This is a genomic window from Kribbella turkmenica (genome assembly GCF_004348725.1).
GTDB lineage: Bacteria > Actinomycetota > Actinomycetes > Propionibacteriales > Kribbellaceae > Kribbella > Kribbella turkmenica.
Genome location: NZ_SMKR01000012.1, coordinates 1 through 55,073 on the forward strand (window position 1 = coordinate 1; position 55,073 = coordinate 55,073).

Genomic DNA, 55,073 nt, shown 5'->3' on the forward strand with positions numbered 1-55,073 from the left:
CGCTCTGGTCGGCGATCCCGCACTACATCGCCGGCAGCCCGTGCCCGAAGGCGTCCCTCGCGCTGCTGAGCAAGATCGAGGCCCTGCTGGACCTCCAGATCCCCGAAGGCGAGCTGCCCGAGCTCGCCCGGGCCTGGCAGCGCGGCGCCGACGAGCTCAGTGAGGAGGACCCGGAGGTGGCGGAGTACGTGCACTCCCTGGAGGAGCAGCGTGACACCGCGGACCTGCCCGAGGCCTCCGGCGACGCGATCGCGGCCGAGTTCGAGCGCTACCTGAAGCGCCGGAACAAGAACCACCCGGACTGACCGCCGCCCGATCACTCTACTGTGGCGTAACGTCACCGATCGTCCTATTCTCGACCGGACGACGACGGCCGCTCGCGGCCGGGTGAGGCCACGGGGAGCGGATGCGCAGGTCGCGATGGGACGAGCGGGGTGGCGGCTCGGTCGGGGCGCTGGCCGTGCTCGTCGTGCTCGGCGCCGTCGCGGTGGTGGGTGTGCTCGGCAACCGGGACGACCTGCCTGCGGTCGACCTGACCACGCTGGTGAGTTCGTCGACGCACGCGACCATCCCCGACGCACCGCTCGACCCGCAGCCGTACGCCGGCACCGGCGGCGTGGTCGTCCACCCGCGGACCGAGACCGCCGTCTACACCGCGCCGGACGCGGACGCGTTCGCCAAGGTCGCGCCGACCCAGTTCGGTCCGACCTGGCTGCCCGTGGTCGAACAGACCGACGGCTGGGTCCGAGTCCTGCTGCCGTCCAAACCGAACCGCTCGACCGGGTGGCTGCCGGACGAAGACCTCGACCGGGCCACCTCGCCGTACCTGATCCGCGTGCACACCGGCTCGCGGACCCTCGAGCTGTTCCGTCAGGGCCGCCGCCTCGGCGTCTGGAAGGCGGGCGTGGGGGCGCGGAAGACGCCGACACCACCCGGCCGCACCTTCCTGCTCGGCTCGATCGTCGACGACCGGCGATCCGCCTCGCCCGTCGTCCTGCCGCTCGGCGCCCACAGCCCGACCCTGGACACCTTCGGCGGTGGCCCCGGCACGGTCGCGATCCACGGCTGGCCGAGCCCCGACGTGTTCGGCGCGGCCATCAGCGCCGGCTGCGTCCGCGTGCCGAAGAAGGCCCTCACCGAACTCCAGAAGGTTCCCCTCGGAACCCTCGTCCTGATCGACGGCAAGTAAACGGAGAAGAGATGCGACGACACCTCGTGCCGACCGCGCTGACTCTCACCGCGGTGACCGGTGTGGTGGCGTTCAGCCTGGTCGCCAGTTCACCGGTCGGCAACGCGACTGTCCGGCCGTCGTCGGCGTACGCCGTCAGCGCGGACGGCCAGGTGCCGATCGAGAAGACGCCGTACGCCGAATCGCTCGACGGCAAGCGGCGTAGTTCGTCGGCGCTCGAACTGCCGGACAACCCGCTGCTGTCGGTCCGGGCCGGGACCGTGTCGGCCGGGAACGACGCGGCGTCGGTGGAGCTGTTCGACGTGACCGTCGGCCCGGACGTCCTCAGCCGGGTCGAGGTCCCGCCGGAGCTGAAGCAGACCTGCGCCAGCCTGCCGGCGACCGGCGCCGACGACCTGCCGATTCCCGATCTCCCGCTCCCCGACCTCGGCCTGCCGCTGCCGGCCCCGAGCACGGCCGATCTGCCGGTCAAGAACCTGCCGGAGCTGTGCAACCTGCTGCTCACGCCGCCGAGCTCGCTGCTCGGGATCGATGCCGTCAACGTCTGGTGCACCGGTGACGACGGCGGCGTCGACATCGGCTCGCTCACGGTGCTCGGGCAGAAGGTCGCCGTACCGGCCACCGAGGAGTCCGTGACGATCCCGGCCGCCCCGCTGGCCACGATCACCGTCAACGAACGGACCCAGCGGCCGGACGGCTCGTTCACGATCACCGGGCTGACGATCAACCTGGGCGACGGCGCTGAGGTGATCCGGCTCGCGTCGGCGACCTGCGCGCCACCGGCCGGCAAGCCGAAGCCGGCGCCGACCCCGCAGCCGACCCCGCAGCCGACGCTGCCGGCGCCGCTCGACCAGCCGCCGGTCGCGCCGATCCCGACGCCGGTCGAGACCCACCACCCGGTGACCGGCTGAGCACTAGAGCTCGCGGGCAGCCGCCGAGATCACGTCGTCCAGGACCGCGCGGGAGTTCGTCAGGTCGGCGATCATCCGGTCGATCCGATCGCGCTCGGCGGTCAGCTCGGTCACCAGCTCGGGGGTCGCGCGTTCGTTCGGGCCGCCGTCGGGGTCGCGCATGCACGGGAGCAGCTCGGCGATCTTCTTGCTGTGCAGGCCGGCGGCGTACAACTCCTGGATCAGGATGACCCGGTCGACGGCGCGCTCGGCGTAGTCGCGCTGGCCGCCGGGGGTCCGCTCCGACGCCAGCAGGCCGTGCTGCTCGTAGTACCGCAGCGACCGTTCGCTCACCCCGGTCCGCCGGGCCAGCTCGCCGATCCGCATCGATCCTCCACCGGGACTTGAACCTGACACTGATGTCAGATTTTACCGTGCCGGTATGACGCTCTTCGACTACAGCCCGATCACCGAACGCCCGCCGCTGACCTGGCCCGACGGCAAGCGGGTCGCCTTCTACGTCGGCCTCAACATCGAGCACTTCCTGCCCGACCTGCCGTCCACCAGCATCTGGCCGCTCGAACTGAAGCCCGACCCGCTGAACCACGGCTGGCGCGACTACGGCGCGCGGGTCGGCATCTGGCGGACCATGGACGTCCTCGACCGCCACGGCGTCCGGGCGAGCGTGCTGCTGAACTCGATGGCGGCCGAGCACAACCCGCAGATCATCACGGCCGGCGTGGACCGCGGCTGGGCCTGGCTGGCCCACGGCAGGACCAACTCCTCGCTGCACACCGGCCTCGCGCCGGACGAGGAACGCCGAGTCCTCATTGACATCGTCGACACGATCGAATCCGCCACCGGCAGCCGGCCGAAGGGCTGGATGGGCCCGGGGTTGACCGAGACCCACAACACTCCGGAACTGCTGGCCGAGCTCGGGCTGAGCTACGTGCTGGACTGGACCAACGACGATCAGCCCTACCGGCTCAACGTGCCGGGCATGCTCAGCGTCCCGTACACGGTCGAACTGAACGACCTGATCATCTTCCAGCGCGGCATCACCGGCCCCGAGTTCGTCCAGATGATCAAGGACCAGTACGCCGTTCTCAGCGCCGAGTCGGAGCACGGCGGCCGGGTGATGCCGTTGGCTCTGCACCCGTTCGTGATCGGGCAGGCGTTCCGGACGAAGTACCTGGACGAGGCACTGGCGTTCCTGGCGTCACAGCCCGACGTCTGGCTGACCACGAGCGACGAGATCGCCGCCCATTACACCGCCAGCTTGACCCCGAGCAGCGCGTCAACGGCCTGAACGACCAGCGCCGGCGCCTCGGTGTCGTCGCCGTTCGTCTCGGCCCAGGTGTCGATCGCGGACAGCGCCGCCACCGTGTCGAGGTCGTTCGCGAGCGCGGCACGGACGGCGTCGACCGCGGCCGCACCGTCCGGTCCCGAGCCGCGGGTCACTGCGCCACGCCAGACGTCCAGCCGCTCCTGGGCGTCCAGCAGCTCGGTCGACGTCCAGAACCAGTCCGTGCGGTAGTGGTGCGCGAGGAGCGCCAGCCGGATCGCCATCGGGTCGGATCCGGCCAGGCGCTCCTTCGACACCAGCACCAGGTTGCCCTTGGACTTCGACATCTTCTCGCCGTCCAGGCCGACCATCGCCTGGTGTACGTAGGCCCGGGCGAACGGGTACTCCCCGGTCGCCACCTGCGCGCCGCTGGCGGACATCTCGTGGTGCGGGAAGATCAGGTCCGACCCGCCGCCCTGGACGTCGAATGTCATCCCGAGGTGTTTCAGCGCGATCGCCGAGCACTCCACGTGCCAGCCCGGCCGGCCGCGGCCGACGGACGAGTCCCAGGCGGGTTCGCCCGGTCGCTCGTGCCGCCACAGCAGGCTGTCCAACGGGTCCCGCTTGCCCTCGCGGTCCGGGTCGCCGCCGCGCTCGGCGAACAGCTCGCGCATGGTCTCCCGGTCGTACCCGGACACGCCGCCGAAGGCCGGATCTGCTTTCACCGCGAAGTACAGGTCGCCGTCGACGGAGTAGACCGCGCCCGCCCGCTGCAGGTCCTCGACCGCGCCGGCGACCAGGTCGATCGACTCGACCACGCCGACGTAGCTCTGCGGCGGGATCACCCGGAGCGCGGTCATGTCGTCGCGGAACAGCTGGATCTCCTGCTCGGCCAAGTCCGTCCACTCCACCCCGGTCGCGGCCGCCCGCTCGAGCAGCGGATCGTCGACGTCGGTGATGTTCTGCGTGTACTGCACCTCGTACCCGGCGTCACGCCAGACCCGGTTGATCAGGTCGAACGTCACGTACGTGGCCGCGTGCCCCATGTGGGTGGCGTCATACGGCGTGATCCCGCACACGTACATCCGCGCCGCCCCGCCCTCGGCCGGCGGCACCTCGACCGGCCCTCCGGAGGCGGTGTCGTAGAGGCGCAGCCGCCGGGCCCGACCCGGCACGACCGGGATGTCTGGTTTCGTCCACGCCTGCATGCTCAGGAGCTTATTTGACGTCCTCCCGGGCATGAACGACGGGGATTCCTTCCGTGCCGTCACCCGGCACTCCGGCGGGTTCCTGCTTCGCCGACGACTGCCGGACTCGCGTCCGGTCCTACACCGTCTCCACAGGCAGTCGCGGCCTGCCCGGCCGCCAGGATATTGCGGGCCGCGTTCTCATCGCGGTCGTGCACAGTTCCGCAATCGCACCGCCATCGGCGATGCCGGGTGACTTCTTGCTGCCCAGCGCCCCAGACCGAGCACAGCCGGGTGCTTGGATGCAGGGGGCGCCCGCCGCCGGCTGGACGCTGGCCGACCTGCTCACCGAACCCGGCGCGCGCGACCGTAGCCACGATCGCCCGCCGGGTCGGGTAAGCCGACGCCTTCAGCTTCAGCACGTACCTGAACGGTCAGAAAGCCGGCCAGGGAACGGCCGGCCAGTCGTCGCTCGGGTAGGGGTGCACACCGGTCTTCAGCAGCATCGCGCACCGCTCCCGGGTCGCGGTCAGCTCGACCGCGGTGATGAGCTCGCACAGCTGCTGCCCGAGGCCGCCGGCGAGCTGGTCGGCCAGTGCGCGGACGTCGTCCAGCATGTCGGCCGGGATCGGCTCACCGGCCCAGCCCCACAGCACGGTCCGCAGCTTGTCGTCGGCGTTGAAGGTGACTCCGTGGTCGACGCCGAACACGCGCCCGTCCCCGGGGTTCAGCACATGGCCGCCCTTGCGGTCGGCATTGTTGACCACGGCATCGAACACCGCCATCCGCCGCAGCGCCTGGTTGTCCGCGTGCACCAGCGTCACCGGGTTGTGCCGGCCGTCGAGCGCGTCGAGGACGCCGATCCAGCCGTCCGGCACCCGGCCCTGCGGGACGATGTCCACCAGCTCGGTCTCCTCCGGCCCGAGGTCGGCCTCCTCGATCCACAGCTGGACCATGCCCTCGCCGAGCGGACCGTCCCGCAACAGCGTCGGCGGCACCAGCGACCAGCCGAGCGCCTCCGAGACGACGTACGACGCGTACTCACGCTGGGCCAGCGTGCCGTCCGGGAAGTCCCACAGCGGCCGCTCCCCCTGGACCGGTTTGTAGACCACCGTCGCGGAGTCGTCGCCCCGGCTGACCGAGCCCTGGAACGTGCCGTTCGACGCCGCCACCAGCCGGCCGTGCAGGGACAGCTCCCCGTGGGCGAGCAGGTCCAGGTCGATCATTCCGGTAGGTGCCTGCGGTAACCGTTGGCGCGCGGGCAGATGTGGCCGTCCGGGTCGATCGGGCGCCCGCAGAACGGGCAGCTCGGCCGGCCGGACGCAACCAGGGCGACCGCCCGGCGGGCGAACGCGCGCGCCCGCTCCTCGCTGATCCGGACGATGAACACCTCGGCGTCCTCGGACTCCATCGCGGCCGTGACCGGGTCGGTCTCCTCCAGCTCGGCCTGCTCGCCGGTGACGACCGAGAACACCTCGATCACCACCCGCTCGGCATCCGCCTCCCAGGCCAGCGTCATCGTCCCGGCCCGGAACTCCTCCTCGATCGGCTGCTCCAGCGGATCGGTGTCGTCGACCCCGGCCGGGGCCACCGGATCGCGGTCGAAGCGCCGGGCGACCTCGTCCAGCATGACGTCCAGCCGCTCGGCGAGCGCCATCACCTGTTCCTTCTCACAGGCCACCGACGTCAGCCGGGTGCCGGCCCGCGCCTGCAGGAAGAACGTCCTCGCACCGGGTTCCCCGACGGTGCCGGCGACGAACCGGTCCGGGTCGTCGTAGGAATGCACAACTCGCGCCATGACTAGACCCTAGAACATGCCCGTCAGTCCGAGTGCCGCGCAGTAGGCGCGGGACTGACGGGCAGGTTCTTCGTCACCGTCCGCCGACCACCGCGTCCGAGGACTGCTTTCTGGTCCGCTTTCCGGTGGCCGGCTTCGGGACCAGACTGGCGAGCTCGCTGCCGGAGTCGTTCAGCCGGACCAGGAACGGGCGGGTCTTGGTGTAGGTGATGATCGTGGTCGACGCGGTGTCCACGACGATCCGCTGGAACGTGTCCAGGTGCTGCGCGAGGGCGTCCGCGACGATCGCCTTGATCACGTCCCCGTGCGACACCGCAACCCACAGCGCGTCGTCGCCGTGCGACTGCGCCAGCGCCGCGTCGTGCGCCCGTACGGCGTCCACCGCGCGCTGCTGCATCGCCCGCATCGACTCCCCGTTCGGGAACGTCACGGCCGACGGGTGCTGCTGCACGACCGACCACAGCGGGTCCTTCATCAGCGCCGTCAGCTTCTGCCCGGTCCAGTCGCCGTACCCACACTCGGTCAGTCGCCGATCCGTTGCCGGGCGCAACTCGGCATGAGGTCTCGCGATCGCCACTGCGGTCTGCTTGCACCGCTCCAGCGGCGAGGTGACGATCGCCGCCAGCGGCAGCTCGGCCAGCCGCTGCGCGACCGCCTCGGCCTGCTGCAGACCGGTCTCGTCCAGCTTCACCCCCGGCGTGCGGCCGGCCAGTGTGCCGGACGTGTTCGCGGCGCTGCGGCCGTGCCGGACCAGAATCACCGTGGGCATGGTCTGCACGTTATCCGGTCGAGGCAAGCCCTGCTGCCATCATGGGTGGCGTGATCGTGGACTGTGGCGTGTATGCCGAGGGTGAGCGGCAGGACCTGCCGAAGGATCCCGAGACTGTTGCCCAGGCCATCGACGACGACGGCGCGGCGTTCGGGTGGGTCGGGCTGCACGAGCCGTCGGACGCGGAGATGCGCCGGGTGCAGCGGCTGTTCGGCCTGCACGAGCTGGCCGTCGAGGACGCGCTCAAGGCCCACCAGCGTCCCAAGGTCGAGCGCTTCGGCGACGCGATCGTCGTCGTGCTCCGGACCCTGTGGTACGTCGACGAGGGCGACGCCGTGGAGACCGGCCAGGTCAGCGTCTTCGTCGGCCCGCGGTACGTCGTCACCGTCCGGCACGGCGAGGGCGGTGAGCTCGCGACCACCCGGCAGCAGCTGGAGGAACGGGCGTCGATGCTCGGCCACGGCCCGGCCGCCGTTCTCTGGGCGGTCTGCGACTCGGTCGTCGACGGGTACGAGGAGGTCGCCGACCAGGTCGAGGTCGACGTCGACGAGGTGGAGAGCTCGGTGTTCTCCCCCGAGCGCACCAGCGACGCCGAGCGGATCTACAAGCTCAAGCGCGAGGTGCTCGAGATGCGCCGCGCGATCCAGCCGCTGCGCGACCCGATCGAGCAGTTCGCCCACGGCGTACCCGGGATCAGCCCGAAGGCCGCGCCGTTCTTCCGCGACGTTGCCGACCACGTCAGCCGGGTCTCCGACCAGACCGAGGCGCTCGACACCCTGCTCAGCTCGGCCCTGGCCGCACATCTCGCCCGGGTCTCGGTCCAGCAGAACGACGACATGCGCCGGATCTCGGCATGGGTCGCGATCGCCGCCGTCCCGACCATGGTGGCCGGGATCTACGGGATGAACTTCGACAACATGCCCGAGCTCCGCTGGCACTACGGCTACTACGCCGTACTCCTGCTGATGGCCGCCGTCTGCTTCACCATGTACCGCTTCTTCCGCAAGGTCGGCTGGCTCTGATGTGCAACTCGACAGGAGGTGTCGCGCTCGGTCGGTCGACGCCACGCTCGCCGGTGAAGTCCTGACGGACGCCGAGCGGGACACCTCCTGTCGGTTTGCACGCGGGATCAGGTGGCGGTGATCGTGCTGGTGGCGAGCAGGATGACGATGACTATGCCGAGGAGGACTCGGTAGAACGCGAAGACCTCGATGGTGTGCTTGGCGACGAACTTGAGGAGCCAGGCGACCGAGGCGTAGGCGACGACGAAGCTGACGACCGTGCCGACCACGACCGGGACCAGCCCGACCGAGCCGTCGAGGGCGTGCGGGAGCTCGAAGATCGCCGCGCCGACGAGGGCCGGGATGCCGAGCAGGAACGCCATCTTCGTCGCCGCGACCCGGTCCAGGCCGCAGAACAGGCCGGCCGAGATGGTGGCGCCGGAGCGCGACACCCCGGGGATCAGCGCGAGGCACTGGATGACCCCCATCACGACCGCGTCGATCAGCGTGATCCGGGTCAGCGGGCGGCTCTTGCTGCTGAGACGCTCGGCCGCGACCATCACGAACGACCAGCCGATCAGTGACGCCGCGACCCACCACATGCTCCGCAGCGGGCCGGCGATGATGCTCCGGCCGAGGTACCCGACGACGCAGATCGGCAGCGAGCCGATGATCACGAACCAGCCCATCCGGTGATCGAACTCACCCCGGTACTCGGGGTGCCGCAGTCCCTTGAACCACGCGACGGCGTACGTCCGGATGTCCTTCCACATGAACAGCACCACGGCCGCGATCGCACCGAACTGGATCACCGCAGTGAACGCCGTGATCGCCGGGTCGTCGATCTGCTGGCCGAGCATCTTCGAGGTGATGGTGAGGTGCCCGGTGCTCGACACCGGCAGGAACTCGGTCAGGCCCTCGACGATGCCGAGGACGATGGCTTCCCAGATGGACACTCAGTCACCCACTCCGGCGAGCTCGAGCGCCTCGGCGACGGTGCGCAGGTCGGCGATCCGCTGGTCCACGGTCGGCGCGAACGGCGTCAGCGCGACCGTGGTCGCCCCGGCCTCGGCGTACGCGGTCAGCTTCTCGGCCATCCGCTCCTTGTCGCCGAGCAGCGAGATTCCGTCGATGAACCCGTGCGGTACGGCGGCCATCGCGTCCCGGTGCTGCTTGTCCAGGTACAGGTCCTGGATCCGCTTGGCCTCCTCGGCGTACCCCATCCGGACCGCGAGCGCGTTGTAGAAGTTCTTCTCCCGGCTGCCCATGCCGCCGATGTAGAGCGCGGCGTACCCGCGGATCGGGTCGGCCGCGGCCTGCAGGTCGGCACCGGTCATCACCGGCACGGACGCGACGACGTCGAAGTCGTCGAGCCCCTTCTGACAGGTCTGGCGGCCCGTCGCGATGTGTTTCAACTGCTCTCCCAGATAGGCGGGGTCGTTGAGGATGCCGAGCCAGCCGTCGGCGATCTCGCCGGCCAGCTCGAGGTTCTTCGGCCCGACCGCGGCCAGGTACACCGGCACGTGGTCGCGGATCGGGTGGATCGACAGCTTGAGCGCCTTGCCCGGGCCGTCGGGCAGCGGCAGCGTGAAGTGCTCACCTTCGAAGGCCACCGTCTCACGTCGCATCGCCGCGTTCACGATCGCGACGTATTCCCGGGTGCGGGCCAGCGGCTTGTCGAACCGGACGCCGTGCCAGCCCTCGGACACCTGCGGTCCGGACACGCCCAGGCCGAGCCGGAACCGGCCGTTGGACAGCCGGTCCAAGGTGGCGGCCGTCATCGCGGCCATCGCCGGGGTCCGGGCCGGGATCTGGAACACCGCGGCGCCGACGTCGATGGTCGAGGTCTGGGCGGCGATCCAGGCCAGCAGCGTGGCGGCGTCCGAACCGTACGCCTCCGCGGCCCAGGTGACCGAGAATCCGAGCCGTTCGGCCTCCTTCACCAGCCTCAGATGATCCAGATGGTCGTCGCCACCGAAGACGAAGCCGATGTTGAGTCCGAGTCGCATGACAGGCGAGCCTAACGAGCCGTTGTCGGTGGCGGCCAATAGGCTCGGTCTCATGCAGCAGCGCTATCTCGGTCACAGTGGACTGGCGGTGAGCCGCCTCGGTCTCGGCACCATGTCCTGGGGACGGGACACCGACGAGCACGAGGCGCGCGAGCAGCTGGCCGCGTTCGTCGCGGCCGGTGGGACGCTGATCGACACCGCGGCGGCGTACGGCGACGGTGACAGCGAGCGACTGATCGGCTCTCTGCTCGGCGACGTGGTGGACCGCGACGACCTGGTGATCGCGACCAAGGCCGGATTCAGCGTCCGCCGCGGCGAGCGGATCACCGACACCTCCCGCGGCGCCCTGCTGCGCGACCTGGAGGGCTCGCTGCGCCGGCTGAACGTCGACCACCTCGACCTCTGGCAGCTGCACACCTGGTCGGACGACGTACCGCTGGAGGAGACGCTGTCGGCGCTCGACCATGCGGTCAGCTCGGGCAAGGTGCGGTATGTCGGCGTTTCGAACTACGCGGGCTGGAAGTCGGCCCGCGCGGTCACCTGGCAGCAGGCCTGGCCCGGTCGCGCGGTCCCGGTGTCGAACCAGGTGGAGTACTCGCTGCTCGCCCGGGACGCCGAGGCGGACGCGATCCGGGCGGCCGGCGGGCTGGGCATCGGGATCCTGGCCTGGTCGCCGCTTGGCCGAGGTGTGTTGACTGGCAAGTACCGCACCGGGATCCCGGCGGACTCCCGGGCGGCGTCCCAGCATCTGTCCAGATTCGTCGACCCCTACCTGGACGGCCGCGGGTCGGGCATCGTGGAGGCAGTCGCGCGAGCCGCCGACGGGCTCGGCTGGACACCGCTCGAGGTGGCACTCACCTGGGTGCGGGACCGGCCGGGCGTGTCGGCGGCGATCGTCGGGGCCCGGACGGCGATGCAGCTGAAGTCGGTCCTGGGTGTGGAGGAGCTCACCCTCCCGCCCGCGATCGTCGCAGCGCTGGAGGACGTGTCGTAGGCAGGACTGGAGGTGCGGATGGCCGAATACGAACTGCAGCAGTTCGAGGTGTCCAGGACGGAGTCGCGCGGTGCGGTCCGCCGGTTGCTGACCGAGCACGCCGAGTACGGCGGCTGGGAGCTGGCCCGCCTCCGCCGCTACCCCGACGGCACCCGCCGGGTCTGGCTCCGCCGCCGCATCATCCGGGTGATGCGGACCCTGTGAGCAGGGCGGTCACCAGCTCACGGCGACTGCCGACGCCCACTTTGTCGAACGCCGCCCGGACGTGTTCCTGCACCGTGTGCGGGGACAGACACAGCTGCTCGACGATCTGCCGGGTCGAGTAGCCCTTCAGCAGCAGCTCGGTGACCCGCTGCTGAGCTGGGGTCAGCCCGTGCAGATCGAGTAGGAACGACCCGAGCTGTGCGGCCGTGGCCGGCTCGATCACTACCGCGGTCCGCCGGCCGTCGGCTCCCTGGAGGGTCGATGCATGCAGCGCGAGCCACCGGCCGGACCGCGTCCGCACCTTGAGCGCCGGAGGTGCCGGCAGCTCATGGACACGGGTGAGCTGCGCCGCCACGGCTCGCACGGCGACCGGGATCTCGGCGGCTCGTGTCGGTTCCAGCTCCGTCATCCAGTGCTCGGCCTCCGCGCTCATCGACGCCAAGCGGTGCGACGCATCGAGGACCACGACCCCCGGCCCCACCTCGCTGTCGTCGACCCGCCCGGCCAGGAGGCTCCGGCGCAGACCTTCAGCGAGATGCGGCCCGAGGCGACGTACGAGCTGGAGTTCCTGCTCCGAGAAGCCGGCCGCCGCGTTCTCCCGGTGCAGGCAGATGACACCCCAGCAGCGCCCGTTGGACCTCAGCGCTGCCCGGAGCTCGTCGCCGAGACCGAGCGGTCGCATCACCTGGACGTACCGGGCGCTGCTCGGCCACTCCCCCTTGGTGGCGTGGCCGAGCGAGTTCACCGGGTCCGGCGCGGCCGCGAGGGCGGTGAACTTGTTCACGTCGTCCTGCCCGAACTCGTTCCACAGGAACTGCTCGGTCACCTCGCCGAGCGGCTCGTCCGCGCTCGCCGAGGTGAACAGGACCGTGGCCGGATCGACCGTCGCGAAGAAGGCCGCGTCGACCGTCATCAGCCGCTTCAGCCGGATCAGCACCTCGGACCGCAGCTGATCGGCGTCCAGCCCCGCGTAGCACCGCTGGATCAGCACTTCCAGGCGATCCGCCGCCCCCATGATCGTGATGCTACGACTGATCCGGTACGACGCCCAGTTGCCGGAGGAACCCGAGCTCGTCGAGTCTCCCCCAGCGCTCGCGGACCAGGCCGTCGCGCACCCGGAAGATGTTGATCCCGGGCAGCCTGACGGTCCTGCCGGTGGGGGCGACCCCCATCACCTCGCCACGGTGCGTGCCGGACGCCGTGAACCGCTCCACCACGATGTCGCCCTCGGCAACCAGTTCGTGGAGCTCGCTGTGCCAGTCCGGGAACGCCGCCCGCATCATCGCGCCGGCGACCCGCATCCCGTCGCGGTCCGGCGTGACCCCGAACGGTGGGTCGTGGTTGACGAAGTCCTCGGCGAGGTAGGTGTCGACCGCGCCGGGGTCGCCTTTCGTGAACAGCCCGTCGATCAGGTCGCGGACGGTGTCTTTGTTACTTTCCGTAGTACTCATGCCATCGATGCTGCGACGCACTCGTTGCTGTGGGCACCCCAACTAGTTGGGGTTTCGAAGATCGTGCTGGGCCCGGACGTTGGGTTCTCCGTAGCCGGCGTGATCGTGAGGTACGTCGACGTGGACCGGGACGCCCCGCGACCTGGACGATCTTGCCGCCGGCTTTGACGGTGACGCGCAACCACGGGTCGGCCGGGACATTCTCCCTGACCTCCTTGATGTAATCCGTCATCGGGAGGGCGGCGTCCGTCTTGCCGTTCGGGCGGACCGGCGCGAACAAGGATGCTGTGGCCGTTGGCCTTCACGGCGGCGCGCAACGTAGCGAGCATCCGGTGGGACAGTCCGCGGCCGAGGTGCGACGGTCGGATCAGGATCTCGAGCGCGCTGGAGACGTTCGGCGTCCGGCCGTGGCGGAGGTCAGCGAAGCCGCGCTGCAGAACCCCGGTCCCAGCCGCCGGACAACAGCTCGAGACGGTGCTCGTCCGGGAACGAACGGGATGCTGCGGCCGTGGGCGACGAGTTCGCCGTCCTCGGTCGCGACCACGCACTGGTCCGGTAACGCGTCCGGCAGCAGACCCATGAAGGCGTTGCCGATCGGGTCGTCGTGCATGAACTCCGGCCACGCGTCGGCGAAGTCGTACAGCCGCTCCAGGCACTCAGGCCGCTCGGTCAGGGTGGTGCTGACGATCTCGCCCCGCAGTCCCGCACCGCGACGGTCCTGCCTTCACCAGGATGATCAGCGCGACCAGGGTGGTCAGCAGCCCCGCGCCGACCAGCGTGACCTCGGCGCCGGCCGCGGCGATGATCGGCCCGCCGGCCAGCATCCCGGCGGAGCTGCCGGCGTTGACGACCACCGTCTGGCCGGAGAGCAACGCGCGCCGCTCCGGGCCGTGCGAGGTCCTGGTGATCAGGACCGAGATGGCGGCGATCCCGAGGGCCACGCTGATTCCCGAGAGCGCGCCCATCAGCGCGATGACCGGCGGATGCGCCCACAGCCCCATCCCGGTCCAGCAGAGACCCACGAACGCCCACGCCATCCCGGCCAGGAGCACGGGTGGCAACCGCCGTACGACGGCCAGTGAGACGGCCGTGCCGATCACCGATCCTACGCCGTACCCGGTCATCCCGGCTGCCAGGTACACGCCGGGCTCGCCGCGTTGTGCACCGATCACCGACAGGCCGAGCGTGAAGGCGAACCAGGTCGCACACCCGGTCCCCCGGACGATCCAGCCGTGGAGTACGTCCGGCCGGTGTCTGAGGCTGGCCCGGATCGAGGGCGTCGGCGTGTCCGCCGGAGCCCGCTCCGCTCTCACTGTGCACGCCAGGAGCCCTGCGGCCGCGACGGCGACCGCCTCGACCCACAGGAGGCCGTTCGTCAGCCCTGTCGACACCGCGAACGCTCCGACGACCGGTCCGATCATCATGCCGATCCTGCGCAGGCCGTCCTGCCAGGTGAGCAGTACGACGGCCTTCCCCTCGCCCCACCGGTCTCCGGTGTCAGCCAGCAGTGCGGACCGGCCGGGTGTCGCCAGTGCCTCGCTGCACCCGAGCAGCAGCCCGCTGACAACCAACAGTTCGGGTGTGAGCAGTCCCAGCATCGCCGCGGCCGGCACAGTCGCAAGAGCCAAGGCTTGCACTACGGCAACGACCGCAAGCCGTGAACCCGAATCCACCCACTGCCGCGCCTTCCTGGCCCACCACGGCGACAGCAACACCGGTACGCCGGACGCACCGCCGACCAGCCCGGTCGCCGCCACCGATCCGGTCTCGTGGAGGATCACGAGCGGCAACGCGACCTGCGCGATCCGGAACGCAAGGTCCGCCGAGGCCCCACCGGCCAGCAGCGCGAACGCCTCGCTCCTCGCTCTCATGCCCGCGATTCTTGGGGATATCAGATCGTCCGGGTAGCCGGCGAGTCTTCGGTGCTTGCCATAGGCTGAAGCTATGGCCTCATTACCAGCGGTCGAGGACCTCCGGCTGGTGCAGGCGATCGCCCGCACCGGCTCGGTCGGCACCGCCGCCCGCGAGCTGCGCATCTCGCAACCGTCCGCGTCCCAGCGACTGGCCCGGCTGGAGCGAATGTGCGGCACCAGGTTGTTCGAGCGCGACACCCGCGGCGCCCGTCCGACCCCCGCCGGCGCCGAGCTCGGCCGCCGGGCCGACCACATCCTCGGCCACCTCGAGGAGGTGTACGACGCCACCCGCGCGGCCGCCGCCGGCCACCGGCTCGTGATCGGCACCTTCGCCAGCATGGCCCCGATCCTGTTCCCGGTCCTCGACGCGGCCCTGCCCGACCTGGAAATCCAGCAGCAGGTGGACCACGGCCACTTCCTGGTCGAGCGGATCGCCGAGGGCACCACGGACGCCGCGTTCATCGCCATCGCCGACCAGATGACGCTGCCTCGTGGGACCGTCGCCCGCCGGGTCGGCCGGGACGAGCTCGTCCTGTTCGTCCCGCCCGGCGCGGCACCACCGGGCCGCGGCAGACAACCGCTGAAGGACCGCCCGATCCCGTTCTCCACCTACGACCGTGGCGCCGAGGACATCCACGCCCGCCTGGTCGCACTCGGTGCCGTCCCGCGCCGGGGCGTGACACTGGGAACCACGGTCGGCATGGCGCGCCGCCGTACGCAACTGGCCCTGGTGCCGCGCAGCGCGCTCGCCACGGAGCTCCGTCCGGGCGAGCGGCTGGTGCCCGCGCCGTTCCGCTACCGCCTCACGCTCTCCCTCGTCACCACGCCGACCCCGCCGAAGCCGCTGATCCGGCACCTACCGAACCTCCGGACCACTCTCAACCTCTTGTGAGCCGGGCCCCGGCGGGACGACGCTGGTCGGTGGGGGTGAGTCCGATGACAGTACGGCAGTGGACGGTGGACATCACGATCGACGAGGTCGAGGGCGAACGGACGACGCACGCCGAGGCCAGGTTGCGAACCGACGGAGAACAGCTGGCCGGCCGCGGTACGGCGTACCGGCACCCGCACGATGTCGAAGTACCGCAGATCGGCGACGAGCTCGCGGCCGCCCGGGCGCTGTCGGAGCTGTCGCACCGGCTGGTGCTCGCGGCGGCCCAGGACATCGAGGAGGTCACGCACCGGCCGCCGCGGCTGAAGCGCTGAACCTACGCCTCGTCCAGGAAGCGGTCCAGGACCCGGGAGCCGAACTCCAGGGACGCCGTCGGCACGCGCTCGTCGATGCCGTGGAACATGCCCATGAAGTCCAGGTCCGGCGGCAGCTGCAGCGGGACGAAGCCGAAGCAGCGGATGCCGAGCCGGCTCCACGACTTCGCGTCCGTACCGCCCGACATCAGCAGCGGCGCGGTCCGGCTCTGCGGGTCCTCGGCGGCCAGGCACGCCTTCATCGCCTCGACCAGGCCACCGCTGAACTCGGTCTCGAGCGCGATGTCCTCGACCACGGTCTCGCGCTGCACCTTGTCGCCGATCAGCTCGTCGACGGTCGCGAAGAACTCGTCCTCGTACCCCGGCAGGAACCGGCCGTCGACGTGCGCCTCGGCGTCCCCCGGGATCACATTCACCTTGTACCCGGCGTTCAGCATGGTCGGATTGGCCGTGTTCCGGATGGTGGCACCGAACATCCGGCTGAACGAGCCCAGCTTCGCCAGCGTGGCGGTCATGTCCTCCGGGTCGAGCTCCACCCCGAGCACGTCCTCCAGCGTCTTCAGGAACTCCCGGACCGTCGACGTGAGCCGCAGCGGCCACTCGTGCCCGCCGATCCGGGTGACCGCCTCGACCAGGTTGGTGACCGCGTTGTCGTGGTTCACCATCGATCCGTGGCCCGCCGTACCCCGGGCCTTGAGCCGCATCCAGCTCATCCCCTTCTCGGCGGTCTCGATCAGGTACAGCCGCAGGTCGTCCTGCACCGTGACCGAGAACCCGCCGACCTCGCCGATCCCCTCGGTGCAGTCCGCGACGGTGTCCGGATGGTTGTTGATCAGCCACTGCGCGCCGTACACCCCGCCGGCCTCCTCGTCAGCGGTGAACACCAGCCGGACCGGCCGCCGCGGCTTCACCCCGGCCCGCTGCCGCGCCCGGACCACCGACAGCACCATCGCGTCGAAGTCCTTCATGTCGACCGCGCCCCGGCCCCACACGCACCCGTCGAAGATGTCCCCGGCGAACGGATCCACCTTCCAGTCCTTCGCGTCCGCCGGTACGACGTCCAGGTGCCCGTGGACGAGCAACGGGTCGGCCGACTGGTCCTCGCCCTCCCAGTGAGCCACCAGCGTCGCCCGGCCCGGCTCCGACTCGTAGATCGTGGACTCGATCCCGACCTCGTCCAGCTTGGCCGCGACGTACTCCGCGGCCACCCGCTCTCCGTTGCTCTTGCCGTTGCCGTAGTTCGTGGTGTCGATCCGGATCAGCTCGCTGCAGAGCTCCACCACCTCGGCGTCGGGGGTGTACGACGTACGCTCGCTGGGCGTCGGAGTAGTCATGCCGCCTATCCTCCCCCGCTCGAATGACATCCCGCACAGCCGGGTATCTGAAAGGTATGAGAGGCGACCGGGTAGAGATCGTCGTCGACACCGGCAGCGGCGTGTCGACGTACGAGATCACCGCGACCAAGGCCGGCCGCCGGGTCGAGATCAACTCCACCCGGAACCTGACCGAGGTCGTCGAGGTCACCCGGTCCGGCACGCCGATCCGTACCGCCCGCTTCCTCTCGGCCCGCGTGATCGCTCTGGTCGAGCATCCCGCCGGCTCGGCAGACGGCTCGGCACCGGTCTGATGACCGAGCGAGTGACGCTCGAGTCGACCGGCCTGGAACTGCCCGGAGACCTGGTCGTGCCGGCGTCGGCGAACGGTCTGGTGATCTTCGCCCACGGCAGTGACAGCAGCCGGCACAGTCCCCGGAACCAGTACGTCGCGCACGTCCTCAACGAGGCTCGGCTCGCCACGTTGCTCTTCGACCTGCTGACGGCGGAGGAGGCAGCCGATCGGCGCAACGTCTTCGACATCCCCTTCCTGGCCGGCCGGCTGGACGCTGCTCATCGGTGGGCGGCTGATCGGCATGGCGAACTGCCGGTCGGGTACTTCGGCGCCAGCACTGGCGGAGCCGCCGCGCTGTGGACCGCGGGCGAGGGCGCCGGTGTCGGCGTCGGCGTCGGCGCGGTGGTCTCGCGCGGCGGCCGCGTCGACCTGGCCGGTCCGCGGCTGGCAGCAGTCACCGCGCCGACACTGCTGATCGTCGGCGCGCTCGATGCCGACGTACTCGAGGTCAACCGCGCCGCCCAGGACGAGCTGCGATGCGTCAACGAGCTCCAGGTCGTCGCCGGCGCCACCCATCTCTTCTCCGAACCCGGCACGCTCGAGCAGGTCGCCGTACTGGCCCGCGACTGGTTCCGCCGTGAATTGGCCGGCCACTGAGGCCCATCTGGTCTCGTCCCAGCGAAACCTTGCCCGGGCGAGACCGCCACAATGGACACCCGAAGGCCAGTACCTGGTCGGCGGAGCGTGGATCTGCTTTCCCCGCGGCCTGTCCGGGAAGGGGTCGGCGGGTGACCGGGCCTGGGCCGCCGCGGTCGTGATGGATCGAGGCGGAGTCGTCGGACGGTGCCTGGTTCCCGGTCAGGCCTCGGCTCCGTACGTACCCGGTCTGCTCGCTCTCCGTCTCGGCCCGCTCCTAGCGGACGTCGTACGCCGGCTCGCACCGCAACCCGACGTACTTCTGCTGGACGGGACCGGGCGGGATCATCCGCGCCGAGCCGGGCTGGCGTTGCAGTTGGGCGCCGTACTGGAGCTGCCTACGGTCGGCGTGACTCACCGCCCGCTGACCGCCTCCGGCGACTGGCCGGCCGACGTACTGGGCGCGGCCTCGCCGCTGTTCATCGGACCAGACCAGGTCGCGACCTGGCTGCGCACCAAGCAGGGCACCCACCCGCTCGTAGTCCACCCGGGCTGGCGCACCGACCTGGCCTCGGCGGTAGCCGTCGCCACCCGATCCCTCGCCGGGCACCGGACCCCCGAGCCGCTACGACGAGCGCGCCAGGCCGCTCGGCTGCTCAGAGAACCGTGAGGCATCACCGCCGAAGGGTCCTCTCGGCCCGATGTGAATTCCACCCTTGGTGTTTGCTACTGTTCTCCGGTCAGCACCACTCCGGCCCACCCGGAGCGGTCAGACCACTCGTCCGGGTGGCGGAATAGGCAGACGCGCTAGCTTGAGGTGCTAGTGCCCTTCGCGGGGCGTGGGGGTTCAAGTCCCCCCTCGGACACTTGGCAGCAGGCCTGGCAGGGCAGCCGCCACGGACACACCCAACTCGAAGCGGCACAAAGATCCGAAGTCAGTCGTCGGTCTCGCGTTTGAGGTGTTCGACGGGACCCGGCTGGTGGTTCTATTCCTCGTGCGGGTCGTCCACGAAGTCGCCACGCAGCGGGATCTCGTCTGCGCGGGCCGGATCCAGCGTGAAGACCGTGCCCTCGGCGACGGACTCCAGGAGCGCCCCCATCGTCGCGTACGCCGTCCGGACCAGCATCCCGGAACTCTTCTGCCCGATATCGCCGCGCATCTCGACCAGGACACTGCCGGCACCGCGAATACCGTAAGAGTTGCGCGCGATCCCGCGGGGCAGCGTGCCCGGGTACTGGCTGACCTCCGCGAAGCCGTAATGCATCAGCGTGTCGAAGATGGCCAGGCACATCTGCCGCGACAGCGCGACCGCCGGGGCCGGCGCGTCGGGGTGGTTCGGCCAGAAGATCGACGTGGTGATCAGGTCACCGTCGTCGCTGCGGTAGGAGCCCTGATGGTGGTAGTCGACGACCATCGCCGGCTGGTACCGAATGGCGACCCGCTGCACTGCGGCTGCCTCGGGCACCGGGTTGTCCTCGGGTGCCACGGCGGGATCGTGCCACCGGTTGACGTCGAAGCCGACGCCCGGCGTACAGAACGCACCGGAACAGTCCGGGTCATGGTTCTGCCGCTGGAACCGCTCGGAGCCGTCCGGGTTCACCTTCGGAATGACCAGCAGGGTGACCTTGCGAAGAATCGCGTCCCAGCCGGCGCCGCCGTTGCCGAGCCGCTGCAGCAATTGCAGCGCGGCCTCGGTGCCGAGCGGCTCGTTGCCGTGCTGCTGGGTGATGTAGAGGACCTTCGTCGGACCGGTGCCCACCTTCGCCAGGTAGAGATCGCGGCCTTCGTTCGACCGGCCGACGGTCTCCAGCGAGACCCGGCCCTTGGACTGGCGCTGGATTTGCCGGAGCGCCTTCACCATCTCGTCGTACGAGTGCAGGCGCTCGAGCCGCACCTGCTGAGAGTCCTGAACCCAGGGGCCGTTCGGGATCGTCTGCGGGTCGGCTGCCGCAGTGGCCGTGGAGGCGAGGGCTAGCCCGAACACAAGGAACGCGGAAACCAGTCGGCGCATGGCGGGCACCTTTCGAGGAGAAGTCTTCGCTCGTGCGGCTCACCCTAGACACCTCACCTGCCCCCGGCAACGCCTCGCCGGTCGAACCCGGCCAGTCCGCCCCACCCTGCTGCACTGCCCGTAGAGCGCAGGGCGGTCGCGAGCAAACCATGGCCGGTCTGGCGACGGCGCGCGCTGCGCTCGGGTGTCCGGTGGATCTCATCCAGGGCGGTGCGCACTCAAGGTCAAGAAGCCACAGCCGGACGTTCTCGGTGCCGCAGTAGATGTACAGCGGCCGCGATTGAGGAACGGCACCGAAGCGCACACTATGCTGGCTCAATGCGCGGGCTGAGTGCGATTCCCGCAGTGCTCTGCACAGCCGCGGTACTGACCGCGGCCGGATGCTCGGGTCCCGCCGCGCCCGCAGCATCGGCGCCGGGGTCCACGGCTCCCAGCAGCGGTTCCCCGACCTCCCCCGCGCCGGTATCCGCGAGTACGCCGACGCCGACCGCCACCCGACCGTCGCCGACTCCGACGGTCCCACCCAGCACCCGGTTCAAGGACCCGTCCGGTCAATTGGTCCGCTCCGTCAACCGCTACGCCACCGGGCGAGCTCCCAAGCAGGTCGCATTCACCCCCGACGGCAAGGAACTCTGGGTGACGCTGCTCGGCGGCGACGGCGTCGCCGTGCACAACGCGGTATCGGGTGCCAAGTTGGCAGGCATCCGGCTCGGCCGGCACGGCGGCGCAGTCGAGGTGATCTTCACCCGCGATGGCACCACCGCATACGTGTCGCAGATGGAGACACACACCGTCTGGCAGGTCGACGTCGCCACCCGGCGAGTACGGCGCAGCGTGGATGTCAAGGGCGCCTGGACGAAAGTGCTGTCGCTGTCGCCGGACGAACGGACGCTCTACGCCGCGAACTGGATCAGCCACGACGTGTCGGTGATCGACCTACCGTCGTGGCGGGTGCAGAAAGTCATCCCGACCGTGCACACTCCGCGCGGCCTCTACCCGTCGCCCGACGGGCGAAGCCTCTACGTCGCCGGCTACGACAACGGCGAACTCGCGAGGATCGACCTTCGCAGCGGCAAGCAGAAACTCCTGCTCCGCACGGGTGGCGCGATGCGGCACCTGGTCGGCGACGGCCGACGGCTCTACGCCAGCGACATGGGCACCGCGTCCGTCTACGTCGTCGACCTGGCGTCCGCCAAGGTACGGCGGCTGGCGAGAGTCGACGATCACCCCAACACCATCGACCTCAGCCCGGACGGCAGAGTGTTGTACGTATCCTGCCGCGGCCGAAACAATCCGAAGAGCTACTACATCCCTGGCCCCGAATGGGGCTCCGTGGTCGTACTGGACGCAAGGACCGGACGGCCGCTCGACGCCATCGTGGCCGGCAACCAGACCACCGGGCTCGACGTCAGCGACGACGGCGGCCTGCTGGCGATCTCCGATTTCCTGGACAACCGAATCCGGCTCTACACCGTCCCGCCGTACGAGGGGCTCGCCGGCGGGAACGGCGGCTTCTGGTCCGGGCACAGGGCGGTGCTGACCAAGTAAGCCACTGGTCCGAGACCTGGGCCGGCGCAAAGGCCGAACCCGCAGGCTTGGTTACCGGCCCGCACTCTCGAGGGCGGTCGGGTTGAACCGCGCATCCTGAGAGCATCCCGCCTGATACCCTCGGCAACCAGCTGATCCGTCGAGCGAGTCAGCCCCAACTTCGGCGACGGTGGTTCAGTCCTTCCGGTACAGCGGCGTACCGCGGCCGGTTTCGACGTACTGCTTGAGGCTTGTCATCAGCTGGCCCCAGGTCATCGCGGCACTGGGGAAGGCCCGACGCCGCTCACCCAGCCGTCGTGGTCGAAAAGCACGTCGAGGTGATCGTCATTTCGGTATCCGACGTCGCATAGCGAAGGAGTTCTACCAGCGCTTGGGATGGCGCTTGGACGTCACGCCTTCCGGTGTCGTTCAGTTCACGCCACCTGGCTCGTGGTGCTCCGTACAGCTCGACTCGGCCCCCAGCATGGCCACGCCCGGCTCGGCGAAGGCGTACCTCGTCGTCTCAGACATCGTGGCCGCCCGGAACGCCATCACTGCCGCCGGTGTCGACGTCGACGAGATCTTCCACACTGGCCCTCACGGACCATCGAGCGGACCGGACCCCGAGCGTCGTACGTACCGCTCGCGCGCCTCGTTCACTGATCCCGACGGCAACATCTGGCTGCTGCAGGAGGTCACCGCCCGGCTTCCCGGTCGCGTCGACCTCGCGGGCACGTCGTACAGCTGGTCGGCGACCTCCGAGACGCGCTGCTCCGCGCTGCGCGCGCCCACGGCGAGCACGAGCAGCGCACCGGCGAGAAGGACGCGACCTGGCCGGACTGGTACGCCACCTACATGGTCGCCGAGCAGGCCGGCACCGAGTTGCCGACCTGACCATCGCGGTACCCGCTCGGCGCACTCTTCGCCGCATCAGGGCTCCGCGTTGATCCCTCGCAGCGCGTCGCCCAATTGCCGGCGCGCGGTGAGGCGCAACTTCGTGAAGACCTTGCGGATGTGCCACTCGACGGTGCGTGGGCTGATGAAGAGCTCCGAGGCGATCTCGGCATTGGTGAGGCCGCTCGCCGCGAGCCGGGCGATGTGCAGTTCCTGCGCCGTGAGCTCGTGCTGCGTGTCGACCGTCTGTCTACGGACTGTCTCGCCGGTGGCGTTGAGCTCGCGGCGTGCTCGGCCAGCGAACGCCTCCAGGCCCATCGCTGCCATCGCGTCGTACGACGATCGGAGTTGTTCACGTGCTTCCAGTCGGCGACCGGCACGTCGGAGCCACTCGCCGTACAGCAACCGGGCCCGAGCCGACTCGACGCGCAGGTTCGTGCGCTCAAGGCGGTCGACCGCTTCACGGTAAAGCTCCTCGGCGCGGGGACCGTCGAGTTGCGCCTGCGAACGCGCCGCGACGCCCGCGGCCCAGTCCGTGCCGCTCGCCCGAGCTGTCTCGGCCAGCTGCTCGGCGGCATCCGCGGCCGCGGCAGAGTGACCGGTACGAGATGCTGCTTCCACGAGCTCGACAAGACTCCAGGACCTGACCACCATCTCCTCAGGGTGGGCGGCGGCCGCGCGTGCGGATTCGAGAGCTGCCGGATACCGGCCATGACTATTGCTCAGCAATGCGTTCGCCCAATGAGTCAGGGAGACGCTGAGCCCTTCACCACGCGCGGCGGCGTCACGCCGCTCCGACGCGAGAAACCGCGTCGTGTGATCGTCACGCCCCTCGAAAGCGGCGAGGCCGATAGCTCCGTACGGCGTCATCCTGATCTGTGCGAGCTCGGTCGCGGCCTCCGCCTCGTGCACCAGGGCCGCCGCGGCGGGCAGGTCGCCGGAGAACAAATCCACGAAGACACGCGAATTGAGCGCCAGCGGCAGTGCGCTCACCGCACCCGAAGCCCGAGCGATGCGCAGATGCCGACGGGCCAGCTGGTCCCAGGCCTTGCCGTCCCTCAGGTCGATCGCGACCACCGTCGCCAGCCAGAGAAACCGGACCGCTTCCTGGACGGGGATGTCGTCGCTGTCAAACGCCTGGACTGCGGCTCGGAGCATCGGAGCCGCCGTTTGGTAGCCCTCGTCGAAAAGCACTGCCAGTGCACGCAGCAGGTCATCCCCACGCCGTGGCTGCGACGGTTTCGGTACGTCGCGCACCATCAGGGCAACGGCCATCGCGCCCGGATCGGTGGCGAGGTGTCCGGCGAACCAGGCCGCGGTGAACGCGTCGACATAACTCTCCAGGGCCAACTCGACATCGAGCGGCTCCAACCGGCGAGCAGCACCCACCAGCAACGGGAGAGCTTCTCGACCCTGATTGGCCGCCAGTCCGATCTGAGCGCGTAGAACGTCGACGCGGGCACGCTGAAGCTCGTCGAGCGGTCCGTGCTCGGTCACCGCGAGCAGTTGCGCAGCAGCCTCGAGAGATCCGGCCTGCATCATGGCTTGTGCCGCATTCAGTCGACGCTGGACGCGGTCTGCGGCGTTGGGCGTCAGCACGGCCGCCCGCTCAAGGAACGCGGCGGCAGCGGCCAGTCCCCCTTGTGCCAGTGCACGATCCGCGGAGTGTTCGAGCTGCGCCGCGACGGCCTCGTCCGGACCCGTAGCCGCGGATGCGCGATGCCAGGCCTGCCGATCAGGGTCCGCCTGCCGGTCGGTGGCCTCGGCCAGCGCCCGGTGTGCCGCCTGACGCTCCACTACGGTGGCCGAGCGGTACGCAACCGAACGCACCAGAGGATGCCGGAACCGAACAGTCTGGCGGAGTTCGATCAGCCCAGCTTCTTCGGCCGAGCGGGCGGCATCGACGCCGATGCCGAGCCGCTGGGCCGCACGCCACAGCAGGCGAACATCGCCGAGCGGCTCTGCGGCCGCGGTGAGCAGCAGAAGGCGCGAGTCGTGCGGCAGCAGCTCGACCTCATGGCGAAACCCCTCCTCCATCCGGCCTGTCAGGGTTCTCTTCCCCACCGTGGCGCCAGGCGCCGGACCGAAGCTGAGCTCAGCCGCGGTGAACCATCGCGGCAGCTCCAGCAATGCCAGCGGATTCCCGTGCGACTCGGCCAGGATGCGGTCTCGCACGCGCTCGTCGAGGTGACCGCTCACGGCCGATTCGAGCATCTCCCGAGCATCTGGCATGGCCAGACCATGCAGTGACAGGCCGGGGAGACCCGCCCATGTCTTGGCCCTCTCGCCCGGCCTGACCGCGACGACCAAAGCGACGGAGTGGGCGATGGACTGTGCCGTCAGCCGGCGAGCCACGAAGGCGAGCGTTCGCACGGAGGCTTGATCAAGCCACTGTGCGTCATCGACGACGCACACCACCGGGCCGTCCTTGGCGCCTTCGGACAGCAAGGTCGAGGTGGCGAGACCGACCAGAAACTGGTTCGGTGGAGTGCCCTCGCGCAAGCCGAACGCTGTTGCGAGAGCGTCCGCCTGCGGCCCCGGAAGTCGATCGAGCATGTGCAACAACGGCTCGCACAGCTCCTGCAAGCCCGCGAATGCGAGTTCCATCTGCGATTCCACGCCGGCAACGTGCAAGATGCGACAGTCCGCTGCCGCTGCCTCGACGTACTCGAGCAGAGCGCTCTTGCCGATGCCGGGCGCACCGCGCAGGACGACAACACCATGGCCGCCCAAACGCGCGGAGGCGACAAGGCGGTCCAGCACCTCACACTCGTCGCGCCGGCCCCGCAGGTACGGCCGTGGACGGTTGGTTCTCCCCGACACGACCTCCTCCAGACACCTCGTTCTCACGCTCGCGGCGGATTCCGTGGCGGGCGACGCCCAGATCTCCCGGAAGGGCATCGATCGGCGCACACCCGTTCAGGCTAAACCTGGCCGAAGCACCAGTGCATCGGCCAGTGCCTAGTACTGGCGCGATCACGTGCACGGTGAGTGATGGTCGAGTCGTCGGCCCCAGGCGGGTCTGGTGATCGGAGAACTTCGATGAACGCTCAACAGTTCCACGTCACCGAGGTCTCGGACGCCTATTGGAGAGCGTCGTTCGGCAACGGACCGGTGAACCTGATCGACCCCGACACGATCGAGCAGCTCAGCGACCTCGTCGCCCGGATCGAGAAGGCTCCCGCGCTCGCTGTCGTGGTCTTCAACAGCCTGAACCCCGACTTCTTCATGGCGCATTGGGACATCACCGCCGACCGTGCCCGGGTCGCTACGATGCGGCCAGGCCCGACCGGCCTGCACCCGTATGTGGACAACCTGGTCCGGTTGAGCAAGGTCTCCGCGGTCACCATCGCGGCCGTCCGGGGCCGGGCCCGTGGCGCCGGCAGCGAGTTCTTGCTGGCAACCGACATCCGGTTCGCGGGGCACAACGCCGTACTCGGTCAGGTGGAGCTCGGCATGGGAGCTGTGCCGGGCGGTGGGGCGATGGCCCGTCTGGCTCGATTGGTCGGCCGGTCGCGGGCGGCCGAGATCGTCCTCGGTGCCGATGACTTCCCGGCTGCGCTCGCCGAGCGATACGGCTACGTCAACCGGGTCGTCCCCGACAGCGACCTCGACGACTTCGTCGATCGATTCGCACGCCGTATCGCCGACTTCGACACGACCGCGATCGCCGGCGCCAAGGCACTGCTGGACCTCGCGTCGCTGCCCGCCGACGAGGAGTTCGGGCCCGGAATGACCGCGTTCCTCCAGACAGCGTGGCGGCCGGTGAACGTCGCACGGATGCGCGACCTGCTCGCACGCGGCCTGCAGACGCCGACAGGCGCCGAACTCGACCTCGGTCAGGCAGTCGGTGAGGCCGGGGCTCCACCGAACGAGGTTGATCAGAACAGTCGGGCTTCCGGCTGAGAAGCGTTGCCCGCAGCCGGAGTCAGTGCCAAAGTGAGACCTGCGCCAGGCTCCGACGTCGCCCCATGCCGAGGCCTCTCTGCCACGGATCAGGACGATGGGGTGGTCATGACTGTCAGCTCAGGATGGCCGGGCCTCCGTGGACGTCGGTCCGAGTGCGAATCGTTGATCTCACTGCTCAGTGCCGCTCGAAACGGACAAAGCCAGGTCATCGTTCTTACTGGCGATGCCGGGATCGGCAAGACGGCCCTGTTGCAGTACCTGCTGGACAACGCCGACGGGTACGGCGTGAGCCGGGCCGCCGGTGTCGAGTCGGAGATGGAGCTCGCCTTCGCGAGCTTGCACCAGTTGTGTATTCCCTTTCTCGACCGGCTGGATCGGTTGCCGCTTCCGCAGCGGACAGCACTCGACACCACTTTCGGCCTCGCGTCAGGCCCTCCGCCCGATCGGTTCATCCTCGGGTTAGGCGTGCTCAACCTGCTGAGCTCTGCAGCCGAGGAGCAGCCGCTGCTCTGCGTCATCGACGACGCGCAGTGGCTCGACCAGGCATCTGCGCAGACACTGGAGTTCGTCGCCCGGCGGCTTCGCGCGGAGCCCATTGCGATGGCATTCGGTCTCCGTACGACGGATGAACAGCCGATACTCACCGCATTACCTCAGTTGCCGGTGCCCGGACTGAACAACCGCGATGCCGCCGGCCTGCTGGATTCGGTGCTGGCCGGTCGGCTCGACGCCGAGGTCCGGGACCGCTTGGTGTCGGAGTCGCACGGCAACCCGCTCGCCCTGCTCGAGCTCCCGCGCGAATTGGTTTCCGCCGGCCGGGGGCACAGTGTTGAGAACAGCCCGAGCGCCAGTCTGACCGGTCGCTTGGAGGACGGGTTTCTCCGGAAGCTGGAATCTCTACCGGCCCAGGCCCGGCGACTACTGGTCCTCTCGGCCGCCGACCCAGTGGGAGATGTCGACCTGGTACGTCGCGCTGGACAACGACTCGGGATCGGCGACGAGGCGATCTCCGCGGCCGAATCGACGGGCCTCCTCGAACTGCGTCACAGAGTCGAGTTCAGGCACCCACTCGTGCGGTCGGCCGTCTACCGTGCGGCTGTTCCGGAGGAACGGCGTACGGTCCATCAGGCGCTCGCCGATGTCACTGATCCGGTTGGGGACCCGGACCGGCAGGCCTGGCATCGTTCCCGCGCAGCCGCCGGTCCCGACGAATCGGTCGCGACCGCACTCGTACAGTCAGCCGACCGTGCCCTCGGACGCGGTGGACTTATGGCGGCGGCATCATTCCTCGAAGCTGCCGCGACGCTCACACCTGAACCCGATCACCGAGCGCAGCGATCGCTGGCAGCCGCGCAAGCAAAGATGACGGCGGGTGTTTTCGACGACGCTCTGTCATTGCTCGCCGAGGCACAGGCCGGGCCGCTCGTCGAGACAGAGAGTGCGCGGGTGGACTTGCTGCAGGCGCAGATCTCCCATTACTCGGAAGGCGGAAACAAAGGGCTCCCGCTACTCCTCGCTGCCGCTGCCCGACTCGAGCCGCTCGACCCGAAGCTCGCCCGGGAGACATACCTCGACGCCTTCGCCGCGGCCATGTTCGCCGGCCGGCTCGCATCCGGATCCGGCATCGGCATGCGGCAAGTCGCCGAAGCCATCCGCGAGATTCAACTTCCGGCAGCGGCCGGCAAGTCCGATGTGATGCTGCAAGGGATCGGGGTGCTCTACACCGAGGGCTACGCGGCGGCGGCTCCCGGACTGCTCGATACCGTGCGCGCGTTCGGTTCCGACGAACTCACCATGGACGAGTCCGTGCGCTTCGCCTGGCTCGCGGCCTGCGCGGCGTGTGATCTCTTCGACGACGACAACTGGGACGTCCTCACCCGAAGACACCTGGCTGCAATTCGCGAGATCGGTGCCTTGAGCGTGCTGCCGGTCGCCCTCAACAGCCGCATCATCTACGACCTGTACAGCGGCGACTTGGCCGAGGCGGAGGCCTTGGTCGCCGAATGCGCCTGGGTCGCCGAGGTGACCGGAGGGCAGAACACGATGATGCCGTACGGCGAGGTCTGCCTCAGCGCCATCCGCGGCGACGCAGGACGGGCGGAACCGCGCTTCCGCAAACTGCTCGACGATGTCACAGCGCGCGGTGAAGGGGTGGGCCTGAACATGATCGGCTGGTTCCAGGCTGTCATGTTCAGCGGCCTGGGCCGCCACGCGGAAGCGTTGACCGCTGCCCGGCTGGCCGCCGACTCACCACTCGAACTCGGGCCACCGAAGTGGGCTCTCGCCGAAGTCGTCGAGGCGGGCGTGCACAGCGAGAACACCGCGGAAGCTACGGTGGCATTCGAACAGCTCTCGTCCTTCACCCAGGCCAGCAGCACCGACGCGGCATTAGGAGTCGAGGCCGGCCGGAAAGCTCTACTGTGCTCGGGCCGCGCGGCGGAAGACTGCTATCGAGAAGAAGCCGAGAGGCTGGCGCGTACGACGCTCCAAGTCGAGCGCGCCCGAGCTCAGCTCCGGTACGGCGAATGGCTGCGACGTGAGAACCGTCGCGGGGACGCACGCACTCAGTTGCGCCTTGCGTTCGAGACGTTCAGCACGATGGGTCTCGGCGGATTCGCCGAGCGTGCACGCCAAGAACTCGCCGCGACAGGCGAGACTGTTCGCCGACGAACGGTCGAATCGACCCGGAATCTCACCGCGCAGGAGACGCACATCGCCCGGCTCGCGGTAGAAGGTCTGACCAACTCCGAAATCGGCGACGCACTCTTCCTCAGCGCCCGGACGGTGGAATGGCATCTGCGCAAGGTTTACACCAAGCTCGGCGTCCAAACCCGCAGAGACTTACGTCAGTCCCTACCGGAGCCGGCGGAAGCCTCGACGAAAACACCCTGATCGCTCGCCGCCCGGTCTGCGCCGGCTTCGACCAAGGGTTCTGCGGGCGGTCATTGGAGGTAGCGCTCCACCTGGTTGGCGGGACGGACCGCAGCTACGTCGGGGTCACCTCCGGCCGTGCGCAGTGCGCGCCGCTGCCGGAGCAGGTCCCAGCACTGGTCGAGCTCGACCTCGACCGCCCGCAGTCGTTGGAGCTGCGCCGCCTGATCGCGGGTGCGCTCGGCGGGGTTCCCGCGCAGGCTGTGTTCCTCGCCGACAAGGCGTCGGATGACGTCGGGGACGGACTCATCGGTACGCATGGCATCTCCTGTGGGCCTCGGATTCGGTTGGTCGTGCGGTGGTAGTCAGCCCGTGGGTCACGCCGGCCGACGGAGCATCGGTCTCGCCGGCCGGCGGAGACGCGGGAACATTCGGCGGAGCTCAGAGTCCAGACAGGGCGCAGGATCAGCCGGTGTACTGGGCGTAGGTCTTGAACTCCTGGAACTCCTCGAGCGCGCGGATACCGTTGAGCCGGCCGATTCCGCTCTGGTTGAAGCCGCCCTCCTCGTACTCGTCTACCACGACGGCCCAGGTGTTCGTCCACACCGTGCCCGCGCGAAGCCGGCGACCGATCCGGCGCGGCCGGTCAACGTCCCGGGTCCACACCGAGGCGGCAAGACCGTACTCGGTGCAGTTGGCCAGCCGGACCGCGTCATCCTCGGACTCGAAGGTCTCGAACGTTGCCACCGGTCCGAAGACCTCATGCTGCACGATGTCGAGGTTCGGATCGTCGACGGCAACCAGGGACGGATGGTAGTGCGCACTGCCCGCCTCACGAAGACCGCCACGGACCAGCACAGTGCCCTTCTTGCCAGCCTCCTCGACGAGCTCGTCGACACGCTGAGCGTTCGCCGCGTCGATCATCGGTCCCATCTGGCTCTGCGGATCATCGCCCGGGCCGACCCGGATGGCGGACAGCGACTCGACCATGCGGTCACGTAGCTCGGCCGCGATGCGCCGCTGGACGAGGATGCGGCTGCCCGTCATGCAGAACTGACCGGTGAACGTCGTGATCGCGGCAGTGAGAACGGGCACCGCCGTGTCCAGGTCGGCGTCGTCGAAGACGATCATCGGCGTCTTGCCACCCAGTTCGAGCGCCAGTCGCTTGAGCCGCGGAGCGGCGTTGGCCATGATCTGGCGGCCGACCTTCGTGCTGCCGGTGTAGCTGAGGACATCGACATCAGGCGATGAGACAAGCAGGCGCGCCAAGTCGCTGCCAGACTCGGTGAGCGATGACAGGACGCCGGCGGGCAGGCTCGGGATTTCGCCGAGGAGTCGATGGAACAGGCCGTTCACCATTCCGGTCTGTGCAGGCATCTTGCTGACCACGGTGCAGCCTGCCGCGAGGGCTGGCGCAAGTGAGCGCACCAACAGGATCACCGGCGAGTTCCACGGGGTGATGATCCCAGCGACGCCGATCGGCTCGGGCACAGAACTCATGTGCAGACCTGGTGAGACCTCCGAGGCGCGTCCGCCCTGGCTCAGTGCCAGTGCGGCGTAGTAGTGGAACTTCGGAGCTGCGAGACCGACCTCGAAAGCGGCATCCTTCAAGATCTTGCCGTTCTCGCGGGCAAGCAGCAGGACGAGTTCGTCCGAGTGGCGCTCGACCGCATCGGCCAGCTCGGTGAGGACGCGATGGCGCAAACGGCGGTCCCTTGCCCAGTCGGTCTGCTCGAAGGCTCGCCGCGCCGCGGTGATGGCCTGGATTCCCTGCTGGGCATCGGCATCCGCGTAGGTGCCGAGAACCGAGCCGTCAGCCGGACTGACGGACTTGTTCTCGTTCGCAGAGTCCACAAGTTCTCCGTCGACGTACTGTCGCGCCACTGTCATGGTTGTCATTGCTTCCTCCGGATCATCCTTCTGTTTGGCCGGCTGGCTCAGCCGAAGAGCTTTCGGAATCCGTCCCGCCATGACGGATAGTCCGGGGCGAAGCCCAGCTCCGCCTTCGCCTTGGCGTTGCTGGCCGCCGGGAGGTGATTGCCGTAGTACACGGCCTGGACGCCGATCTGCTCCTCGGCCTCCTCCTCCGAGATCCGGCGCGGCCGCGGGGCATCCAGGAGCTGGGCCAAGTACGGCAGCCAATCGGATTGGGGAGCAGGTTCGTCGTCCACGACGTTGTAGATGCCCGGGCCACCGCGGTCTACGGCTGCCACGGTGACCGATGCCGCGTCACGGACATGAACGAACGGGTACTGCCCGGCGCCGTCGCCGACGATCGGCATCTCGCCCGCCGTGACCGCCGTGACGATGTCTCCACCAGGACCGATCGCAGTGCCCTCGCCGTACAGGAATCCGTACCGAAGAACCACGCCTTCGATGCCCGGAGTGTCCAGCACCAGGTTCTCGGCCGCGATGTTGGCCTTGACGTGCTCTCCGATCGGCCCCGGACCGTCCAGGTACGGCGGCGCCGACTCGTCCGTCGTACCTGAGCCGGGCTGGATCATGAAGCTGGCGCTCTGCGCGACGACCCTCAGACTGCCGGCCTCACGGGCCGCCTTCATCAGTGCCTTCGTGCCCTCGCGCCGCAGCCGGTTGGTCACAGCCAGCCAGGCACCGTAGTCACGAGACGGCACCGAGAGCGCAGTCATCAGGTTGACGATCACCTGCGGCTGGGCCTCGACGATCACTTGGCCGACCTCGATCTCGTCGAGACCGTTCATCAAGACCGGCCGTGCCCCGAGTCCCTCCACGAGGGAAACGCCCTGATGGCGACGGGTGCTGACGGTGACCTGGTGGCCGCGGTCGACCAGCGCCTCGACGACGGGCCGGCCTACAACCCCTGTTCCTCCTGCGACGAAGACCCGCATGGTCATCTCCCTTGAGTTTCTCGCTGTGCCTGGCAGGTTCATCGTGGGTCGCTCGAGGCGCATCTCGCCCCCGGTGCAGTCCCTGGTCCTGCAACGGGTCGGCGCAACTACGGGCCGGATAGCTGCGGCGTTCCCGACCCGGACGGGCCTCGAGCTTGCATACCCGGGTAGCCAGTCGAGCGTCTGCTCGGGGATGTGATCGGTCCCGCCGACGGCGTACATGATCTGCAGGTCCGAAGGATTGTCGATCACGCTACGCACCAGGCAGTCGCGCCAGGCCTCGGCCTCTGCGAGGAAACCACTGGCGAGAAACGCCTTGAGGGTGAAGGTTGCGGTCAACCGGCTGATCCATTCGGTCCAGAACGCCTCTTTGTCAACGAGGACGGCGCTGGCTGCTGGAGCGGCTCGACCGGCCGCGTCGCCGCGGCAAAACCGCAAACACGGGCCGGAACGGTGTGCCCGTGAACCAGGGAGGGGACCAGGGAAGCCCACGGGCGCAACGGATGGCGGAGAGCACCACTCTCAGAGAGGACGACAGACCACAGCGGATCTGTCCCTTTCGAAGGAGTCCCTCCATGAGCACCTCTCCCTCAGATCCGCCCACGAAGGTCGTCAGCGACGTGTCGCAATCCCACGCGGTCCGGCGCCCCTTCTCGCGCCGTCGATTCGTCGGCACTGCCGCGGCAGCTACCGGGGTGTCACTGCTCGGCGGGCTGGCGACATCCACCGCCTCCGCAGCGCCGAAGCGGTTGCTGGACGGCATCGGCTCGGTCTCCACCGCTCCGAGGCTCCCGGCCGGTTTCACCAGGACCTTCAGGAGCCGGTTCATCGAGGCCAACGGCGTCCGCCAGCACGCGGTCATCGGCGGTGACGGTCCCCCGCTGCTGTTGGTGCACGGCTGGCCGGAGAACTGGTTCGCCTGGCGCTTCCTGATGCCGGCGCTGGCTCGCGACTTCACTGTCATCGCCGTCGACCAGCGCGGTATCGGGCTGACTGAAAAGACCCGCGACGGGTACGACACAGCTACTTTGGCCGACGACCTGGCCGCACTCATGACCGAACTCGGCCACCAGCAGTTCGCTGTGGTCGGTCACGACACCGGCTACATCATCGGCTACGCGCTCGCCGCCGACCACCGCGACCGGGTCAGCCGTTTGGTCGTCGCTGAGATCCCCGGACCACCGGGAGTTGTAGACCCCGAGCACGCCCCGCCACCCTTGTTCCTTCCCGAGTTCCTCAACAACAGGCTCTGGCACATCCCATTCAACCGCGTCAACGACGAGCTGATCGTCGACATGGTTAGAAGCAACGCCGACGCCTTCTACCGCTACGAGTTCACCGTTCAGGGCGGTGGAGCGACGCTGCCGGACTACGCCATCGACTACTACGTCAGCCTGTACAACCGCGACCGGAACGCCCTGCGAGCCAGCTTCGGTCTCTATCGTGCATGGGACGCCATCCTGACGCAGAACGGACAACGCCAGCACACAAAGCTGACGATCCCGGTTCTCGGGATCGGTGGCGAAAACAGCTGGGGTCCTGCCGCGGCAGGGGGCATCAAGCCCGCTGCGAGCGACGTACAGACCGCGGTCATCGCCGGCGTCGGGCACTGGGTCGCCGAGCAGGCGCCCGCGCAGATGCTCGAGGTGTTGGGCACGTTCCTGGCCCCGTATCTGAAGGCCACCGGGTAGACCCCGCATCCTCTGGCCCAAGGGAACCGCTCATGTATCACTTGGACGCACTACGCCGCGAACGGCCTCGAACCACCTCTTTCGTCCTGGTGGCCGTTGACAGCCCGACGGACGGTGTCGACGCCGTCGCCTGGGCTGCGGCCGAAGCATCGGCTCGGCAGGCGACCCTCCACATTCTGCACGTCATTCCCTGGGAACCGTTCGGACTTGACTACGTCGGACAGGGCGACGCCGGCGCGTACGACGCCGCCCAGCGATTGCCGGACAAGGCCGCGGAGCGCGCCCGACGGGTTGCGCCCCACGTCGCGATCACCACCCGGATCCATACCGGCGAGCCCGCCCGCGCTATCGCGCTCGAGGGTGACCGAGCAGACCTGATCGTGCTGGGTCGCGGCGCCACCTGTCACCCCCGCCGTCGTTCGAGAAGGTCAGTGACCCTGCAGGTCGCCGCCCGGTCGCAGCGGCCCGTCGCCGTGGTTGGCGACGCCGGGACGCCGCAACCCGGGAGCGCCGCCGGCCGGGTCGTCGCTGTGATGCCCTCCGATCACGATCCAGCACGCGGCATGGGCTGTCCTGGGAGCTGCCTTCAACGCTGCTCACCGGCGTGGGATCGGAGTCATTGTGGTTGTCGACGCGCCCGACGCGCCACAGCGGGCGGAACCACCGTCGACGACCTCGTGCGGCAACACATGTACGTCTTCTTCGACATCGATCTGCAACGACAGCCGTTGACTGGTCCACGCGGTTCTCTCTTGACGCACGCATCACGGTCCGCCGCCCTCGTCGTGTTCGCCGTGCCCGAGAGCCGAGTCGCCCGGTGGCGATGCAGATCCGCCATCGGTCGGCTGCTCCAAACCATCCCGGCCCTCATCACGTTCGTTCACCATCGCCCCAGTCCTCTGCTGCACAGAACGAGCCCTCTCGGCGGCCCTCGATAACTGGCTCCAGCACCGTCCCGACCCATCAGCCGATCGACGCGAACACATCGTGGGACGACTTGATGCAGAATCACTTCGCACAGATTTACTGGCTCGCCTGCGGCTTGACCTGTGATCGTCATGACGCCTGCGACCTCACCCAGGACGTCTTCGTTCAGGTCTTCCGCAGCGTGGCGACGTACGCGCCCGGAAACTTCGACGGGTGGCTGTACCGGATCACGGTGAACCTGTTTCGTTCCCAGGTCCGTCGCGACCGTAGAGTCCGGCTACAGCGATTTCGTGAGGATGTCGTCGACCAGCACACGGCTGGTCGGCAGAACCCGGAGGAACTGCTGGCGGATTCGGATCGTCGACAACGACAGCCGTGATGCCCTGGCGGACCTGCCTCCCGAATACCGCGTCGCCGTGTTGCTCAGAGACATCGACGGTCTGAGCAACAAGGAGGTCGCGCCCGTTCTCGACATCAAACCAGGCACCGTTGGCAGCCGCCTGCACCGCGGACGTGCGCGACTGCGCGCTGCCCTTGCCCACCGCGCTCCGCCATTGGCATCACGGGGAGGACTTCATGCGTAGGATCCTGATCGTCGGTGGCGGCTACGCCGGCTTCTACGCGGCGTGGAAACTGGAGAAGAGACTCCGGTCGGGCGACGCCGAGGTCACTCTCGTGGACCGCCGACCGTACATGACCTATCAGCCCTTCCTCCCCGAAGTGGTGGCTGGTTCGATCGAGGCGCGACACGCAGCGGTGTCGCATCGGCGTCATCTAAGCCGCACCCGCCTGGTCGCCGGCATGGTGACCGCGATCGATCACGCGCACCGTGTGGTGACGGTGGCGCACGTCGACGGGCACGGCATCGAACTCGGGTACGACGTCATCGTCGTCACAGCTGGAGCCGTCACCCGCAAATTCGCCGTACCTGGTATCGCCGAGCAGGCGATCGGCCTCAAGAACGTCGAAGAGGCCGTTGCCATCCGGGACAAGTTGCTCACCGCGTTCGACCTGGCCTCCGGTCTCGCGCCCGGGCCACGCCGCCGCAAACTGCTCACAGTCACCTTCGTCGGCGGCGGATTCACCGGAGTCGAAGGCTTCGGCGAGCTATTGTCACTCGCTACCGCGCTACTCAAGCGCTACCCGGAGGTGAGCCGGGACGAGCTGCGGTTCCACCTCGTCGAGGCGTCAGGCCGGATCCTGCCCGAAGTCACCGACCGGCCGGGACGCTGGGTGGTGAACTCACTGGAACGGCGCGGTGCCAGCGTCCACCTGAACACACAGGTGACCTCAACAGTCGGCGGGCACGTTGTGCTCTCTACCGGCGAGGAGTTCGACTCCGAGCTGATCGTGTGGACCACCGGCAACGGCGTCAATCCCGTCATCGGCAGGCACACCGATCTACCCGTCGACCAACGCGGCCTGATCGTCGTACGGCCCGACCTGCGGGTCGGCACCGACGACGACCCCGTGCCCGATGCCTGGGCTGCGGGCGACGACGCCGCGGTGCCCGATCTCGCGTCGCCTGTTCCGGGCGCGCTCACGGTGCCGAACGCCCAGCATGCCTACCGGCAGGGGAAACTCCTCGCGCGCAACATCGCCGCCACCCTGAAGGGCAAGCGACCGAGGAAGTACCTCCACCACAGCCTGGGCGCGATCGCGACTCTCGGCATCGGCCGCGGCATCTTCCAGTACGGGCGCCTTGTCATCACCGGGTTGCCAGCCTGGCTGATGCACCGGGGCTACCACGTACTGGCCGTCCCCAGCTGGGAGCGCAAGATCCGGGTCCTCGCGATCTGGCTGACCGCGGCCGTGTTCGGCCGGGACATCGTCTCGCTGGCCTCGGTACAACATCCACGCGCAGCCTTCGTCACCGGCGGCGAGTCGACCGTTCCGACCGAGAGCGTGTCGCGAACAGCGGAGTAGTCGAGGCCGAACTGACCTACCCCAACATGGCGACGACCACGAGCACCGCCGCCGTGAGTGGCGCCACCATCAGCCCGAGCCCAATGCCTTGTGCCACGATCCCTGACAGGATCGTGCCGACATAGCCGGAGCCAGGCAGCCCTGCGCCAGCCACACCTGAGCGCCTGCGATCAGCGCGACCCAGCGGCCTGGGGGAATCGGTCGTGATCAACCCTAACGACTTCGGCGTCACCTGGAACGCGCTCGAGGGCGGCGTCGTCCTCGTCTCCGAGAAGGTCACCTTGAAGATCGAGTCTCTGTCATCCGGAACGCGTGATCCTCGGCCATGCACGGCGCGGATGATGTCGCCGTGTCCGACGGCGAGGCGGTCGCACCGGCGCTCGTGGAGCGGGTGTTGACGGTCGGCGAACTGGTGTACGCCGACGGCGCGACGCAGGTCTTCGACACCAACGGCGGGACGACATACGTCGAGAACGGTCGACCGACCCAGTGGCACACCGACGGGGACGGCCAGTTCGGCTCATTCTGGCCACCCAGCCACCGCAACACCTACGACCTGCGCTGGTCGAGGACGGCATCGTCGTCAGGCTCCGCCTCACCGAGCGCCCGTACACGATTCGACGGCCGCTACCGACATTGATCGCGAGCCCCCCGGGCCGAGTAGACCCGGGAGCAGACCAGGGCCTTCCACGGGCGCCCCGTCAAGATCAGAAGAGCAGGCTCAGTGGCGTCACCAACCGCATCAGGTCTCGCGAAAGAGATCCTGACCACCTTGCGGCCTGGCAGGTGCCGGACCTCTGCACGACCGAGATCCGTGCGGCCTTCAGATCGCGGCGCCAAGGAGGCGAGATGAGCACCACCCTCGACACCACGACCGGGATTCAGTCTTTCCAGGTCGACGTTCCACAGGAGCAGATCGACGACTTGCGCCGGCGCATCGCGGCCACGCGCTGGCCCAGCAAGGAACTCGTCGGAGACCGATCGCAGGGCGTGCAGCTGACGACCCTGCAGGAACTCGCCCGCTACTGGACGAGCGAGTACGACTGGCGCAAGTGCGAGGCCAGACTGAACGCACTACCGCAGTTCACCACCGAGATCGACGGGGTCGAAATCCACTTCGTCCACGTCAGGTCGCGGCATGAGAACGCGTTGCCGCTGATCATGACCCATGGCTGGCCCGGCTCAGTCATCGAACTACTCGACACAGTCGGCCCGCTCACCGACCCGACCGCTCACGGCGGCAAGGCCGAAGACGCATTCCATCTCGTGCTGCCGTCCTTGCCCGGCTACGGTTTCTCTGGCGAGCCAACCGAACTCGGCTGGGAGAACGGCCCCATCGCACAAGCCTGGGCGAAGCTCATGGATCGCCTCGGGTACACCCGCTACGTTGCCCAGGGTGGCGATGTCGGTGCCGCGGTCACGGACGCGATGGGGCGCCAAGGGCCCGACGGGCTGGTGGGAATCCACGTCAACCTGCTTGCGACGGCGCTGGGCATCGTCGATCTGCTGCCGGCCGAGTCCGAGCAGGAACGCGCTGCGCACGCCGCGCTCAAAACGTTCACCACGGACGGCTTCGGCTACTTCCTGGAGCAGTCCACCCGGCCGCAGACGATTGGCTACTCCCTGCTGGATTCACCCATCGGACTGGCGGCGTGGATGCTCGACCATGACACGGACAGCTACTACAAGATCTCTCGCGCGTTCGTCGACGGCGAGCCCGTCGGCAACCTGACCCGGGACAGCATCCTCGATAACATCACGCTGTACTGGCTGACCGGCACCGGCGCCTCGGCCGCCAGGTGGTACTGGGAGTTCGGACAATTCCTACACGGAGCGGCCGGCCATGCTCCTCCGCCGGTTTCGGCTCCCGTCGGCTTCACAACGTTCCCGGGCGAAATCTGGGCTGCCCCGCGCAGTTGGGTCGAGACCGTCTACCCCGGCGTCGCCTACTTCAACGAGGTCGACAGCGGCGGCCACTTCGCCGCCTGGGAGGAGCCGGAGCTCTTCACGACTGAGGTGCGGGCCGCATTCAGTTCACTACGGTAGCGGCAACACGGCCGATGCCCTCCTGCACCGCCGCGATCCGTCTGGCGCAACGGGGGCGCGTTGCTTACCCCTGCTGTCACCACGCCGACCCGACTCCCGCGCTCATGGCAGAAACGCCCGACGGGTACACCGTCGGGCATCTCCATCGGGAGTCGGGCAAGGCGCCCGTTCATGCCACGCATGGCAATGGCCGGGCTGTCCACGACCGGACCCGCGAGGGTCTCGCACAGCGCCTGCTCAACTCTGCATCGAACTGATTGTGTTGGAGGAGTTATGCGGTTGACATCGATCGGGCGCCCGCTTACAGCCGGGCTCCTGGCCATTCTCCTGGTCGTTGCAGCGGCCATCTACGTTGTTGATGACGATGGCGGCAGTGGATCGGGCACCACCGCACAGACCAGGGGTCGAATCACAATCTGGACGTCGAACAACGCCGAGGAGGTGGCCTGGGGCAACCAGATGGTCGCTGCCTGGAACTCGTCTCACTCGGACCAGAAGATCACCGCCCAGGAGATTCCAGCCGGCAAGAGTTCCGAAGAGGTCCTCGGTGCGGCCATCACAGCGGGCAACGCGCCCCGCCTGATCTTCAACACATCACCCGCGTCGGTATCGCAGTTCCAGAAGCAGGGTGGCCTGGTGGCGCTCGACAGCCTCGATGACGGTACGTCGTATGTCGAGGACCGCAGCGGCACGGCCGCCGGGCAGTACAAGTCGAACGATGGCAAGTACTTCCAGCTGCCGTGGAAGTCGAACCCAGTAATGATCTTCTACGACAAGAAGGCCTTCGCAAAGGCGGGCCTGGATCCGGACAGGCCGGAGCTGGCCACCTACGACCAATTTCTCACCAGCTCGCGGAAGCTGGTCGCGACGCAAGCCGCGAAATTCGCGCCACCCATCGCCTGAGGTCAAGAAGGTCGCCGCGTTCTGGCGGACGATGTACGCCGACAAACTCGCGGCCCAGGAGAAGGACGGGCAGTGATGCGAAGAACGAGCGTTCCGGTCCCTGCCCCCAATGTGGGTAAAGCTCCGGCCCGGCCGTCCACGGTGCTCATGGCTCCGTCCTCGCGATCCGCCGGCCGGCCAGCACCCGAACGGCAAAGTCGCGAAGAGTGCAACCGAGGATGGCCAGGATTGACACCGTGCAGACAGTCAGGATCAGCCAGGCAACAACCTCCCAACCGTCGAACTCGAGGCCGGCTGCCCAGCGGACTCCAATGGCGCCCGCTACCGCGAGCGGGAAGGTGAAGACCCAGTGCTGCGAGCTGAACGGCAGCCGCAGGTAGTCGGGCACGAAGAAGAGTTGGACCAGCAGGGTGAAAACGGTGACGCCGCCGACCGCCGCCTGCAGATGATCGATCTCGCCGTTCGTGATGGCGAACCATGCGAGGCTGGCTGTTCCTGGCGGCGACAACAGGATGGAAAGGACGGGCTTGAAGGGCTCCGGAAGCGGTGTACCGAAGAACAGGCGACTGGTGATGACGGCTCCCAGAAGCAACCAGAAGTAGGTCCCGACGCCGAACACCGCGATGGCCGCGGAGCGGTCGCCCACGGCAACCAGGCCGATGGCGGCGATGAACGGGCCCGCCACCACCGGCAGGAAGTAGCCCGGGTGCATCGCGTCCTGCTCCAGCGGCGCGCTGAGCCAGTGCGCCACCAACGCCGCTGCATTGATCGCGAGCGCGGCAACGGCGACGTAGGTCAGCCACTGAGCGGCTTGGCCGAGGCCGGTCGCGTAGCGCGCGATCAGGAGGATCGCGATCACCGGGACGTAGGCAGTGAGCGGGCCGAACAGCGGATGGCGGAGATCCACCTTGAACCCGCCGGAGTCGTTCCGGATAGCGCCGACGACGTACATGCCGGTAAAGGTCGCCCAGACGACGGCGGAGGCCGCGTACGCCAGGTCGGCGGGTGCCGCTGGCGCGCCGAGGTGCCGGCCCGCCGCCTCCCAGGCACCACCCAGCCCGGCCAGGCCGAGCGGGATCGAGAACAAGGCGATGGGCAGTACCGAACCCGAGAACCTGGCCGCGTGCTTCGCGGCCGGCGAAACCGATGTCTTCGAAGCTGTGCTTGTGGATGTCATCGTCTCCCACTCTCGATTGCCGTACGAGCACGATCGCCGTCGGCGGCCCCGCGACGAACCAGGGAGGCCCCCTGGCTGTGCCCCTGGGCGCGACCCGTGGATCGGCCAGTGTCTCCTCCGGGCGCGATCGTTGGCCCGACGGAGCCAAGCTGAGACGCAGCCAGCTACCAGCGAGGAGACACCATGAAGACCGCATCAACAGACCTCACCGGCGAATACACCATCGACACCGCCCATAGCCGCGTCGGCTTCGTTGCCCGGCACGCCATGGTTACCAAGGTGCGAGGATCCTTCAACGATTGGGAGGGCTCAGCCCACGTCGACGGCGAGAACCCCGCGAACTCCTCGGTGCGGGTCAGCATCCAGGCCAGCAGCATCGACACCCGCAACAGTCAGCGCGACGAGCACCTGCGCAGCAACGACTTCCTCCACATGAGCATTTACCCGGAGATCACCTTCACGTCGACCGCCGTCGAACAGATTGACGACAGCACCTACCGGGTGACCGGTGACCTCACCATCCGCGGCGTCACCAAACCGGTCAGGATCGACTTCGAGTACGTCGGTACGGCCGTCGACCCATACGGCAATCGGCGACTCGGTCTAGAGGGGTCGACCGTGATCAATCGCAAGGACTTCGGCGTCACCTGGAACGCGATGCTAGAGGGCGGCGGCGTCCTCGTCTCCGAAAAGATCACCCTCGAGATCGAGGTTTCCGCGATCAGGAACGCGTGACCCCGGCGTGCAGGGCTTGGACGGTGTCGACGCGTCCGACGGCGACCTGGTTGCGGCCGCGCTGGTCCAGCGGGCGCTGACGGCGGGCGAGTTCGTGTTCCCTGACGGTGCGACGCAGGTCTTCGAGCCCGGCGGCGGGACGACGTACAAAGAGAACGGACGTCCGACCCCCGGCGAGTGGTACACCGAGAGAGACGGCCGGTTCGGCTAGTTCTGGCCGCCCAGCTACCGCAACACCTACGAGCTCCGCTGGACCGTCGAGAACGCGCCCATCGTGGGACTCTGACGTAGTGATGTCCTGGTGGTAGTCGCGAGGCGGGTGGGAGTATGGGCGAGGGGATGGGGCAGCAGCCGTCGCGGCGGCCGCCGGTGTCGCTGAGTGGGCTTGATATCAGCCGTAACCCGCATGTGCAGTTCCTGGTGACTGAGCACTGGAGTCTGCTCGCTACTCGCGGCATGACGTGGAGTGAAATCTTCAGCCGGACCGGGACGTACCTGACGGTTCTGTCGGCCGCGGTCATCGCGCTCTCCTTTGTGGCGAACGCGACAGGCTTCGGGTCGGACTTCCGGACGTTCGCGATGCTGATCCTTCCGGTGGTCCTGCTCATTGGTGTGGGGACCTTCTTCCGGCTGATCGAGGCGGATGTCGAGGACGCCTGGCTGGTGCTCGGGATGAACCGGTTGCGGCATGCCTACATCGAGCTCGCCCCGGAGCTGGAGCCGTATTTCGTCGCAAGCCATCACGACGACAAACCGGGCCTGATGCAGACGTACGCTTTTCGAAGCCGGGTCGGTGTCACGCATTGGCTCTCGGGATCGCCGCTCATCGTGGGCGTTGTCGACGCGGTCGTGACTGGCGTGCTTGCCGCGGTTGTCTGTCAGGCACTGGGCGCGGGCGCCGGGGCGCGTACGGTGATCGGTGTCACCGCCGCTGTCGCAGCGGCTGTGGTGCTCGGAACAATTGGCTACCGGAAGGTCCATCAGGTTAGCCGCGACTACCACCCGCTGTTCCCCCGCTGATCGCCAACTCTGGTCAGGGCCGGTAGCGGCCGCCGGATCGGGTGCCGGCGCAATCGGTGAAGCGGACCATGCGCCGAGAGCGTCTCGCGCACGGCGGCCGGACAGCACCCAGTACCCCGCCAACTGCTGGTGTCAGCTCGGCTTGCTCGCGTCGATGAACTGCTTGATGCGGGGAAGCTGACCGGGGTCGACGGTGTGGCCGCCGGAGAACGGCAGGAGTTCGACGTCCGGGTCTCGTCGACGGAGTTGTTTGGTCAGCCTGCTGGTCTGCTCGGGCGTGCCCATCGGGTCGCTCTCGCCGTTCACGATGAGCACCCGCCTGCCGGCCAGCGCGTGGTCCTTGGGCTCGTCGTCGGCGAAGGGCAGCATCGCGGCCAGCAGTACTGCGCCGACCAGTGACTCGGGTGCCGCAGCAGCAGCCCGGAGGCCATGTTGGCTCCGTTGGAGAAGCCGACGGCCAGCCAGGAGCCAGCGGGCACGTCGTACTTCTTCTCGGCGGCGACGGGAATGCGGCCAGCTCGTCGGCGCGCAGCCGAAGGTCGTCCTCATCGAACACGCCCTCCCGGAGCCCGCGGAAGTGCCGAGCCATCCCTTGCTCCGACACCGTCCCCCGAGGCGACAGCAAGGGTGCGCCGGGCGCCAGGTGCTGCCGCAGTACGACGAGGTCGTGCTCGTCGCCGCCCGTGCCATGCAGCAACAGCAGCGGGGGCGCGGAGGAACCCGGTTGCCAGACGTGCAGCCGCCGGAGCGGGTCCTCGCTCATCTGTCGGCGTCGTCCGGCTGCGGGGCAGGTGGCACGCGCAGCGCTGGCAACGAGGCCTGGATCTGCTCGCGGTTCGGTTCGAGCCAGGGCGGAAGCTTCAGGTGCTGGCCGAGTTTCAGCAGCGGTTCGTCAATGGTGAAGCCTGGCTGGTCGGTGGCGATCTCCAGCAGGACACCGCCCGGTTCGCGAAAGTAGATCGAGGTGAAGTACTGCCGGTCGATGATCTCGGTCACCTGTACTCCGGCCTCGATCAACTCCATGCACCATTTCGCCTGGGTCTCGCCGTCGGGTGCCCGGAACGCGATGTGGTGGACCGTTCCCGCTGCCTGAACTCCACGAGACACGTTGCTGGGCCGGACGTCGACCGCCGTACCCTCGACTCCGCCGGACATCACGAACCGTGACCCATCGGATGTGTCCTGACCGTGTCGCATCCCCAGCATGCCCGCGAGCATCTCCGCCGTCGGGTCGAGCAACTGCTCCGTCATGGTGACCGAGAAGAGCCCGCGGATCGCGTTGTCGAACGGTATGGCGGCGACGCCGTCCCAGCCGGACCGGGCGTCACCGTCGGAAGCGACCAACTCGATCACCAGGCCGTCGGGATCGCGCAGCCGCAACACCTCCTCATCGGAGGTGGCGACCGGGGCGTCCGCGTCGACGCCGAGGCTCTGCAAGCGCTGCTGCCACCAGCCGAGCGAGTCCGGCGGGAGGCTGAACGCTGTGGCTGTCGTGAGACCTGTGCCCTGTCTGCCGTTCGGAGCTCCCGGCCAGGGAAAGAACGTCAGCAGGGTTGACGGCCGGCCCGAGGCGTCGCCGTAGTACAGGTGATAGGTGTCCGGGGCGTCGAAATTGACCGTCCTCTTCACCAGTCGCAAACCCAGCACCGTGGTGTAGAAATCGACGTTGCGCTGCGGATCCTCCGCAATGGCAGTCACATGATGCAGACCATGTGGTGCGACCGAGTCAACCACCACTCATCTCCTCCCAGCCCGCACACCCAGGACGACATCAGCCGCCCCTTCTCGAGACTACGACTGCCTGTCCCCCGCCACCACGGGGCGACGCTGCCAACCTGCGGACCGATCATGCCGCGGCTCAGCCGGAGGCGACTCTGATGCTGTGGATGGCGGGACGCTGCGGTGTTGAAGCAGCCTCCGACAGTCGACCACGCGACGTATTGGGGCAACGACTTCAGTGAGATCAAGCAGACGGTTGGTGAGGCCCCAGTCGTTGTCGTACCAGCCGAGAACCTTGACGAGATTGCCGTTCGCCTGGGTGAGCGGTGCGTCGAAAAATGCAGGACGCGGGGTCGCCGATGATGTCGCGCGACACGATCGGGCCCTCGTTGTACCGCAGCAGACCCTTCAGATGGCCCGATGCCGCGTCGTCGAAGGACTGGTTGACCTGCTCGGCGGTAACAGGTTCGGCCAGCGCGGCAACCAGGTCGGTGAGCGACCATCCTCGAGCGGGACCCGAACTGCGACACCGTCGATCCGGCCGGCGAGCTCCGGGATGCATGCACGCCACGACAAAACCACTGCAACGACTCACACGGGTGAATGCTTGGTCCGACGTACTCTCCCAAGTCTTCCGGTGCTTGGATCTTCTGGTGTGCGAACGAGTTCCGTGCCTTTCCGCGCTCAACCTCCGTTGACATGCGTATCTGCATCCCTGTGTCGGTGTACGGGTGCGCCTCGTTTGCTGGGCCATGGTCTGTTTGATCGGGCCGACACGTCATTCGTCGGCTTCGTACAACGCGAGGAACACGGTGCCCGATGTTGGCTGGCGGACCTGGACCCGCAGTATTGCTGTGCCTGCCAGGCGGGGTCTTGCAGCCTGGTCGGACGGCTCGATGTTGCCCATGTCCGTGTTCCGGTGAAATCGTGTCAGACACTGGTCCGGAATACGGCCGAGTTCCGCCAGACGAATCTTGGCGCCGGGGCGAACCTTGGCTCCACCGAGCCGCACGAAGAAGCGACGATCGGCCGGGGTGGGATGCTGATCGGTGGCGCCATGGGAGATCGATGCGGTGGTGACGGTCTTGAGGTGGTAATTCTTGCCGTCGACCTCGTGCACAATCTCGAGGGCACCCCCGGGGACCTGTCGTTCCTCGCCACGGTCATAGATTGCCAGGCCCAGGCGAGACTGCGCACTGGCCTGTGAGGCGTCTGGTCCGGGCTTCGCGAAGGTAGCGGTCCACTCGAGGGTGGAACCCACCTGGAGCTTGAGACCGGGAACGTGGACGGGCCTATCGATCCCAATACCGCGTCTCCGAGGGACTGGTCAACGCAATCGCTAACGCTGCGCGACCTCGACCAGTTGAGCGAAATCGCCACCTGTCGCCACGGCATCGATGTCGCCTGGGGTCCGAACAGTACAGGTACCGCATGACTTTCGTAGTGGAGACCTTCCAGCGCATCGTTGTTGAATGCTGGCCAGGTTCGCCGAGCACCGCAGCGAGCAGTGTCCGGCTGCTGATCTGCTTCCGGTAGGTGAGGTCGGCAGCCGTTACGTCGCCAACTGGCGGCGAAACAATCACGCCTGGCGTCATGAACAGACCTGTTTCGATCGATCGGAGTCGTCGACCCACCTCGGCCAGACGGTGGCCCACGCCATGCCAGCGATGATGTACGAGTCGAACCGGTAGCCCTCGTTTCTGTGCCTTGCCGGGGTCATTGCTCGTTCATCACGATGAGCGCCTTGACGAAGCCATCGGGCTTGGCGCGTAGGTCCGCGTAAGCCTGGTCGATGTCGCTCAGCGGGTAGCGGTGGGTGAACAGTGACGCGTAGTCGATGCGGCCGCCGGCGGCGATGTCGAGGCCACGCCGGATGCTGTCGGTGAGCTGCCGCTGGTCGCGGACGTGTCCGTTGACGACGTCGAGGGCCTTCCAGTTCCAGGCCTGCAGGTCGACCGTGCGTGTGCCCTGGTGGTAGCCGACGATGTCGAGTGTGCCGCCTGATCGCGTGAGCGCGGTGGCCAGGTCAAGGCCGCCCTGGGTGCCGCTCACCTCGAAGACGACGTCGAACGCGTCGGTCATCTGATCCATGTCCTCGGGGTCGCGCGCGGAGGAGGCGCCGTACGCCAGTGCGGCGCACTTGGCGTCCGCTCGCACGTCGATCGCGACGAGCTCGCCGATGGGACTGGTCGCGAGGAGTTGGAGCAGGCACAGCCCCATGAAACCGGCTCCGACCACGGCGACGCGATCGCCGGTGTCGACCCGAGCTCGGCGCAGAGCCTCGACGACGCAACCGAGTGGCTCGCCGATGCCGGCCTCGTAGCCGAGTCCGGGCGGTACGACGACGGCGTACTCGGCCGGCACGACGATCAGTTCGGTGAACGAGGCGGTCCACCGGCCGGTGACGAGGTTGCCGATCGCGATTGGGCCGACACCGCCGCCGACCTCGAGAACGCGGCCGACCGGCTCGTGCCCGAGGGTTCTCGGGACGCCCTCGACCGGGCCGCGCGTCCACGTCGGCAGCTCGCTGGCGCACAGGCCGTTCGCGATCACCTGGATCAGTACTTCGCCTGGCCCGGGCGGATCCACTTCGGTTTCCTTGAGCTGTGAGGTCGCCGGCCCGACGAGGACGCTGTGGCGGGCTACCCGATCCTCTCGGTGGAGTGCGGGTGTCGTCACTTCACGGCTCCTTGCATCAACGCCTTGAGGAAGTTGCGCTGGAAGATCAGGAAGATCACCAGCGAGGGCAGGATGATGAGCAGGGATCCGGCGCACAGCAGCACGATGTCGGTGCCGTACTGGCCTTGGAAGGCGCCCAGGCCGCCGGCCACGGTTCGCTTCGTCGGGTCGTCGACGAGGACGAGGGGCAGCAGGTACTGGTTCCAGCTGGCGAGGAAGAACAGCACCGCCAGCGCGGACCATGCGGAGGTGGCGAGTGGCAGGTGGATGCGGCGGAACGTCTGCCAGGTGTTGGCGCCGTCGACCTTCGCGGCTTCGGTGAGCGCCGGTTCGGCGCCGAGGAAGTGCGCGCGCATCCAGAAGACACCGAAGGGCATGAGCAGTCCGATGAGCGGCAGGATGATCGCCAGCCGCGTTCCGAGCAGGCCCATGCTCTGGAGGTCGTAGTACAGCGGGGTGATGAGCGCCTCGAATGGCAGGGTGAGCCCGACGAGCAGAAGGCCGTAGATCGCCTTGCCGAACGGCACGTTCAGCTGGGCGAGGGCGTAGCCCGCGGCGGTGGCCATGGCGACCGTGGCCGGGACGACACCCAGCACGATGATGGTGCTCGAGCGAAACAAGGCGACGAAGTTCGCCGCGCTCCACGCGTCGACGAAGTTGTGCCAGTGCGGGTCGCTCGGCCAGCTGAGTCCCTGGGGCGTGCTGCCCGGTTCCGCTAGCGCCGTGGTGAACATACTCAGCAGCGGCACGACCGCGAACAGCATCAGTGCCAGCAGGATCGCGGTGCGCGTGACCCGGTGGGTGATCCCGGACGTCGTCATTTCTCCCTCCCGAGACGCTGGATCGGCCAGATGATCAGCAGCACAAGTGCGGCCAGGAACACCGCGAGCGCCGAGGCCTGGCCGACGTGCTGCTGCAGGAACGTAAGCCGGTAGATCTCCACGCCGGGAACCATCGTCTGGTAGCCGGGGCCGCCCTGTGTCGCGATCTGGACGACGTCGAAGCTCGCCAGCGCCGCGATCATCGTGAACGTCGTACACACGACGAGCTCCCGCCGCAGCCCGGGCAGTGTCACGGCGAAGAACTCGCTGATCCGCCCGGCGCCGTCCAGTCGAGCGGCCTCGTAGAGTGCCGGATCGATCTTGCCGATGCCCGCGAGCAGCAACACCGTGCAGAAGCCGAGCATCACCCAGACTCCGATCACGCCGACCGCGGGCAAGGCGAAGGTGAAGTCACCGAGCCACGCCCGGGCGTGCCTGTCGAGGCCGACCGCGCGCAGGACCTGGTTGACCAGCCCGTCGGAGGAGTACATCCAGGTCCAGGCGATGCCGGCCGCGACCAGGGGCAGCACCTGCGGGACGAACAGCACTACCCGGGCGGTCGTGCTGAACGCGCCAGGCCGGAGTTCGCGGATGAATGAAGCGGCGATGAGCCCGAGGCCCACCGGCAGGATCGTGTAGAAGATGATGAGGATGAATGCGTGCTCCACGGAGTGCAGCAGCTCCGGCTGGGTGAAGATCGCCTTCCAGTTGTCCAGCCCGGCCGGGGTCGCCGGGCCGATGCCGTCCCAGTCGTAGAACGAGTACTGAACGGACTGCAGCATCGGATACAGCACGAACACGGCGTACATGCCGAACGCCGGCGCGATCCAGAGGAGCGCACTCCAGTGCCGGGTCCGCGGTGGGATTGGGCGCGGTACGGCGGGTTGCGTTGCGGCCGGCGCGCCAGACGGGCCCGTCATGGACGAAGCCTGCCGCATCACCGGCGGGCTCGAGATGCTCCGCACGGCATCACCTCCGGTTCGGTTCGCCGGAATCATTGCCCGAGGTCGCGCTCGTAGTCGGACTGCACCTTGGCCGCGTACGCCTCGGGCGTCGTCTTGCCGGCCAGCAGCAGCTGCGTTTGCGGGATGAGGCTGTTGACGTGGATCGACGCCGTGGCATCAGCCATGAACCCGACCAGCCCGTTGCTCGTCAGCAACTCCTGGAACGCGCTGACTGTGGCCGCGACCGCCGACCCCTGGGGCGCGGTCGGCGCGGACGCGTTCGACGGACCCGCAGGGACGAGGCCGCCGAGGGTCACCGTGGCCTGCCGCGCCTGCTGGTTCGTCTGCACGAAGTCCAGGAACGCGGCCGCGACATCTGCGTTGGGCGACTTCGCCGGGATACCCAGGTTGGCCGCGGCTGTCATCGCGTACGACGGGCCACCGGCCTCGCCGGGCGGGAAGAGGAAGAACCCGAACTCGCCGGCCCCGGCCTTGTCGAGTCCAGGCGCCTGCCAGTTCCCGCTCGGGAAGAACACACCGTTGCCCTTGACGAATTCGGCCGGCGCCCGGGTCTGGTCGATGTCGTTCACGTCGGCCGGCAAGTACCCGTCTTGTCCCCAGCGTTGCAGCGTCGTGGCGGCCTTCACCGTTGCCGGATTGTCGATACTCGCGCCGGGCTTGGCGTAGTTCCAGTCCTGGACGGCCTGCGCGTCGCCGGCGGAGGACATCACCAGGTTCTGCAGTGGATAGACGCTGCCGCCGTCCTTGCCGTTGATCATGATCGGCTGCAAGCCGGCGTCCTTCGCCTTGGCGAGCAGTTGCCCGAACTCGGCGACGGTCGCCGGTGGTCGCGTCATCCCGATCCGCTGCGCGAGAGCCTTGTTGTAGTACACCCCGGTCAGGCCGAACCCGGCGCCGGCGGCGTAGAGCGCGCCTGTCCCACGCTGCTTGCCGTCCGGACCGACGCGGGTGGAAGCGAACTGCGACTGCGGCCACTGGTCCCACCCGTACGTTTTGGCATAGGGGTCCAGGCTGGTCAGCAGGCGGTCCTCGATCAGGTTGCCCAACTGCGAGACGCGGACCAGGTCAGGCACGTTGCTCCCGGCAAGAATGCGCGCGATGGTCGTGGTCAGGGTGGCGTAATCCTGGTTCTCCACCTTGACCGTGACGTTGTCGTACTTGGCGTGGAACAGCTCGCCGAGTGCGGTGTAGAACGGGACGTCGACGCCGCTGTTGACGAGCAGCTTCAGCGTGACGGGCTCACTGCCGACGCCGGTGGACACCGGCTTGGACGGCGCCGGGCCGGCGTCGGAGTTCCCGCCGGGTGCACAGGCGTTGAGGAGCAGCAGTACGGCGACCGCGGCCACCTGGACGATTCTGCGGTACTGCGTCAGCGATCGCACGACATCTCCCTCGAAGGCTCGTTGGCGTGACTGGACTGAAAGGCGAGGCGCACGGCGGTGCCGGCCACACCGACGGCGTGATGCGCGTCGGTCATGACGGTGAACATCTCGAAGAAGCCGTGGATCTGGCCCGCGTAGTCGAACAGCTCGACCGGTACACCGGCCGTCCCCAAGCGCTGGGCGTAGTCCTCGGCCTCACCTCGGAGGAAGTCGTGTTCGGCAGTGATGATCGTCGCGGGCGCGACCCCGTACACGGACTCGGCATGGAGCGGGGACGCGTACGACGTCTTGCGAACGACTGGGTCGGGCACATAGGTCTCCCAGATGTGTTTCAGCCGTCGGTAGCTGTTGGAGCCGAACCCCGGCCGGCCCGCGAAGTCCGCGTACCGTCTCCGGAACGCGACCTTGTAATCGGTGTCCTCGACGCTGTCGAGCGCAGGGTAGACGAGCAGTTGGGACGCTAGCCGGACGCCCTCATCGCGCGCCTTGAGTGCCGCTGCCGCGGCGAGATTGCCGCCCGAACTGTCGCCACCGACGGCCACGCCGTCGAACCTGCGCGATGCCCACGTGACAGCGGTCCACACGTCGTCGAAGCCGGCCGGGAAGGGATATTCGGGCGCGAGCCGATAGTCGATCGACAAAACCGCGCAGGCGGCCCGGTTCGCCAACGCGCGGGCGACACCGTCGGCGGTGTCGAGGTCGCCATGGATCCAGCCGCCGCCGTGCGCCCAGACCAGCACCTCCCGTTCCGCGCCGGTCGTCCGGTAGAGCCGGCTCGGTACGCCGTCCGCGTCGACCGACTCGACGGAGGCCACCGACAAGGGCTCGCCGGTCACTGCCAAGACCTTCGCGCATGCGTCCGCGCGCACTATCTCGATGTCGGCGCTCCACGGGTCGGGCGACGATTCGGCGCTGTCCAGGAATGCCTGAACCTGCTCGTGCGGGCTCGGCGGAGCGCCCTCATGGCGAACGACCGGGTGTTCCCGCCGGAAAGCTGCACTCATTGAATCGGCCTTCCCGCTCATCGATTCCAGACTGAGTACTCAGTCTGTTTTCCAAAACTACCGACTACTCAGTCAGTTGTCTATGCTTGGCCACGACCGTCCCGACCAATGCGAGGAGATCGACTGTGCCCGCTGCCCAGCAGCCCAAGACCTCCGCCAAGGGCCTCGAGACGCGGGAGCGCATCGTCGACGTCGCCGTACGATTCATCGCCCGGAACGGCGCGCGTGGCACGAGCCTCGCCGACATCGCGGCCGAGGCGGGTGTGTCCCAGACCGGCTTGCTGTATCACTTCCGCAGCAAGGAGGCCCTGCTCAACGCCGTTCTGGATCGCCACCTGGCCTTTTCCGAGGAGTGGCTGTGGGGCGACGGGCCCGACCCCGGCATCAAGATCGTAGACATCGTCGCCAGGCACATGGCCAGCTGGCCGAGCCAGCACGACGACAAGGTGTACAGCCTGCTCGGCATGAACACTGTCGTGCTCGGGGAGAACGTCAGCCCCGACACCGACCTCCACCCGCGCCTGGTCGAGGGCTACCGGACGACGATCGACCGAGTGACAGCGACCCTGCGCTCAGCACAGCAACGCGGCGAGATACGCGACGACATCGACCCGCGGCTCAAAGCAATGGAGATCATCGCGTACTGCTACGGCCTAGAGGCCGCGTGGCTGGTGGATCCGACGATCCCGGTCGCCGACGCAGCCGCCCAATGGGCAGCGCAACAGACTACGCAAATGGCGTCATCATGACGACAGGGTGCCCGGAAGCTCGGCACTGATCGAACTGACAGTCCACGGTGCCGGCGAGTTCAAATACTCTCGACCCATCCCCCATGCTCGCGGCCGGATTGACAAGACTTGTGGCCGAGGGACCCTCACCCGCTCGCCACCGAGCCGCGAGGAGCTCATGAGGCTCGACCGTCTATCAGTGCCTGCGCGGCACCTAGGTGCGCCCTTCAGCCCGTTTCAGCCGTTGAGCGCCAGGCGTGTGGTTAAGGTGCGTGTTCCTCCTCGGACACCAACGCTAAAAGCCACGCACAGCGGGGCTGATGCAGCCTTCAGGCGATCTGGTTTCGTGGTTGTAACTCGTAGCCCAAGCGTTTTGTACAGAGCAGCCATGTCATTCGCGTCGGCTTGCTCCAGAGCGGTCGTCATGTCGCCCAGTTCCTGAATCATCTACCTCCTCGCGCAGATATCTGGACACCCGCCATCGCTGACCCTGGCACCGAAGTTCGTGCGCAGGTCGACTGTGTTCTGAGCTGGGCGTTCGCGAAGGGGTGCGGGATTCGAACCCGGGTCAGAGATCCCGCGCGCCGAGGGGGACGCGCACGCCGGACCGCTTCATCGCTTGCAGCACGACCGAGACCTGCACACTCTGCACCTGGCTTCGCCAGGAGCCGGCCACCAGCCCGTACAGGGAGGCCTGATCCGGGACCGCGACATTCACGGCGAGATCGAACTCGCCGGCGATCGCGATCGCCTCGCGGACGTGCGGATCGGCGACCAACCGGGCGGTGAAGGATTCCAGGCGGCCCGGCAGCACCCTGATCCACAAGATCGCCTCGACCGGGTAGCCCAGATACCTCGGCTCGACCACCGCCCTTGACCACAGGTGACCGTTGTTCTGCAGCCATTCCAGGCGACGCCTGGCCGTGGACTCACTGATCCCGGCCCGAAGCGCGATCGTGGTCAGGCTGGCACGTCCGTCTTCGGCGAGCACCCGGACGATCGCGCGGTCGGTCGGTGAGAGTAGTGGCGGGTCGTCGGTGTTCGGCTGCTGCACACCGTGCGGCGGGGTCTCGAGCGCGGCGATCTGCGCGGGATTCAAGATGGGCGGACGCCACTGCCGGACCGAACGCAGTACCCGCAGGATCGGATCGGCCTGCGCCCGTACCAGCCCGACGGTTGCCGGCAGTTCATCGAGAACCAAGGCCGGCAGGTCAGCTGTGCTGACCCGAATCTCAGCCACGCACTCGATCGTCCCGGTGAGCGCGTAGGCGAACACACTGTCGGACCGCTGTGCGAGGGCGGTCGCCGTGGTGCGCACCGCCCCGATCGCACACTCTGCTCGCACCAGCACGGCCGCGTTGGGCCCGAAAAGCGCGGAGATGCGTACGACGTTCCTGGCGATCAATTCGGCACCGCGCCGCATGACCGTACGCTCCGACTCGCCCAGCACATCGGCGATCCGACTCCACGGCGCGCGGCCATCCACCTGAAGCGCCGCGACGATCCTGCGGTCGAGATCATCCAGCGTTGGCGCCTGCTCCGGTGTCATCGGCCGAGCACCGACAGCGCGGCGTCCACAATGGCCGCGGTGTCGAGGCCGTGCAGCCGGTAGGCGTCCGGCAGGCTGCTGGACTGCCCGAAGTCCCGGACGCCCAGGCAGCGAATCGGATCACCGCGAGGCCCGGCCAGGAACGCGAGGGTGTGCGGATGACCGTCCAGGACGGTGACAAGAGCGGAGTGTCTTCCGGGCGGGAACAGCACGTTGGCGATGTCGGTGCCATCGTGTCCGGCCAGGTCCCCGCGCGAAGAGAAGGAGCGGTACACCAGGTCGGGGCTGGTCAGGCAGACCACCCCCGCGAGGATTCCCTTGCTGTTGAGGACCTCTGCCGCCGCCAGCACCTCAGGCATCACCGCGCCGACGCCGACCAGGATCACTTGCTCCTCAGCAGGGTCATGTTCGGTGAGCCGGTAACCGCCCGCGACCGCATGCCGGCGCCGACGCTCCTTGAGCCCCGGATCCTCCGGGACCCGCGCAGCCAACTGGTCGAGCGGGCGCGTGGTGAGCCGGAAGTACGCCGAGGTTCCACCAGGTACGCCGATCTGGCGAATCGCCTCCAGCAGACACCACTCCAGGTCCTGGGCGAAGGCCGGCTCCCATGCCACACACCCCGGTTGCTCCAGACCGATCGACGGGGTGGAGATGGACTGATGGGCGCCGCCTTCGGAAGCGAGCGTGACGCCGGACGGTGTGCCGACAAGGATGGACTGCCCACCGGCGTAGATGCTGTAGGACCAGGGCTCCAGCGCCCGGGACACGAACGGGTCGTAGATCGTCGCGATCGGGATCAGCCGTTCGCCCCATCTGCTCCAGGTGGCACCGAGCTCGCCGAGCAGGCCCACCAGGTTGACCTCGGCGATGCCCAGCTCGATGTGCTGCCCGCTGGTCACCTCCGACCAGCGCAACAGGCGCTCGCGGTCGTCGGCGAACCAATCGTGTCGATCCGCTACCGACCACACGCCGGTCTTGTTGATCCAGCCGCCCACGTTGGTGGAGGACGCCACATCAGGGCTGGTGGTGACCACACGCGCCGCGACACCGGGCGCGGCCCGGTGCAGGTCGGTGAGAAACCGGCCGAAGGCGGCCTGCGTCGACACGGTCGACCGATGCGCATGACCCAGGGTCCGCGGTACGTCGAGGTCCGGGCCGGGGATCACTCGACGACGCGCCAAGGTCTCACCGCGTTGCCGGCACAGCTCTGCGGCTACATCGTCGGGTGCGAACACCCGCCATGGGTACGCCGGATCGGTCCCGCAAAACTCCGCCAGCGCTGCCATCTGCTGAGCTGTCAGCAGGGCCGAGTGGTTGTTCGGATGGCCCTCTGTGGGCAGCCCGCGGCCCTTGATGGTGTAGGCGAAGATCACGGTGGGCCGATCGGTGGCCACAGCGCCGTAGGTGTCGAGCAGCAAGCCGATGTCGTGACCGCCGAGGTCACGTACGGCGTTCGTCAGCTCAGCCGCCGGGATCGAGCGCACCAGGTTCACCAACGCGGGATCCTGTACGTCGCCGATCAATCGCTCGGCCACATCGCGTACGTCGGCTCGCAGGATGCGCTGATACTCCTCGTTGGGC

At 68.2% G+C, this 55,073-nt stretch carries 57 protein-coding genes, 1 tRNA gene and 2 pseudogenes (1 of these 60 running past the window's edge); 29 read left to right on the top strand and 31 right to left on the bottom strand.

Annotated elements, in window-relative coordinates; genetic code table 11:
- The 3 genes from E1218_RS04465 to E1218_RS04475 all read left to right on the top strand — a co-directional run.
- On the top strand, positions 1-305 hold a 305-nt coding region (locus E1218_RS04465; protein WP_132316527.1), incomplete at its 5' end, for a PAC2 family protein.
- 101 nt (positions 306-406) lie between these two features.
- Positions 407-1,189 carry a L,D-transpeptidase gene (locus E1218_RS04470; protein WP_132316529.1) on the top strand — a complete coding sequence of 261 codons (783 nt, stop codon included), beginning with the start codon at positions 407-409 and terminating at the stop codon, positions 1,187-1,189.
- A gap of 11 nt (positions 1,190-1,200) precedes the next feature.
- On the top strand, positions 1,201-2,100 hold the full coding sequence (locus E1218_RS04475) for a choice-of-anchor P family protein (protein ID WP_132316531.1): 900 nt from the start codon (positions 1,201-1,203) through the stop codon (positions 2,098-2,100).
- Between the two features lie 3 nt (positions 2,101-2,103).
- Here the strand turns inward: E1218_RS04475 and E1218_RS04480 are convergent, their stop codons facing one another.
- Positions 2,104-2,466: a MerR family transcriptional regulator gene (locus tag E1218_RS04480; protein ID WP_132316533.1), complete on the bottom strand. Its 363-nt coding sequence runs from the start codon at positions 2,464-2,466 to the stop codon at positions 2,104-2,106.
- Between the two features lie 55 nt (positions 2,467-2,521).
- On the opposite strand from E1218_RS04480, the gene E1218_RS04485 reads away from it, so the two are divergent.
- Positions 2,522-3,388: a polysaccharide deacetylase family protein gene (locus E1218_RS04485; protein WP_132316535.1), complete on the top strand. Its 867-nt coding sequence runs from the start codon at positions 2,522-2,524 to the stop codon at positions 3,386-3,388.
- Here E1218_RS04485 and mshC read toward each other — a convergent pair.
- The 5 genes from mshC to E1218_RS04510 all read right to left on the bottom strand — a co-directional run bounded on the left by mshC (position 3,346) and on the right by E1218_RS04510 (position 7,118).
- Positions 3,346-4,572 (bottom strand): cysteine--1-D-myo-inosityl 2-amino-2-deoxy-alpha-D-glucopyranoside ligase, encoded by a 1,227-nt coding sequence (mshC, locus tag E1218_RS04490; protein ID WP_132316537.1) that lies wholly within the window; start codon positions 4,570-4,572, stop codon positions 3,346-3,348. The two genes, E1218_RS04485 and mshC, sit on opposite strands and share 43 nt — an antisense overlap.
- A gap of 59 nt (positions 4,573-4,631) precedes the next feature.
- Positions 4,632-4,973: a zinc ribbon domain-containing protein gene (locus E1218_RS38085; protein ID WP_132316539.1), complete on the bottom strand. Its 342-nt coding sequence runs from the start codon at positions 4,971-4,973 to the stop codon at positions 4,632-4,634.
- Between the two features lie 12 nt (positions 4,974-4,985).
- The gene (locus E1218_RS04500; RefSeq protein ID WP_132316541.1) at positions 4,986-5,777 is read right to left on the bottom strand and encodes an SCO1664 family protein; all 792 of its coding nucleotides are present in this window, start codon (positions 5,775-5,777) and stop codon (positions 4,986-4,988) included.
- On the bottom strand, positions 5,774-6,349 hold the full coding sequence (locus E1218_RS04505; protein WP_132316543.1) for a DUF3090 domain-containing protein: 576 nt from the start codon (positions 6,347-6,349) through the stop codon (positions 5,774-5,776). Before E1218_RS04505 ends, E1218_RS04500 begins: the two co-directional genes overlap by 4 nt.
- 73 nt (positions 6,350-6,422) lie before the next feature.
- The gene (locus E1218_RS04510; protein WP_132316545.1) at positions 6,423-7,118 is read right to left on the bottom strand and encodes a histidine phosphatase family protein; all 696 of its coding nucleotides are present in this window, start codon (positions 7,116-7,118) and stop codon (positions 6,423-6,425) included.
- Between the two features lie 41 nt (positions 7,119-7,159).
- Between E1218_RS04510 and corA the strand changes: the two genes are divergently transcribed.
- Entirely contained in the window at positions 7,160-8,140 is a 981-nt protein-coding gene (corA, locus tag E1218_RS04515) for a magnesium/cobalt transporter CorA (protein ID WP_132316547.1), read from the top strand.
- A 107-nt stretch (positions 8,141-8,247) separates the two neighbouring features.
- Here corA and E1218_RS04520 read toward each other — a convergent pair whose 3' ends face one another.
- Positions 8,248-9,075 (bottom strand): undecaprenyl-diphosphate phosphatase, encoded by an 828-nt coding sequence (locus tag E1218_RS04520; RefSeq protein ID WP_132316549.1) that lies wholly within the window; start codon positions 9,073-9,075, stop codon positions 8,248-8,250.
- Positions 9,076-10,128: an LLM class F420-dependent oxidoreductase gene (locus tag E1218_RS04525; RefSeq protein ID WP_132316551.1), complete on the bottom strand. Its 1,053-nt coding sequence runs from the start codon at positions 10,126-10,128 to the stop codon at positions 9,076-9,078.
- Between the two features lie 52 nt (positions 10,129-10,180).
- Here E1218_RS04525 and E1218_RS04530 point away from each other — a divergent pair, with 52 nt between their 5' ends.
- On the top strand, positions 10,181-11,122 hold the full coding sequence (locus E1218_RS04530; RefSeq protein WP_132316553.1) for an aldo/keto reductase: 942 nt from the start codon (positions 10,181-10,183) through the stop codon (positions 11,120-11,122).
- 18 nt (positions 11,123-11,140) lie between these two features.
- Positions 11,141-11,326 (top strand): DUF5703 family protein, encoded by a 186-nt coding sequence (locus E1218_RS04535; RefSeq protein WP_130448421.1) that lies wholly within the window; start codon positions 11,141-11,143, stop codon positions 11,324-11,326.
- On the opposite strand, the gene E1218_RS04540 is transcribed toward E1218_RS04535, so the two are convergent.
- The 3 genes from E1218_RS04540 to E1218_RS04550 all read right to left on the bottom strand — a co-directional run bounded on the left by E1218_RS04540 (position 11,301) and on the right by E1218_RS04550 (position 14,648).
- Positions 11,301-12,341 (bottom strand): LuxR C-terminal-related transcriptional regulator, encoded by a 1,041-nt coding sequence (locus E1218_RS04540; RefSeq protein ID WP_132316555.1) that lies wholly within the window; start codon positions 12,339-12,341, stop codon positions 11,301-11,303. The two genes, E1218_RS04535 and E1218_RS04540, sit on opposite strands and share 26 nt — an antisense overlap.
- 10 nt (positions 12,342-12,351) lie before the next feature.
- Positions 12,352-12,777 (bottom strand): ester cyclase, encoded by a 426-nt coding sequence (locus tag E1218_RS04545; RefSeq protein WP_132316557.1) that lies wholly within the window; start codon positions 12,775-12,777, stop codon positions 12,352-12,354.
- A gap of 656 nt (positions 12,778-13,433) precedes the next feature.
- Positions 13,434-14,648: an MFS transporter gene (locus E1218_RS04550; protein ID WP_233712001.1), complete on the bottom strand. Its 1,215-nt coding sequence runs from the start codon at positions 14,646-14,648 to the stop codon at positions 13,434-13,436.
- Between the two features lie 73 nt (positions 14,649-14,721).
- On the opposite strand from E1218_RS04550, the gene E1218_RS04555 reads away from it, so the two are divergent.
- Both E1218_RS04555 and E1218_RS04560 read left to right on the top strand, forming a co-directional pair.
- Complete coding sequence (locus E1218_RS04555) at positions 14,722-15,582, top strand: LysR family transcriptional regulator (protein WP_132316559.1); 861 nt, start codon at positions 14,722-14,724, stop codon at positions 15,580-15,582.
- A 44-nt stretch (positions 15,583-15,626) separates the two neighbouring features.
- The gene (locus tag E1218_RS04560; RefSeq protein ID WP_132316561.1) at positions 15,627-15,896 is read left to right on the top strand and encodes a DUF1876 domain-containing protein; all 270 of its coding nucleotides are present in this window, start codon (positions 15,627-15,629) and stop codon (positions 15,894-15,896) included.
- Positions 15,897-15,898: 2 nt separating this feature from the next.
- Here E1218_RS04560 and E1218_RS04565 read toward each other — a convergent pair whose 3' ends face one another.
- Positions 15,899-17,230, bottom strand: a complete 1,332-nt coding sequence (locus E1218_RS04565) for a M20/M25/M40 family metallo-hydrolase (RefSeq protein ID WP_132316563.1) — start codon at positions 17,228-17,230, stop codon at positions 15,899-15,901.
- 56 nt (positions 17,231-17,286) lie between these two features.
- Between E1218_RS04565 and E1218_RS04570 the strand changes: the two genes are divergently transcribed.
- The 4 genes from E1218_RS04570 to E1218_RS04585 all read left to right on the top strand — a co-directional run bounded on the left by E1218_RS04570 (position 17,287) and on the right by E1218_RS04585 (position 19,006).
- On the top strand, positions 17,287-17,523 hold the full coding sequence (locus E1218_RS04570; RefSeq protein WP_132316565.1) for a hypothetical protein: 237 nt from the start codon (positions 17,287-17,289) through the stop codon (positions 17,521-17,523).
- Positions 17,523-18,161, top strand: coding sequence for a dienelactone hydrolase family protein (locus tag E1218_RS04575; protein WP_202865777.1), 639 nt, complete (start codon positions 17,523-17,525; stop codon positions 18,159-18,161). The genes E1218_RS04570 and E1218_RS04575 overlap by 1 nt, the downstream gene beginning before the upstream one ends.
- Entirely contained in the window at positions 18,142-18,810 is a 669-nt protein-coding gene (locus E1218_RS04580; RefSeq protein ID WP_132316567.1) for an endonuclease V, read from the top strand. The genes E1218_RS04575 and E1218_RS04580 overlap by 20 nt, the downstream gene beginning before the upstream one ends.
- A gap of 110 nt (positions 18,811-18,920) precedes the next feature.
- Positions 18,921-19,006, top strand: a tRNA-Leu gene (locus tag E1218_RS04585).
- Between the two features lie 120 nt (positions 19,007-19,126).
- Here the strand turns inward: E1218_RS04585 and E1218_RS04590 are convergent.
- A complete protein-coding gene (locus tag E1218_RS04590) occupies positions 19,127-20,152 on the bottom strand; it encodes a M14 family zinc carboxypeptidase (RefSeq protein ID WP_132316569.1) in 1,026 nt (341 codons plus the stop codon).
- Between the two features lie 318 nt (positions 20,153-20,470).
- Between E1218_RS04590 and E1218_RS04595 the strand changes: the two genes are divergently transcribed.
- A complete protein-coding gene (locus E1218_RS04595) occupies positions 20,471-21,700 on the top strand; it encodes a YncE family protein (protein ID WP_132316571.1) in 1,230 nt (409 codons plus the stop codon).
- A gap of 909 nt (positions 21,701-22,609) precedes the next feature.
- Here the strand turns inward: E1218_RS04595 and E1218_RS04605 are convergent.
- Positions 22,610-25,474, bottom strand: coding sequence for a helix-turn-helix transcriptional regulator (locus E1218_RS04605; protein WP_132316633.1), 2,865 nt, complete (start codon positions 25,472-25,474; stop codon positions 22,610-22,612).
- A 141-nt stretch (positions 25,475-25,615) separates the two neighbouring features.
- Here E1218_RS04605 and E1218_RS04610 point away from each other — a divergent pair, with 141 nt between their 5' ends.
- Both E1218_RS04610 and E1218_RS04615 read left to right on the top strand, forming a co-directional pair.
- Positions 25,616-26,479: an enoyl-CoA hydratase/isomerase family protein gene (locus E1218_RS04610; RefSeq protein WP_132316573.1), complete on the top strand. Its 864-nt coding sequence runs from the start codon at positions 25,616-25,618 to the stop codon at positions 26,477-26,479.
- 108 nt (positions 26,480-26,587) lie between these two features.
- Entirely contained in the window at positions 26,588-29,374 is a 2,787-nt protein-coding gene (locus tag E1218_RS04615) for a helix-turn-helix transcriptional regulator (protein WP_132316635.1), read from the top strand.
- Between the two features lie 50 nt (positions 29,375-29,424).
- Here E1218_RS04615 and E1218_RS04620 read toward each other — a convergent pair whose 3' ends face one another.
- The 4 genes and pseudogenes from E1218_RS04620 to E1218_RS37910 all read right to left on the bottom strand — a co-directional run.
- Positions 29,425-29,673, bottom strand: a complete 249-nt coding sequence (locus E1218_RS04620) for a DUF2630 family protein (protein ID WP_132316575.1) — start codon at positions 29,671-29,673, stop codon at positions 29,425-29,427.
- Positions 29,674-29,818: 145 nt separating this feature from the next.
- Positions 29,819-31,324, bottom strand: a complete 1,506-nt coding sequence (locus tag E1218_RS04625; RefSeq protein ID WP_202865780.1) for an aldehyde dehydrogenase family protein — start codon at positions 31,322-31,324, stop codon at positions 29,819-29,821.
- Positions 31,291-32,220 carry an NAD-dependent epimerase/dehydratase family protein gene (locus E1218_RS04630; RefSeq protein ID WP_165949116.1) on the bottom strand — a complete coding sequence of 310 codons (930 nt, stop codon included), beginning with the start codon at positions 32,218-32,220 and terminating at the stop codon, positions 31,291-31,293. Before E1218_RS04630 ends, E1218_RS04625 begins: the two co-directional genes overlap by 34 nt.
- Positions 32,221-32,346: 126 nt before the next feature.
- A pseudogene (locus E1218_RS37910) lies at positions 32,347-32,712 on the bottom strand (glycoside hydrolase family 15 protein); the annotation flags it as partial.
- Positions 32,713-32,795: 83 nt separating this feature from the next.
- On the opposite strand from E1218_RS37910, the gene E1218_RS04635 reads away from it, so the two are divergent.
- The 8 genes and pseudogenes from E1218_RS04635 (at position 32,796) to E1218_RS04670 (ending at position 39,713) form a co-directional block, all read left to right on the top strand.
- Complete coding sequence (locus E1218_RS04635) at positions 32,796-33,911, top strand: alpha/beta fold hydrolase (RefSeq protein ID WP_132316579.1); 1,116 nt, start codon at positions 32,796-32,798, stop codon at positions 33,909-33,911.
- Positions 33,912-33,943: 32 nt separating this feature from the next.
- Positions 33,944-34,330, top strand: a pseudogene (locus tag E1218_RS38090) (universal stress protein); the annotation flags it as partial.
- Between the two features lie 581 nt (positions 34,331-34,911).
- Positions 34,912-35,217, top strand: a complete 306-nt coding sequence (locus tag E1218_RS37000) for a sigma factor (RefSeq protein ID WP_233712002.1) — start codon at positions 34,912-34,914, stop codon at positions 35,215-35,217.
- Complete coding sequence (locus E1218_RS37005) at positions 35,135-35,422, top strand: sigma factor-like helix-turn-helix DNA-binding protein (protein ID WP_233712003.1); 288 nt, start codon at positions 35,135-35,137, stop codon at positions 35,420-35,422. The genes E1218_RS37000 and E1218_RS37005 overlap by 83 nt, the downstream gene beginning before the upstream one ends.
- Positions 35,415-36,764: an NAD(P)/FAD-dependent oxidoreductase gene (locus E1218_RS04650; RefSeq protein WP_132316583.1), complete on the top strand. Its 1,350-nt coding sequence runs from the start codon at positions 35,415-35,417 to the stop codon at positions 36,762-36,764. Before E1218_RS37005 ends, E1218_RS04650 begins: the two co-directional genes overlap by 8 nt.
- A gap of 349 nt (positions 36,765-37,113) precedes the next feature.
- Positions 37,114-37,404 carry a hypothetical protein gene (locus E1218_RS04660; RefSeq protein ID WP_132316585.1) on the top strand — a complete coding sequence of 97 codons (291 nt, stop codon included), beginning with the start codon at positions 37,114-37,116 and terminating at the stop codon, positions 37,402-37,404.
- A gap of 209 nt (positions 37,405-37,613) precedes the next feature.
- Positions 37,614-38,810 (top strand): epoxide hydrolase family protein, encoded by a 1,197-nt coding sequence (locus tag E1218_RS04665; RefSeq protein WP_132316587.1) that lies wholly within the window; start codon positions 37,614-37,616, stop codon positions 38,808-38,810.
- Positions 38,811-39,089: 279 nt separating this feature from the next.
- A complete protein-coding gene (locus E1218_RS04670; protein WP_233712004.1) occupies positions 39,090-39,713 on the top strand; it encodes an ABC transporter substrate-binding protein in 624 nt (207 codons plus the stop codon).
- Positions 39,714-39,858: 145 nt separating this feature from the next.
- Here E1218_RS04670 and E1218_RS04675 read toward each other — a convergent pair whose 3' ends face one another.
- On the bottom strand, positions 39,859-40,890 hold the full coding sequence (locus E1218_RS04675) for an SLAC1 family transporter (RefSeq protein WP_132316589.1): 1,032 nt from the start codon (positions 40,888-40,890) through the stop codon (positions 39,859-39,861).
- Positions 40,891-41,073: 183 nt separating this feature from the next.
- Here E1218_RS04675 and E1218_RS04680 point away from each other — a divergent pair, with 183 nt between their 5' ends.
- The 3 genes from E1218_RS04680 (at position 41,074) to E1218_RS04690 (ending at position 42,645) form a co-directional block, all read left to right on the top strand.
- Entirely contained in the window at positions 41,074-41,625 is a 552-nt protein-coding gene (locus E1218_RS04680; protein ID WP_132316591.1) for a YceI family protein, read from the top strand.
- 7 nt (positions 41,626-41,632) lie between these two features.
- Positions 41,633-41,836 carry a hypothetical protein gene (locus E1218_RS04685; RefSeq protein ID WP_202865781.1) on the top strand — a complete coding sequence of 68 codons (204 nt, stop codon included), beginning with the start codon at positions 41,633-41,635 and terminating at the stop codon, positions 41,834-41,836.
- 116 nt (positions 41,837-41,952) lie between these two features.
- Positions 41,953-42,645, top strand: coding sequence for a hypothetical protein (locus E1218_RS04690; protein ID WP_132316593.1), 693 nt, complete (start codon positions 41,953-41,955; stop codon positions 42,643-42,645).
- 132 nt (positions 42,646-42,777) lie between these two features.
- On the opposite strand, the gene E1218_RS36535 is transcribed toward E1218_RS04690, so the two are convergent.
- The 4 genes from E1218_RS36535 to E1218_RS04710 all read right to left on the bottom strand — a co-directional run bounded on the left by E1218_RS36535 (position 42,778) and on the right by E1218_RS04710 (position 45,484).
- The gene (locus E1218_RS36535; RefSeq protein ID WP_202865782.1) at positions 42,778-43,014 is read right to left on the bottom strand and encodes a hypothetical protein; all 237 of its coding nucleotides are present in this window, start codon (positions 43,012-43,014) and stop codon (positions 42,778-42,780) included.
- A gap of 390 nt (positions 43,015-43,404) precedes the next feature.
- Positions 43,405-44,343, bottom strand: coding sequence for a ring-cleaving dioxygenase (locus E1218_RS04700; protein ID WP_233712005.1), 939 nt, complete (start codon positions 44,341-44,343; stop codon positions 43,405-43,407).
- Positions 44,344-44,608: 265 nt separating this feature from the next.
- Positions 44,609-45,118, bottom strand: coding sequence for a hypothetical protein (locus tag E1218_RS38095; RefSeq protein WP_407657572.1), 510 nt, complete (start codon positions 45,116-45,118; stop codon positions 44,609-44,611).
- 24 nt (positions 45,119-45,142) lie between these two features.
- Positions 45,143-45,484, bottom strand: coding sequence for a hypothetical protein (locus E1218_RS04710; protein ID WP_132316597.1), 342 nt, complete (start codon positions 45,482-45,484; stop codon positions 45,143-45,145).
- A gap of 352 nt (positions 45,485-45,836) precedes the next feature.
- Between E1218_RS04710 and E1218_RS04715 the strand changes: the two genes are divergently transcribed.
- Positions 45,837-46,055, top strand: a complete 219-nt coding sequence (locus E1218_RS04715) for a hypothetical protein (protein ID WP_132316599.1) — start codon at positions 45,837-45,839, stop codon at positions 46,053-46,055.
- Positions 46,056-46,080: 25 nt separating this feature from the next.
- Here E1218_RS04715 and E1218_RS04720 read toward each other — a convergent pair whose 3' ends face one another.
- The 5 genes from E1218_RS04720 to E1218_RS04740 form a co-directional block, all read right to left on the bottom strand.
- On the bottom strand, positions 46,081-47,043 hold the full coding sequence (locus tag E1218_RS04720) for an alcohol dehydrogenase catalytic domain-containing protein (RefSeq protein WP_165949117.1): 963 nt from the start codon (positions 47,041-47,043) through the stop codon (positions 46,081-46,083).
- The gene (locus E1218_RS04725) at positions 47,040-47,864 is read right to left on the bottom strand and encodes a carbohydrate ABC transporter permease (protein WP_132316603.1); all 825 of its coding nucleotides are present in this window, start codon (positions 47,862-47,864) and stop codon (positions 47,040-47,042) included. The genes E1218_RS04720 and E1218_RS04725 overlap by 4 nt, the downstream gene beginning before the upstream one ends.
- Positions 47,861-48,784 carry a carbohydrate ABC transporter permease gene (locus E1218_RS04730; RefSeq protein ID WP_132316605.1) on the bottom strand — a complete coding sequence of 308 codons (924 nt, stop codon included), beginning with the start codon at positions 48,782-48,784 and terminating at the stop codon, positions 47,861-47,863. Before E1218_RS04730 ends, E1218_RS04725 begins: the two co-directional genes overlap by 4 nt.
- Positions 48,785-48,858: 74 nt before the next feature.
- The gene (locus E1218_RS04735) at positions 48,859-50,211 is read right to left on the bottom strand and encodes an ABC transporter substrate-binding protein (protein WP_132316607.1); all 1,353 of its coding nucleotides are present in this window, start codon (positions 50,209-50,211) and stop codon (positions 48,859-48,861) included.
- On the bottom strand, positions 50,199-51,236 hold the full coding sequence (locus E1218_RS04740; RefSeq protein ID WP_132316609.1) for an alpha/beta hydrolase: 1,038 nt from the start codon (positions 51,234-51,236) through the stop codon (positions 50,199-50,201). The genes E1218_RS04735 and E1218_RS04740 overlap by 13 nt, the downstream gene beginning before the upstream one ends.
- Positions 51,237-51,340: 104 nt before the next feature.
- On the opposite strand from E1218_RS04740, the gene E1218_RS04745 reads away from it, so the two are divergent.
- On the top strand, positions 51,341-51,964 hold the full coding sequence (locus E1218_RS04745) for a TetR/AcrR family transcriptional regulator (RefSeq protein ID WP_132316611.1): 624 nt from the start codon (positions 51,341-51,343) through the stop codon (positions 51,962-51,964).
- 216 nt (positions 51,965-52,180) lie between these two features.
- Here E1218_RS04745 and E1218_RS04750 read toward each other — a convergent pair whose 3' ends face one another.
- The 3 genes from E1218_RS04750 to E1218_RS04760 all read right to left on the bottom strand — a co-directional run.
- The gene (locus E1218_RS04750) at positions 52,181-52,390 is read right to left on the bottom strand and encodes a hypothetical protein (protein ID WP_132316613.1); all 210 of its coding nucleotides are present in this window, start codon (positions 52,388-52,390) and stop codon (positions 52,181-52,183) included.
- Positions 52,391-52,511: 121 nt separating this feature from the next.
- Positions 52,512-53,492, bottom strand: coding sequence for an Lrp/AsnC family transcriptional regulator (locus E1218_RS04755; protein ID WP_132316615.1), 981 nt, complete (start codon positions 53,490-53,492; stop codon positions 52,512-52,514).
- On the bottom strand, positions 53,489-55,073 hold the 3' portion of the coding sequence (locus E1218_RS04760; RefSeq protein WP_132316617.1) for a transketolase-like TK C-terminal-containing protein. It continues 734 nt past the right edge of the window; the window shows 1,585 of its 2,319 coding nt (coding positions 735-2,319); the start codon falls outside the window, past its right edge; its stop codon occupies positions 53,489-53,491. Before E1218_RS04760 ends, E1218_RS04755 begins: the two co-directional genes overlap by 4 nt.

Bases quoted from the DNA above. Each gene is read 5' to 3' on its own strand.
- E1218_RS04485 (WP_132316535.1), top strand. From the start codon at position 2,522: ATGACGCTCTTCGACTACAGCCCGATCACCGAACGCCCGCCGCTGACC.
- E1218_RS04750 (WP_132316613.1), bottom strand. From the start codon at position 52,390: ATGATTCAGGAACTGGGCGACATGACGACCGCTCTGGAGCAAGCCGAC.
- E1218_RS04510 (WP_132316545.1), bottom strand. From the start codon at position 7,118: ATGCCCACGGTGATTCTGGTCCGGCACGGCCGCAGCGCCGCGAACACG.
- E1218_RS04605 (WP_132316633.1), bottom strand. From the start codon at position 25,474: ATGCCCTTCCGGGAGATCTGGGCGTCGCCCGCCACGGAATCCGCCGCG.
- E1218_RS38095 (WP_407657572.1), bottom strand. From the start codon at position 45,118: ATGGCCCAGCAAACGAGGCGCACCCGTACACCGACACAGGGATGCAGA.
- E1218_RS04590 (WP_132316569.1), bottom strand. From the start codon at position 20,152: ATGCGCCGACTGGTTTCCGCGTTCCTTGTGTTCGGGCTAGCCCTCGCC.
- E1218_RS04555 (WP_132316559.1), top strand. From the start codon at position 14,722: ATGGCCTCATTACCAGCGGTCGAGGACCTCCGGCTGGTGCAGGCGATC.
- E1218_RS04575 (WP_202865777.1), top strand. From the start codon at position 17,523: ATGACCGAGCGAGTGACGCTCGAGTCGACCGGCCTGGAACTGCCCGGA.
- E1218_RS04535 (WP_130448421.1), top strand. From the start codon at position 11,141: ATGGCCGAATACGAACTGCAGCAGTTCGAGGTGTCCAGGACGGAGTCG.
- E1218_RS04550 (WP_233712001.1), bottom strand. From the start codon at position 14,648: ATGAGAGCGAGGAGCGAGGCGTTCGCGCTGCTGGCCGGTGGGGCCTCG.
- E1218_RS04690 (WP_132316593.1), top strand. From the start codon at position 41,953: ATGGGCGAGGGGATGGGGCAGCAGCCGTCGCGGCGGCCGCCGGTGTCG.
- E1218_RS04530 (WP_132316553.1), top strand. From the start codon at position 10,181: ATGCAGCAGCGCTATCTCGGTCACAGTGGACTGGCGGTGAGCCGCCTC.
- E1218_RS04545 (WP_132316557.1), bottom strand. From the start codon at position 12,777: ATGAGTACTACGGAAAGTAACAAAGACACCGTCCGCGACCTGATCGAC.
- E1218_RS36535 (WP_202865782.1), bottom strand. From the start codon at position 43,014: ATGCTGCCCTTCGCCGACGACGAGCCCAAGGACCACGCGCTGGCCGGC.
- E1218_RS04610 (WP_132316573.1), top strand. From the start codon at position 25,616: ATGAACGCTCAACAGTTCCACGTCACCGAGGTCTCGGACGCCTATTGG.
- E1218_RS04680 (WP_132316591.1), top strand. From the start codon at position 41,074: ATGAAGACCGCATCAACAGACCTCACCGGCGAATACACCATCGACACC.
- corA (WP_132316547.1), top strand. From the start codon at position 7,160: ATGGGTGGCGTGATCGTGGACTGTGGCGTGTATGCCGAGGGTGAGCGG.
- E1218_RS04570 (WP_132316565.1), top strand. From the start codon at position 17,287: ATGAGAGGCGACCGGGTAGAGATCGTCGTCGACACCGGCAGCGGCGTG.
- E1218_RS04665 (WP_132316587.1), top strand. From the start codon at position 37,614: ATGAGCACCACCCTCGACACCACGACCGGGATTCAGTCTTTCCAGGTC.
- E1218_RS04525 (WP_132316551.1), bottom strand. From the start codon at position 10,128: ATGCGACTCGGACTCAACATCGGCTTCGTCTTCGGTGGCGACGACCAT.
- E1218_RS04635 (WP_132316579.1), top strand. From the start codon at position 32,796: ATGAGCACCTCTCCCTCAGATCCGCCCACGAAGGTCGTCAGCGACGTG.
- E1218_RS04725 (WP_132316603.1), bottom strand. From the start codon at position 47,864: ATGACGACGTCCGGGATCACCCACCGGGTCACGCGCACCGCGATCCTG.
- E1218_RS04470 (WP_132316529.1), top strand. From the start codon at position 407: ATGCGCAGGTCGCGATGGGACGAGCGGGGTGGCGGCTCGGTCGGGGCG.
- E1218_RS04595 (WP_132316571.1), top strand. From the start codon at position 20,471: ATGCGCGGGCTGAGTGCGATTCCCGCAGTGCTCTGCACAGCCGCGGTA.
- E1218_RS04650 (WP_132316583.1), top strand. From the start codon at position 35,415: ATGCGTAGGATCCTGATCGTCGGTGGCGGCTACGCCGGCTTCTACGCG.
- E1218_RS04475 (WP_132316531.1), top strand. From the start codon at position 1,201: ATGCGACGACACCTCGTGCCGACCGCGCTGACTCTCACCGCGGTGACC.
- E1218_RS04615 (WP_132316635.1), top strand. From the start codon at position 26,588: ATGACTGTCAGCTCAGGATGGCCGGGCCTCCGTGGACGTCGGTCCGAG.
- E1218_RS04630 (WP_165949116.1), bottom strand. From the start codon at position 32,220: ATGCGGGTCTTCGTCGCAGGAGGAACAGGGGTTGTAGGCCGGCCCGTC.
- E1218_RS04505 (WP_132316543.1), bottom strand. From the start codon at position 6,349: ATGGCGCGAGTTGTGCATTCCTACGACGACCCGGACCGGTTCGTCGCC.
- E1218_RS04500 (WP_132316541.1), bottom strand. From the start codon at position 5,777: ATGATCGACCTGGACCTGCTCGCCCACGGGGAGCTGTCCCTGCACGGC.
- E1218_RS04565 (WP_132316563.1), bottom strand. From the start codon at position 17,230: ATGACTACTCCGACGCCCAGCGAGCGTACGTCGTACACCCCCGACGCC.
- E1218_RS04625 (WP_202865780.1), bottom strand. From the start codon at position 31,324: ATGGCGGGACGGATTCCGAAAGCTCTTCGGCTGAGCCAGCCGGCCAAA.
- E1218_RS04675 (WP_132316589.1), bottom strand. From the start codon at position 40,890: ATGACATCCACAAGCACAGCTTCGAAGACATCGGTTTCGCCGGCCGCG.
- E1218_RS37005 (WP_233712003.1), top strand. From the start codon at position 35,135: ATGTCGTCGACCAGCACACGGCTGGTCGGCAGAACCCGGAGGAACTGC.
- mshC (WP_132316537.1), bottom strand. From the start codon at position 4,572: ATGCAGGCGTGGACGAAACCAGACATCCCGGTCGTGCCGGGTCGGGCC.
- E1218_RS04715 (WP_132316599.1), top strand. From the start codon at position 45,837: ATGCTGGCCAGGTTCGCCGAGCACCGCAGCGAGCAGTGTCCGGCTGCT.
- E1218_RS04560 (WP_132316561.1), top strand. From the start codon at position 15,627: ATGACAGTACGGCAGTGGACGGTGGACATCACGATCGACGAGGTCGAG.
- E1218_RS04740 (WP_132316609.1), bottom strand. From the start codon at position 51,236: ATGAGCGGGAAGGCCGATTCAATGAGTGCAGCTTTCCGGCGGGAACAC.
- E1218_RS04540 (WP_132316555.1), bottom strand. From the start codon at position 12,341: ATGGGGGCGGCGGATCGCCTGGAAGTGCTGATCCAGCGGTGCTACGCG.
- E1218_RS04730 (WP_132316605.1), bottom strand. From the start codon at position 48,784: ATGACGGGCCCGTCTGGCGCGCCGGCCGCAACGCAACCCGCCGTACCG.
- E1218_RS04620 (WP_132316575.1), bottom strand. From the start codon at position 29,673: ATGCGTACCGATGAGTCCGTCCCCGACGTCATCCGACGCCTTGTCGGC.
- E1218_RS04755 (WP_132316615.1), bottom strand. From the start codon at position 53,492: ATGACACCGGAGCAGGCGCCAACGCTGGATGATCTCGACCGCAGGATC.
- E1218_RS37000 (WP_233712002.1), top strand. From the start codon at position 34,912: ATGCAGAATCACTTCGCACAGATTTACTGGCTCGCCTGCGGCTTGACC.
- E1218_RS04480 (WP_132316533.1), bottom strand. From the start codon at position 2,466: ATGCGGATCGGCGAGCTGGCCCGGCGGACCGGGGTGAGCGAACGGTCG.